Source organism: Streptomyces sp. NPDC005799, from assembly GCF_040630525.1.
In the GTDB taxonomy this organism is placed as follows: Bacteria; Actinomycetota; Actinomycetes; order Streptomycetales; family Streptomycetaceae; genus Streptomyces; species Streptomyces griseorubiginosus_B.
This window is the reverse complement of sequence record NZ_JBEXXQ010000035.1, coordinates 1-57182: the sequence shown is the minus strand read 5'-3', so window position 1 is coordinate 57182 and position 57182 is coordinate 1. Positions and strand designations below refer to the sequence as shown.

Below are 57182 nucleotides of genomic sequence, written 5' to 3'. Positions count from 1 at the left end.
TTGGCGTCCAGCAGCGCGCCCACCTGGCGGGGGGCGTTCGGCAGCTTGGGGTACGGGTAACCGCCGATCGTCACCTGCCCCGCCGTGGGGTTGTCCAGCCCGAGGATCATCCGCATCGTCGTCGACTTGCCGGAGCCGTTGGGCCCCAGGAAGCCGGTGACGGCCCCGGGCCGCACCTGGAAGGACAGGTTGTACACAGCGGTCTTGTCGCCGTACCGCTTGGTCAGGCCGACAGCCTCGATCATGCTCCGCACCCATCGAAAGGTTCAGGACAGCGGGGCACACGCCCCCGTAAGGGTTAGGAGGATATCGAGGCGCTGACGGTTCCGCTCAAGAGGAAGTAAAAGGCCGGCCGCCGACCGTCCGCTTTCGGGCGTCCCGTCGGCCCAGCTCAGGCGTCCCGTCGCGTCAGCAGCACGTACCCGCCGGCGAGCGCGGCCACCACCCACAGCGCCATGATCCCGAGGCCGCCCCAGGGCCCGTACGGCGTGTCGTCGTCGATTCTCGGCACCACCTGCATGATCTTGCTGCCCGCCTGGTCGGGCAGGTACCGGCCGATCTTCTTGGTCGCCGACACATTGCCCAGGATGTTGGAGATCAGGAAGAAGAACGGCATCAGGATCCCGAGGGACAGCATCGGCGAGCGCAGCATCGCCGCGACGCCCATCGAGAACACCGCGATCAGGGTCATGTAGATCCCGCCGCCGATCACCGCTCGCAGCACGTGCGGGTCGCCGATCGAGGCCCGGTGCGAGCCGAGCATCGCCTGACCGAGGAAGAAGGCGACGAAGCTGGTCACCATGCCCACGGCCAGGGCGAGCCCGGTCGCCACCGCGATCTTGCTGAACAGGAAGGTGCCGCGCTGCGGTACCGCGGCCAGCGAGGTGCGGATCATGCCGGTGCTGTACTCGTTGGAGACGACCAGCACCCCGAACACGATCATCGCGAGCTGACCGAGGGTCATGCCGGCGAAGCTGATGAAGGTCGGGTCGAAGGAGAGCCGGTCCTTCGCGCTCATGTTGTCGAACTCGTTCTTCGACAGTGCCGAGATCAGCATGCCGAGGGCGACGGTGACGACCACCGCGAGGGAGAGCGTCCACACGGTCGAGGCCACCGACCGGATCTTGGTCCACTCGGACCGTACGACCTGGATCGCGGCCATGCTCAGCTCCTGTTCCAGCCCTCGCCCCACGGCCGGGGCTGGTCGACGGGCGTGTCGGTGTGTGCGTGGTACTCGACCGACTCGGCGGTCAGCTGCATGAACGCCTCCTCCAGGGAGGCCTGCTGGGGGCTCAGCTCGTGCAGCACGATCTGGTGCTGCGCGGCCAGCTCCCCGATCTGCTCGGCCTTGCCGCCGTCCACCTCCAGCGCCCCGCTGCCGGCCTCGACGACCGTCACGCCCGCCTGGTGCAGCACGTCGAGCAACCGCTCGCGCTGCGGGGTGCGGACGCGGACGTACGACCGCGAGTTGCGCTCGATGAAGTCGGCCATGGACGTGTCGGCGAGCAGCCGCCCCTGTCCGATGACCACGAGGTGGTCGGCGGTCAGCGCCATCTCGCTCATCAGGTGACTCGACACGAAGACCGTCCGCCCCTGCGCGGCGAGGGACTTCATCAGGTTGCGGATCCAGTGGATGCCCTCGGGGTCGAGCCCGTTGACCGGTTCGTCGAACATCAGGATCCGCGGATCGCCCAGCAGCGCGCCCGCGATGCCGAGCCGCTGGCCCATGCCCAGCGAGAACCCCTTGGCCTTCTTCTTCGCGACCGCGGTGAGGCCCACGGTGTCCAGCACCTCGACCACCCGGCTCTTCGGGATGCCGTTGCTCTGGGCGAGGCAGAGCAGGTGGTTGTAGGCGCTGCGGCCGCCGTGCATGGCCTTGGCGTCCAGCAGGGCGCCGACGTACGTCAGCGGGTCCTTGAGGCGGTCGTAGTGCCGGCCGTCGATGCGTACGTCGCCCGCGGTCGGCCGGTCGAGCCCCAGCATCATCCGCATCGTCGTCGACTTGCCGGCGCCGTTGGGCCCGAGGAAACCGGTCACGATGCCGGGTCTGACGGTGAAGGTGAGGTTGTCGACCGCCACTTTCTCGCCGTACCGCTTGGTCAGCCCCTCGAGCTCGATCATGCGGCCACGTTAGGACGGCGGTTGGGCGAGTGCCACCCGGGCGGGCAAACAGAGGGCGACGCCACGGGCAACGTCCGCCGACCACGCCAAGAGGCCCGCACCTCCGGGGGAGACGGTACGGGCCTCTGAGCGTGCTGCTGATTACCGGGACTGCTGCGCCGGGACCCCGCGGGAGATCGGCTCGTCCTCGGCCGGCGAACCGGCGGCGGCCACGGCCGCACCGGTCAGCGTCGCGAGCATCTCGCGGACGTTCGTCAGCTGGGCGTTGATCGAGTCGCGGCGGTTGGTCAGCGCGGCCAGCTCACGCTCGGATTCCGAACGGATCCGGTCGGCCTTGGCGTTGGCGTCGGCCACGATGTCCTCGGCCTGGCGCTGAGCGGTCTCCACCGTCTGGCGGGCGCGGCGCTCGGCGTCGGTGCGCAGCTTCTCCGCCTCCAGGCGCAGCTGCTCGGCGCGGTGCTCGATCTCCGCGAGACGCTTCTCGGCCTTCTGCTGACGCGAGGCCAGGTCGCGCTCGGACTGCTCCCGGCGCTTGGCCAGGTTCGTCTCGAAGTCGGCGGCGGCCTGCGCGGCCTTGGCGCGGGTCTCCTCGAAGAGGGCGTCCGCCTCCTCACGCTTGGACTGCGCGTCCTTCTGCGCCTCGGAACGCAGCTGCGAGGCGTCGCTCTTGGCCTTCTCGACGATCCGGACGCCCTCGTCCTCGGCCTTGGCCTTGCGCTCCGCCGCGAACGATTCTGCGTCGTTGCGGACCTGCTGGGCCGCCGACTCGGCGAGCTCGCGGTGCTGCTCGGCCGCGCGCCTGGCCTCCTCGCGCAGATCCTTGGCCTCTTCCTCGGCGAGGCGCAGGATCTTCTCGACACGCGCGCCGAGACCGGCGTACGACGGCTCCGCGTCGCTTACCTGAGCCTGGGCGTTCTGCGTCTCGAGGTGGAGCTCCTCGATGCGCTTTTCCAGAGCGGTGATGCGGGCGAGAGCGCTGTCACGGTCGGAGACGAGCTTGGAGATGCGTTCGTCCACCTGAGCGCGGTCGTACCCACGCCGCACAAGCTCGAAGCCGTAGGGGGAAGTGTCGCTCATGGGGTTCCTGTCAAATGAGACCGGTGAGGTGATAGGGGGAATCCTAGGGGCCGAAGCGGTGTGTCATCGAGCGGATACGTGTTTGATCTGGAGAATGACACCCCTTTTGAGTGGCTAACCCTGGGACGGCTTGCCAAAAACTTGGTCAAAGGCCCCAGACCGCACCTGAATTGCTGTCGATCAGCTGTCCGACTAGCCGTCCGACGGCTTACCCGAACGAGGTGCGCCGACCGTCGCCCCCGCCTTGACGCCACCGTCCTTGCCCCCGGCGGGAGCCTCGAAGGACTCCAACGCCTCCAGCACGTCCTGGACCCGGGAGATCTCGGCGTTGATGTCCTCGCGCCGGCGCACCAGGATCTCCAGCTCGCGCTTGCCCTCCTCGACCGTGGCCCTGGCCTCGCGGATCGCCTCGGCCTTCAGCTCCTCGGCCTCCCTCACGAGCGCCGCCTTCTTCTGCTCGGCCTCCTTCAGCAGGCCCTCGGCCTTCTTCACCGCGGCGATACGGACCTTGCCCGCCTCGGAGTTGGCCTCCGAGACCAGCTCCTTGGCCTTCGCCTGCGCCTTGGCCAGCTGCTCCTCGGCGGCCTTGATGAGCGCGTCGCAGCGGTCGCCGGTCGACTTCATCGTCTCGGCGGCCTCGCGGCGGGCCCGCTCGTGCAGCGCCTCGATCTCGCCCGTGATGCGGTCGCGCAGCTCCTCCGCGCGCTCGCGGATCTGGGTGGCGTCCCGGCGCGCGCCGACCAGCAGCTCGTCCGCGTCCGTACGGGCCCGTTCCACCAGCGAGTTGCCCTCGACCGTCGCCTCGGAGACCAGCCGGTCGGCCTCCGTGCGGGCCGCGCCCACCATCGAGTCGGCCTGCGCCTCCGCGTCGGCGGTGGTCTTGTGGGCCTGCTGCTGTGCCTCTGTCAGCAGCTTGTCCGCCTCGGCCGTGGTCTCCGTGATGAGCGTGTCGACCTGCTCGGCCACGTCCTGGCGCCGCTTGTTGGCCTCCCTGCGCACCTCGTCCAGCGTCCGCTCGGCCTCCTCGCGCGCGGAGTTGACCAGCCGTTCGGCCTCCGCCGCCGCCTCGGACCTGACCCGCTCGGACTCGCTGCGGATCCGCTCCGCGTGCCGCTGGGCCGCCCCGATCGTCTCCGCGGCCTCGGCGCGCAGCCGCTCCGCCTCCCCGGTGGCGTCCGCGAGCAGGTTCTCCGCCTTGGCGACCGCCTCGGCCCGCACCCGCTCGGCCTCCGTGACCGTGTCGTTGCGCAGCCGGTCGGTGTCCCGGATCGTCTCCGTGGTGAGCCGCTCGGCCTCGTTGCGGGCCTCGGTGATCAGGGTGTCGGCCTGCGTCGCCGCGTCCGAGCGGATGCGGTTGGCGTCCTCACGGGCGTCCGCCCGGGCGCGCCCGGCCGCCTGCTCGGCCTCGGCGAGGGCGTCGGAAGCCTCCGTACGCACCCGCTGGGCGTGCTCCGCCGTCTCCGAGCGCAGCCGCTCCGCCTCCGCGATCGCCTCGCCGACGGTGCGCTCGGCCAGCGCCTTCGCCGCGTCCGTCTCCTCGGCCGCCTCGCGCCGGATGCGGCCCGCGTCCTCGCTGGCCCGCTCCCGCTCGGCGTACGCGTCGGCGCGGACCCGGTCCGCCTCCTCCTGCGCCTCGCGCCGGGTGCGGTCGGCCGCGTGCTCGGCGGCGCTGCGCAGCCCGGTGATCTCCTCCTGGGCCTGCTCGTGCAGCCCGGCCACCGAGTCCCGTACCTGCTGGGCGTGCTGCTCGGCCGCCGACACCATCTCGTTCGCGCGCCGGTCGGCCTCCTCGACCAGCCGGACCGCCTCGGCCTGCGCCTCCTCGACCCGGTTGCGGGCTGAGGCCAGCAGTTCCTCGCTCTGCTCGCGGGCCCGCTCACGCTCCTGGCCGGCCTCGGCCCGTGCGGCACCGAGGGTGTCCTCGGCCTCGCGCCGGCGCCGGTTGGCCTCCTCCTGCGCGGCGGCCAGCGTCTCGGAGGCCTCCGCGCCCAGCCGCTCGGCCGCGGCCAGCGCCTCGGCCCGCATCCGGTCGGCCGCGTCCTGCGCCTCCGACTTCAGCCGCTCCGCCTCGGCCGCCGCCTCCGAACGCAGCCGTACGGCGATGGCCTCGCCCTCGGCACGCGAGGCGGACGCGTCCGACGCGGCCTCGTCCCGCAGGCGTTCGGCCTCCGCCTCGGCCTGCTGCTGCAGCGTACGGATGCGTTCGGTGGCCTCGGCGCGCAGCCGCTCCGTCTCCTCGACGGTCTCCCGGCGGATACGGGAGGCTTCCTCGCGGGCGTCGGTCAGCGCCTGCTCGGCGGCGGCGAGGCGGTCCTCGGCCTCCGTGTGCAGCCGCGTCAGCTCGTCGGCGGCCTCCGCCCGGCGGGCCTCTATCGCCCGCTCGGTCTCCTCGCGCAGCTCGAGCGCGGCCCGCTCGGCGTCGGCCCTGATGCCCTCGGCCTGCTCGACGACCTCCTCGCGGTGCCGCTCGGCCTCCTGGCGGGTGCGCTGCAGGGTCTCCTCGGCCTGCCGGCGCAGCGTGGTCGCCCGCTCGATGGCCTCCGTACGGACCTTCTCGCTGTCCGTGGTGGCCTTCTGGCGCAGCTCGTCCGCGTCCTGCCGGGCCTTCGACAGCAGCTCCTCGGCGGTCTTGGCCGCCTCCTCGATCTGCGCCACGGCCTCCTTGCGGGCCTCCGCGCGGATCTTCTCGCCCTCCGCGACCGCGTCGGCGCGCAGCTGCTCGGCCTCGCCGCGCAGCCGGCGGGCCTCCTCCTGCAGCTCGACCGTCTTGGCGCGGTACTCCTTGGTGTCGTCCTTGGCGGCGCCCTTGAGCTGCTCGGCCAGGTCGTGCGCCTCGGCGCGCAGCCGGTCCGCCTCGGCCTCGGCCTCGGAACGGATCCGCTCGGCCTCCTCGGCGGCCGCCTTGGTGGTGTTCCGCGCGTCCTCCTGCGCCCTGTTGAGGACGTCCTCGGCCGTCTTGGCCGCCTTGGACAGCTGGGTCGCGCTCTCCTCGGCGGTGATCGTGCGGGCCTTCTCGGATGCCTCGGCGACGATCCGCTCTGCCTCGGCGCGGGCGTCCGCGACGACCTGCTCGGCGTCCGCCTTGGTGGCCTCCGCCTCCTTGGTGGCCTCGCTGACCAGCCGGGCGACCTGCTCCTTCGCCGTGCGCGTGCGCTGCTCGTTGGCCGACTCGGCGCTCGACAGGGCCTTCTCGGCCTGTGCGGTGGCCTCGGTGACCAGCTTGTCCGCCTCGGCCTGCGCCTTGCGCAGCGCCTCCTCGGCCTCCGCCATGCGCTGTTCGGCGGCCCGGCTCAGCTCCTGTGCCTGGCGGCGGGTGCTGTCGGACTCGGTGGCGGTCGACGAGCGCAGCTGCTCGGCGTGGTCGGTGGCCTCCTGGGCCTGCGTGGAGGCGGCGTTGAGCAGCCGCTCGGCGTCCGTGCGGGCCCGGCGCAGGATCTGCTCGGCCTCCGCGCGGGCCGCCTCGGCGTCGGTCTGCAGCCGCTCGCGGGCCTCCCGGGTCAGCCGCTCGGCCTCCGCGCGGGCGGCCGCCATGGCCTGCTCGGCCTCGGCACGGGACTCCTCCAGCAGCCGGCGCGCCTGGGACTCCGTACGGGCGCGCAGCTGTTCCGCCCACGCCACGTTCTCGTTGACGTGCGACTCGACGGTCTGCCGGCGCTCCGCGAGCTCCTGGTCCAGCTGCTGACGGCGGGTGACCGCCTCCTGGTGCAGCTCCGCCTGCAGCCGCGCGGCCTGCTCGGCGTGCTCCTGCAGGATGCGCTGGGTCTGCGCCCTCGCCTGGCTCAGCTCGCGCTCGGCGTCCTGGCGCAGCTGGTCGGCCTGGATCTGGGCGTTGCGCAGCAACTGCTCGGCCTGGTAGCCGAGGTCGCCGCCGCCGAAGTCGGGGCGGGACATGATGGTGCGGCGCGCCTCGTGCAGCTTGGCGCGCAGCACCTCGACCTGGTAGCCGAGGTCCTCGGCGTGCTGGATCGCCTTCTCCCGCTCGGTCTTCAGCCGATCCATCTCGGCCTCGAACCGAGAGAGGTGGTCGACGTCAGCCGCCGGCTCTCGCTCCTGGCGTTCGTAGCCCCGCACTGCGCGGTCCCATCCGTCCCCTGGTCGCAGGTCTGCCCATACGAGCTCCGTCCTCCGCCGAACGGGGCCCCCGGGGAATGGTGTCAGATCAACGGCGGAGCATGGGCTGCTGCCCCGACGCTCGCCCCCCGAAACCCGGACCCCGGCGTGCGGCCACCCCTCGCTTGGGGAGCGACCGCCCCCAACCCTACCGGCCCCTATGTACGAGGGTCAGTGCTCAGGTGACTCAACAGGCGCCGATGTGACCAGTTCTGTCAGTACTCCATGGCAATCCTTGGGGTGCAGGAACGTGATCCGTGACCCCATGGAGCCGCGTCGCGGCTCTTCGTACAGCACCCGGACGCCCTTGTCCTTGATGTCGGCGGCGTCGGCGTCCACGTCCGCGGTGCCGAAGGCGATGTGATGGACACCCTCGCCGTTCTTGTCGAGCCACTTCGCGACGGTCGAGTCCGGCCGCGTCGGCTCGAGAAGCTGCAGGTAGGAGGCGCCGCCGTCCGAGGTCTCGTTGATCTTGAGCATGGCCTCGCGGACGCCCTGCTCCTCGTTGACCTCGGAGTGGAACACCTCGAAGCCGTATGTGGCCCGGTAGAACTCGACGGTCTTGTCGAGGTCGAAGCAGGCGATCCCGATGTGGTCGATTCGCGTCAGCATGTTTGTCAGTGCAGCGCTCTTCGGATGGTTACGCAACGTGCGCGCGATCACACCGACGGCCCGATGACGGCACGGAGTGCCACTCAGTACCTTTGAAGTAAACCCTCGTTCACTCCTCGGCAGTGCAGCCGGTAAGGGGATCGCAGCTCATGTCTGGATCGAACAGCACGACCTCGGTGATCGTCGCGGGCGCCCGTACGCCCATGGGGCGGTTGCTGGGCTCGCTGAAGTCCTTCTCCGGAGCCGACCTCGGCGGCTTCGCGATCAAGGCCGCCCTCGACCGTGCGGGGATCGGTGGCGACCAGGTGCAGTACGTCATCATGGGCCAGGTGCTCCAGGCCGGGGCGGGGCAGATCCCGGCACGCCAGGCCGCCGTGAAGGCGGGCATCCCGATGAACGTCCCGGCGCTCACCATCAACAAGGTGTGTCTGTCCGGCCTCGACGCCATCGCGCTCGCCGACCAGCTGATCCGCGCCGGCGAGTTCGACGTGATCGTCGCGGGCGGCCAGGAGTCCATGACCAACGCCCCGCACCTGCTGCCGAAGTCCCGCGAGGGCTTCAAGTACGGCGCGATCGAGATGCTCGACGCCATGGCGTACGACGGTCTGACCGACCCCTGGGAGAACGTCCCGATGGGCCAGTCGACCGAGAAGCACAACACCCGCCTCGGCATCCAGCGCCCCGAGCAGGACGAGATCGCCGCGCTGTCCCACCAGCGCGCCGCCGCCGCCCAGAAGAACGGCGTCTTCGAGGCCGAGATCACCCCGGTCGAGATCCCGCAGCGCAAGGGCGAGCCGGTCGTCTTCAGCAAGGACGAGGGCATCCGCGCCGACACCACCGTGGAGTCCCTGGGCAAGCTGCGCCCGGCGTTCACCAAGGACGGCACGATCACCGCCGGCACCTCCTCGCAGATCTCGGACGGTGCGGCGGCCGTGGTCGTGATGAGCAAGGCCAAGGCGCAGGAGCTGGGCCTCGCGTGGATCGCCGAGATCGGCGCCCACGGCAACGTCGCCGGCCCCGACAACAGCCTGCAGTCCCAGCCGTCCAACGCGATCCTGCACGCCCTGAAGAAGGAGGGCCTGGAGGTCGGGGACCTGGACCTCATCGAGATCAACGAGGCCTTCGCGGCCGTCGCGGTCCAGTCAATGAAGGACCTCGGCGTGTCCACGGAAAAGGTGAACGTCAACGGCGGGGCGATCGCCCTGGGCCACCCCATCGGCATGTCCGGCGCCCGGCTCGTCCTGCACCTGGCCCTGGAGCTCAAGCGCCGGGGCGGCGGCGTCGGCGCGGCCGCGCTGTGCGGCGGCGGCGGTCAGGGTGACGCCCTGATCGTGCGGGTACCCAAGGCCTGAGACCCTCCTTCGTACGTATCTGTCGTACGTGCCTTCCTGAACGGAGCTGTGATGCAGGACGTCTCCACACTCGTCGCCCAGGCGAGGGAGGGCCGGCCGCGTGCCGTGGCCCGGCTGATCTCCCTGGTGGAGGGGGCGTCCCCGCAGCTGCGGGAGGTCATGGAGACCCTGGCCCCGCTGACGGGCAACGCGTACGTGGTCGGTCTGACCGGCTCGCCCGGCGTGGGCAAGTCGACCTCCACGTCCGCGCTCGTCACCGCGTACCGCAAGCAGGGCAGGCGGGTCGGCGTCCTGGCCGTCGACCCGTCGTCCCCGTTCTCCGGCGGCGCCCTGCTGGGCGACCGCGTCCGGATGTCGGAGCACGCCTCCGACCCCGGCGTCTACATCCGCTCCATGGCCACCCGCGGCCATCTGGGCGGCCTCGCCTGGGCCGCCCCGCAGGCGATCCGTGTGCTGGACGCGGCGGGCTGCGACGTGATCCTCGTCGAGACGGTGGGCGTGGGCCAGTCGGAGGTCGAGATCGCCTCCCAGGCGGACACGTCGGTGGTGCTGCTGGCCCCCGGCATGGGTGACGGCATCCAGGCGGCGAAGGCCGGGATCCTGGAGATCGGTGACGTGTACGTCGTCAACAAGGCCGACCGCGACGGCGCCGACGCCACCGCCCGCGAGCTGAACCACATGCTGGGTCTCGGCGAGTCCCGCGGTCCGGGCGACTGGCGCCCGCCGATCGTCAAGACGGTCGCCGCCCGCGCGGAGGGCGTCGACGAGGTCGTGGAGGCGCTGGAGAAGCACCGCGCCTGGATGGAGGAGCGGGGCGTGCTGGCCGAGCGCCGGCTGGCCCGTGCGGCCCGCGAGGTCGAGACCATCGCCGTGACCACCCTGCGCGAACGCATCGGCGACCTGCACGGCGACCGTCGGCTCAGCGCGCTGGCGGAACGGATCGTCGGCGGGGAACTGGACCCCTACCGCGCCGCGGACGAGCTGGTGGCGGGTCTGACGGAGAGCTGACCCGGGCTCGAAATCCCATGGCGCCCCCCACCCCACGCTGTTAAGTTGCCCGCATGTTCCTCCTCTTGGCATAGGGCCCGCCCCGGCCCGCGCCGACCGTGAAGCACCGTCGGCGCGGCGATCAGGCGTCCCCTTTCCGCCTCGTCGAGTCGAGGAACTCCCGTGTCTTCCACGCCCGTCGGGCGGCGGCCGTCGTACGCCGTCGTCCTCCGTGTCCCGCATGCCCGCCGCACCTTCGCCTTCGCCCTGCTCGGCCGCCTGTCGTACGGCGTCGTGCCCCTGTCCGTGATGCTCGCCGTGACCCGGGCCACCGGGTCCTACGCGGTGGCGGGCACCGTCATGGCGCTCTTCGGCGGCACCAGCGTCTTCCTGTCGCCCGCGAGGGCGGCCCTGATCGACCGGTACGGCCCCCGCGGGGCGCTGGTGCCGATGACGGCCGTCTACGCGTCGCTCCTGGGGCTCCTGACCGTGCTGGTCTGGCGTCCCGGCGCCCCCTCCCTCGCCCTCGGCGCCGTGACCGCCGCGGCGGGCGCCTGCACCCCGCCCCTGGGCCCGACCATGCGCGCCGTCTGGACCCGCCTCGCCCCGGACCGGGCACTGCTCCAGCGCGCCTACAGCCTCGACGGGGTCGCCGAGGAACTCCTCTTCGTCTCGGGCCCGCTGCTGGTGGGCCTGCTGGTGGGCACGACCTCACCGGCGACCGCGATCGCCGTCGGGACCACCCTGATGCTGGCGGGCACGGCGGGTTTCGTGACCTCACCGGCGCTTCGGGCGCATCGGCCCGCCGAGAAGACCGCAGCCGACGGGGCGAGCGCGTCGCGCGAGGAACGCCGTCAGCCCGCAAGGAGGCGTGCTGTCCTTGGCGGGATCCTCCAGCCCGTGCTCGGGGCCCTCGGTGTGGGGCTCGCTCTCGGGGTGGTGGATCTGGTGGTCGTCGCCTTTGCCGAGCAGCGTGGTCAGGGGGACGACGCCGTGGCCTGGACGCTGGCGGCGCTCTCGGGCGGGAGTGCCGTCGGGGGGCTGCTCAGCGGGGCCGTGGCGTGGCGCGTCCCGGCGCGGGTGCGGTTGCCGTTCACCGCCGTCGGGCTGGGGCTGGCGCTGCTCGGGGCCGGGTTCGCGGACGGGCTCGGCATGCTCGCCGCCGTGCTCGCGGTCTCCGGGTTCTTCGTCGCGCCCGCCCTGACCACCGCCTATCTCGTCGCCGACGAGGCGGCCGCCCCCGAGGCGCGGGTGCGGGCCGGCGCCTGGGTCAACACCGGTGTCAACGCCGGCGGTACGGCCGGTGCGGCCGCCGCCGGGCTCCTGCTGGGCGGCCTGCCGACGGCCCTGTCCTTCGTCGCGGCTGGTGCGACGGCGCTGCTGACCGCCCTGGTCACGTCGAGAGGCGCCGTCCGGGCCCGGCGGGGCACGCCCCGCACGCTGCCGCAGCGCGACGCCGAGAAGAGCACGTCCGCCGTGTGACGCCCCGCGTCCACGGTCCGCGAGACGCCGGCAGGCGAAACCCCGCACCGGGTTCCGCCTGCCGCGCGTTACCTCGGTCAGGGCCGCCCGCGCTGCCCGCGCAGGTGTTCCGCGATGGGCTTCAGGGCCTTGTCGAGTTCCGACAGGGCCTCGGGGGACAGCAGGTCGATGAAATGCCGCCGCACGGACGACACATGATGGGGCGCGACCTTCTGCATCGTCTCCATGCCGTGCTCGGTCAGCACCGCGTAGAGGCCGCGCCGGTCGGACTCGCAGTTCTCGCGCCGGACCAGGTTCGCGTTCTCCATACGGGTGATCTGGTGGGAGAGGCGGCTCTTGGACTGGAGGGTGGCGGACGCGAGGTCACTCATCCGCATCCGTACGTCCTCCGACTCGGAGAGGTTCACCAGGATCTCGTAGTCGTTCATCGTCAGTCCGAACGGCTGAAGGTCCCTCTCGAGCTGGTACGTCAACAGCCTGTTGACCTCCAGGTGGGTGCGCCAGGCGCACTGCTCCGCATCGGTCAGCCAGCGCGTGGCCGTCTCGGTCTCCATGAATGAAGTCTACCTAAAATGTTGAAAGGCGAACTAGTGAGGGTTGGTGTGGCGCCGTGCACGCGTTCGACGTCACACTCCGCAGACTACCGCTCACAGCCCGAAGCGACGCTGGAGGTCACCCAGCTGTCCGGGAAGGCGCGGTGCGCCCGCCTGCTGTGAGGGGCCTGTGAAGCCCCCGCCGCCACCGGGTACCCCCGGCTCGTGCGGAACCGCTCCTGTGGCCTGCTCGGCCATCAGGGTCTCGGACGACTGGAGCAGGACCGTGCCCGCCCCGACGAACTCGAACTGGTGCTCCTCCCCGGAGGCCCCACCGAGGCCCGTCATCGCACGTAGACCGCCCATGACGCCCGTCATGTAGCCATGGTCGTAGTGATGGCACGGCGACGGGCAGTCGGCCCACCCGACGAGCGCCTGAGGGTCCACCCGGATCGGGGGTTCCATGAACACCACCGGACCATTAGATGCCGCCACGAACTTTCCGGTTCCGATGAGCGTGAGAAAGCCCGGCACGATCGACTGCTTGAGCGCGAGACTTGGCTGAAAAGCGAGGAGGTTGCCCGAGCGAATGGTCAGGTTGCCGTCGTCCAGGTCGTAGGAATTGACGTCGAAGGCCCGGTCGGCGAGGAGCATCTTGCCCGAGCCCTCCGCCACGACCCAGTCGCTCGCGTGCAGAGGCGAATGGAAGGACGTACGGACAAGTCGGTCGAGTCGGCCGTGCCCGACGCCGTTGAACTCCATCTGTCCGTAGTAGGCGATCATCTTCCCCTTCTGCAGGAACCACTGGCTCCCCTTGAGCTCCACGCAGAAGGTGTACTTGTTGACGTTGTCGTCGACCGGCAGTGTCATCGGGTCGTAGACCGTCGGGCCGCCGCCCGGAGCCCCGTACATGCTCACAGCTTCTCCTCCGAGGCCTGGACGTAGACCACGCCGTTGCCGCTGAGCTCCAGCTGGAAGGCCTCGCCGGAGCCCCGGCCCACCATGTCGCGCCAGCCCAGGGCGCTCGACAGCTTGTTGCGGACGTCGCCGTGGTGGGCGACGTAGGCCTGCGGGTCGACATGCACGGCACGCCCCGGGGTGATCGGCACCTCGAAGACACCGCCGTGCGCCATCACCGCGACCGAGCCGACGCCCTGCAGGGTGGTCGTGAACAGCCCCTGGCCGGTGACCTGGCCCCGCACCATGCCCATGACCCCGCCCTGCGAGCCCATGAACATCGTGCCCTGGCGCAGCGTGCCCTCGAACGCCAGCAGCCGGTCCGCCTCCACGTACAGCGTGTCCCCGGTGAGGTTGATGACCTGCACATGGTGGCCGCCGTGCCCGAACATCACCGTGCCGCTGCCCTCGACGCTCATCAGGGGTGTCGCCTCATTCGCGATCCGCCGTCCGATCATCGACATGACCCCGCCCTGCCCGCCCTGGATGTTGGGCGTGAAGGACACCTCGCCTTTGTAGGCGAGCATCGCGCCGCGCTGACTGAACAGCCGCTGCCCCGGCACCACCGTGGCCTCGATCATCTTGGAGTTGATCTCACGGAAGGCCACGTCACACATCCCCCGCGATCGTGTTGCGCTCACTCGGCTGCACGTACACCAGCCCGTCCCCCTCGAACCTGATCTGGAAGGCCTCGCCGCCGCCCTCCCCGAAAAAGGTGCGGAACGTCACACCGGACTGGAACGACTGCCGCAGATTCCCCTGATGGGCGATGTAGGCCCCCGGATCGACGATCAGCGGGTACTGCGCACTCACCCGCAGCACCACGGCCGGCCCGTCCGACATGATCGCCGCCTGTCCGTGCCCCTCGACGGTCGTCGTGAACAGCCCGTTGCCCTGCGAGGCCCCGCGCAGACCGGTGAAGGTCGTGCCCGTCCTGAGCCCCGCGTCCGTGGCGAGCAGATTGCTCGACTCCACGAACAGCTTGTCCCCCTGGAGCTGCACGAGGTTGATCTCGGACGCCCGGTCGGCGAACCAGCAGGTCCCCTGCCCGCGCACCTCCATCACCGTCATCTGCTCACCGGTGAGCCGCCGCGTCACCATGCCCCGCAGGCCCTCACCTCCACCACTCAGCTTCTTGAAGGCCATCTGCCCGTCGTACGCGACCATCGAGCCGTTCTTCGCCTTCACGGCGTCCCCGGTCATGTCGACGGCGAGCACCTTGCTTCCTTGAAGTCGGAACATCGCCACGCTGGGAAGGTAGCTGCCGGAGCGGTGGATCGAACAGGACCCGCGGGTGGAGGGGGACCCTGAACGCACCCCTAGGGGGAGCGTTTGTCACAATGGGCGAACGCTTGTGCTTCCGTTCACAAAGAGCGACCTGTCTCCCACCGAAGGTGACCCGTGGACCTCAAGACCGCCACCGCCATCCGCCGCCTGCGGCTCGTCTCGGCTCCCGAGGCCGTGTCCTTCCTGCTCCTGCTGGTCTGCTCGGTGCTGAAGCGGACCACGGACTTCAACGCGGTGCCGGTCATGGGCATGGTCCACGGCGTCCTGTTCATCCTCTACGTGGTCTTCTGGGCCGACGCCTGGAACCGCACCAAGTGGCCGCTGAAGACCGGCGCCCTCTACTTCGTCCTCTCGGTCCTGCCGACCGGCGGCTTCTTCGCCGAGCGCAAGCTGAAGCGTGCCGCCGAGGACGCGGTGATCGCCTCCCGCGCCCGCAACGAGGGGATCGTGAACGCATGATCGTCGCCTTCTCCGTGACACCGCTCGGCGTAGGTCAGGACGTGGGGGAGTACGTCGCCGACGCCGTCCGGATCGTCCGCGAATCCGGCCTCCCCAACCGCACCGACGCCATGTTCACCTCCATCGAGGGGGAGTGGGACGAGGTCATGGACGTCGTCAAACGGGCGGTCGCAGCCGTAGAAGAGAGAGCACCGCGCGTCTCCCTCGTCCTCAAGGCGGACATCCGCCCGGGCGTGACGGACGGCCTCACCTCCAAGATCGAAACAGTGGAGCGCCACCTCTCCCGCTGACCCGCCCGCGACGAAACCCCGGCCCAACCGGCCGGGGTTTTCTTGTGCCCCCCTTTGAGCGATCGCTCAAAACCCGCTACATTCACCCCCAAGCAGTTTGAGCACTCGCTCAAACTCCTTGCTGACCTGGGGGATTCACATGGGCCACACCGGCCTCTACATAGAGGCACGCATCCGCGCCGACCTGGACGACCTCTGGACCCGCACACAGGACCCCGCCCAGCACCAGCGCTGGGACCTCCGCTTCACCGAGATCACCCACCTTCCCCGCGTAGAGGGCGAGCCGCAGCGCTTCCGGTACGCCACGCGCATAGGACCGTTCCTCACGGTCGCCGGAACCGGGGTCTCGGCCGGCGAGCGCGAACGCCCGGACGGCACCCGCACCTCCGCCCTCCGCTTCTCCTCGCCGCACCCCCTCTCCCTCCTCGCCGAGGGCAGCGGCTACTGGCGCTACGTCCCCGACGGCGACGGCGTCCGCTTCCTCACGGGCTACGACTACCGCCCGCGCTGGGGCCGCCTGGGCGCCACCGCCGACCGCCTCCTCTTCCGCCCCCTGATGGGCTGGGCGACGGCCTGGTCCTTCGACCGGCTACGGCTCTGGCTGGAGCGGGGCATCACCCCGGAGCGAGCCCTCGCCAACTGGCTCACGGAACTACTGATCCGCACCCTGGTGATCACAATCGCCTGCACGGCCCTCGCCCCCGCCGCCTCCCTCCCCCTCCTCGGCCCCTTCACGGCGTCACTGGCCTACCTCTGTCCGCTTCTCCTCACCGTCGCCGTCTGCGTGGCCCTCTTCAAAGCGCCCCTGCCCTGCACCCCGGCCGCCCGCCGCTGCCTGCGCACCCCGCCCACCCGCAGCCGGGCGCCCCGCGTCCTGCGCACCCTGGAGAACCCGCGATGACCTCGATCTTCCGCACCGTGCTGGGCGCCGACTTCGACCGCCTGCACCCCCAGCTCCAGCGCCGTTTCTCCGTCGGCCTGACCAGCGGCGAGGCCTGCACGGGCAGGGGAGTGATGGACCGCGTCTGGCACGGCGGAGCCTTCGTCAGACCGTTCCTGGCCCTGGGCGCCACCCGCAACATCCTGATCCCGACCCCTGGCCGCAGCGTCCCTTTCACGATCGAGAACGTCCCGTACACGGACACCTTCGGCCGTGAGACGGTGACCTTCGTGCGCACCTTCGACCTGCCGGGCCGCCCCCGCCGCTTCGACGCCCAGATGGTGCTCAGCCCCAAGGGCGACCGCATCCTCGACTACCTCGGCACCCACCAGCACCTGGCCAGCGAACTCCACTTCCACGCCGAGCCCGACGGCTCCCTCCTCATCCGCTCCGGAGAACACCGCTTCCGCGAGGGCGCCGTAGACCTACGGGTGCCCGAACTGGTCGGCGCCACAGCGGAGGTCCGAGAGTCGTTCGACGAAGCAGAGAACCGCTTCCGCATCCAAGTCCGCGTGGTCAACCGCTACTTCGGCCCGCTCTTCGGCTACGAGGGCTCCTTCCGGGCGACGTACACGGACATCCGCACCTGCGGTGTCCGCCCCGGTCTGCGCCCGGTCCGCGAGGAGTCCCGCACGTGAGCCCCGAGACGACGAAGACCAAACTCCTGGAAGGCGCCCTGCGCGTCCTGACCGACCAGGGCATCGCCAAGACCTCCGCCCGCACCATCGGGACCGAGGCCGGAGTCAACCAGGCCCTGGTCTTCTACCACTTCGGCTCGGTCGACGAACTCCTGGCCCAGGCATGCCGATACGGCGCCGAACAGACAGTGGCCCGCTACCGCACCCGCCTGTCCGAGGTCGGCTCCCTCTCCGAACTCCTCACCGTCGGACGGCAGATGCACGAGGAGGAGCGCGCCCACGGCCACGTGGCCCTCCTCGGCCAACTCCTGGCCGGCGCCCAGACCCACACCACCCTCGGCCCCGCCACGGCGGCCGGCCTCCAACTCTGGATCGACGAAATAGAGAAGGTCCTGACCCGGGTCCTGGCACAGACACCGTTCGGCGAGTTCGCCGACCCACGGGGCCTCGCCCGCGCCGTGGCAGCGTCCTTCGTGGGCATCGAGCTCTACGAGGGAGTGGACGAGACCGGCGCACACGCGGCCCTGGACGCCCTGGAACAACTGGGCGCGCTCATCGCTGCGCTGGAGGACCTGGGCCCCGTCGCCCAACGCGCGGTCCGCCTCCACCTACGCCGACGGACCTGAGGTCGCCGACGGGGGATTCCGCGCGAGGCCGAAGTCGCCCGCGGGCCCGCTCGCAGTCCCCGCGCCCCTGACGGGGTTGCAGTCGCCGACGGCGAGAAGGGGACGGGGCGGGGGGTGTCCGCCCGCAGTGTCGGGCGTCAAGAAACAGCACCGCATGACGCAGAGCACCGCCCGACCGAGGACGGACACCCCCCCGGCCCCGACCCACCACCGAACCGAAGGCGCTACGCCCACCCCCACCGAACCCGCACAGGCGCCGCAGGTATCGAACCTCAGCCACCCCCCGACACCAGCGGCGTCCGCTCGTAAAGCCGAAACCAAAGCCGAAACCCTGGCGGGGGTCGCGGCGGAATGCGTCGGGGTGCCCGCGACGGTCGCCGGCGCCGGCGACCTCGGCACGCTCACGTGTGTCGTCCTGGCGGTAAAAGCCCGCGCGACCGACAGGCGAGACGGGGCTGACCACCATGTGACCGGCCGGTAAGGTCAGTGGCGTGCCGAAGCCGCTCAGTCTCCCCTTCGATCCCATCGCCCGCGCCGACGAACTGTGGAAGCAGCGCTGGGGCAACGTGCCGTCGATGGCGGCCATCACCTCGATCATGCGCGCGCACCAGATCCTGCTCGCCCAGGTGGACGCGGTGGTCAAGCCGTACGGACTGACCTTCGCCCGGTACGAGGCGCTGGTGCTGCTCACCTTCTCCAAGGAGGGCGAGCTGACCATGTCGAAGATCGGCGAGCGGCTCCAGGTGCACCCCACGTCGGTGACGAACACCGTCGACCGTCTGGTCAGGTCCGGCCTGGTCGCCAAGCGCCCCAACCCGAACGACGGCCGCGGCACCCTCGCCTCCATCACCGACAAGGGCCGCGAGGTCGTCGAGGCCGCCACCCGTGACCTGATGGCCATGGACTTCGGCCTCGGAGTCTACGACGCGGAGGAGTGCGCCGAGATCTTCGCGATGCTCCGCCCGCTGCGGGTGGCGGCGAACGATTTCGACGAGGACTGACCCGGCCCAAGATCTCCCGGAACGGGCGGTTACGCTCGACGTCATGAAGAAGAGCGTGCTGACCCGCTACCGCGTCATGGCCTACGTCACCGGTGTGCTGCTGGTCCTGCTGACCCTGGGCGTGATCGCCAAGTACGGGCTTCACGTGGACGGCGCCGACAAGTTCACCACCGTCATCGGCATCGCCCATGGCTGGCTCTACGTCGTCTACCTGGTCTTCGCCTTCGACCTGGGTTCCAAGGCGAAGTGGCCGGTCGGCAAGCAGCTGTGGGTGCTGCTCGCGGGGACGGTCCCCACGGCCGCCTTCTTCGTCGAGCGCAAGGTCACCCACGAGCTGGAGGCCAAGGTCACCGACGGCACCCCCGCGGTCGCCAAGGTCTGACGTACCCCCCTCTCTCACACACACCCACAGCTCTCACAGCCCTCACGGCTCTCACCGCCGTACGCCACACACACGTACGGCGGTCTCCCGTCGACAGTTACTAGGACGTCCTAGTAACTTCGATGGTATGGACGCTGACGCGATCGAAGAGGGCCGCCGGCGGTGGCAGGCCCGGTACGACGCCGCGCGGAAGCGGGACGCCGATTTCAGCACGCTCTCCGGGGATGCCGTGGAGCCGGTGTACGGGCCCCGGCCCGGGGACGAGTACGAGGGGTTCGAGCGGATCGGGTGGCCGGGGGAGTACCCCTTCACGCGCGGGCTGTACTCGACCGGGTACCGGGGCCGGACGTGGACCATCCGGCAGTTCGCCGGGTTCGGGAACGCCGAGCAGACCAACGAGCGCTACAAGATGATCCTCGGCCACGGAGGCGGGGGCCTGTCCGTCGCCTTCGACATGCCGACCCTCATGGGCCGTGACTCCGACGACCCCCGGTCGCTGGGCGAGGTGGGGCACTGCGGGGTCGCGATCGACTCCGCCGCCGACATGGAGGTGCTGTTCGACGGCATCCCGCTCGGGGACGTGACGACCTCCATGACCATCAGCGGGCCGGCCGTCCCGGTCTTCTGCATGTACCTCGTCGCCGCCGAGCGGCAGGGCGTCGATCCGGCGGTGCTCAACGGCACGCTCCAGACCGACATCTTCAAGGAGTACATCGCCCAGAAGGAGTGGCTCTTCCAGCCCGAGCCCCATCTGCGGCTGATCGGCGACCTGATGGAGTACTGCGCGGCCGGCATCCCGGACTACAAGCCGCTGTCCGTCTCCGGCTACCACATCCGGGAGGCGGGCGCGACGGCCGCGCAGGAGCTCGCCTACACCCTCGCCGACGGCTTCGGATACGTGGAGCTGGGGCTCAGCCGCGGACTGGACGTGGACGTGTTCGCGCCCGGGCTGTCCTTCTTCTTCGACGCGCACGTCGATTTCTTCGAGGAGATCGCCAAGTTCCGTGCGGCGCGCAGGATCTGGGCGCGGTGGATGCGGGACGTGTACGGGGCCCGGTCCGAGAAGGCCCAGTGGCTGCGCTTCCACACGCAGACCGCCGGTGTCTCGCTCACCGCGCAGCAGCCGTACAACAACGTGGTCCGTACGGCCGTCGAGGCGCTCGCCGCGGTGCTCGGCGGCACCAACTCGCTGCACACCAACGCCCTCGACGAGACCCTCGCGCTGCCCAGTGAGCAGGCCGCGGAGATCGCGCTCAGGACCCAGCAGGTGCTGATGGAGGAGACCGGGGTCGCCAACGTGGCCGATCCGCTGGGGGGTTCGTGGTACGTCGAGCAGCTGACCGACCGGATCGAGGCCGACGCCGAGAAGGTGTTCGAGCGGATCAAGGAGAGGGGTCTGAAGGCCCACCCCGACGGACGGCACCCCATCGGGCCCGTCACCTCCGGCATTCTGCGCGGGATCGAGGACGGCTGGTTCACCGGCGAGATCGCCGAGTCCGCGTTCCGCTACCAACAGGCCCTGGAGAAGGGGGAGAAGCGGGTCGTGGGCGTCAACGTCCACACCGGGTCGGTGACCGGTGACCTGGAGATCCTGCGGGTCAGCCACGAGGTGGAGCGGGAGCAGGTCCGCGTGCTGCGCGAGCGGAAGACGGCGCGGGACGAGACCGCCGTACGGTCAGCGCTCGACGGCATGCTCACCGCGGCCCGTTCGGGCGCCAACATGATCGAGCCGATGCTGGACGCCGTACGCGCCGAGGCGACGCTGGGCGAGATCTGCGGGGTACTGCGGGAGGAGTGGGGCGTGTACACGGAACCCGCCGGGTTCTGAGGAAACCGAACTGCGCTCCCAGAACCCGCGAGGAGGCCGGCGCCCGGCGGGGTGAATCGATTCGCCTTCTTCTCCACCGTCCATCCCACGCATACCATCGGCACCGTCGACTGTGCCGACCGCTAGGGGACCTGACGGTGCGTAGGCTGTTCAGACCGAGGGCCGTCAAGGGCGCCCTCGCGATCGCGGCGGCCCTGCTGCCGTGCGCGTGGTTCGCCCCGCTCGCCTCCGCCCACGCGGGGCCGCCCACGCCGAACCCGGTGGCCGAGCGGCTCGACGCCTACTGGACGGCGGACCGGCTGGTGGCCGCGCTGCCCAGCGACACCGCCGACGACGACGCGCAGACCGTCTCCACCAAGGTCGACGGCCCCCGGCCCGGCGAGTACGTCCCGCCCAGCCGCAGCTTCGACGGCATGCCCCAGGCCGGCACCTTCTTCTGGACCGACCCCACCGGCACCGGGCGCACCTGCAGCGGCTCGGTGGTGCACAGCCCCGGCCATGACCTGGTGCTCAGCGCGGGCCACTGTCTGCGCAGCTACTCGGGCAGCTCCCCGCGTCGCAACCTGGCCTTCGTGCCGCAGTACCACGACGGACTCAAGCCGTTCGGTGTCTTCCCGGTACGCGCCAACGGCGTCTACGTCCCCCAGGAGTACTACGACCTGGGCGAGGACGCGGGCGCCGAGTACGACGTCGGTTTCGCCGTCACCGAACCCAACCAGAACGGCCTGTCCCTGGAGGACGCGACCGGCGGCGCGGTGCGGCTGCTGACCGGGACCGGATACCGGCACGCCCCGGTACGGATGATCGGTTACCCGGGGGGAGCCGAGAAGCCGCTGGAGTGCTGGAGCTGGACCACCCGCTGGGACAGCGACGACCCCGCCGACCCGGGCAGCTATCTGCGCATCGGCTGCAAGGCGTTCGTGGACGGCACCAGTGGCGGGCCGATGCTGGTGCCGTGGTCGGGCGGCTGGGCGGTGGTGGGCATCATCGGCGGCTACCACACCGGCGGCAACACCCCCGAGATCTCCTACAGCGCCTACTTCGGCGACAAGGTCCGGGCCCTCTACGACGACGCGGTGAGCGGAGCCCCGCCGGCCGGCCCGTCGTCCTGAGGCCGCCCCTCGACGTCCGCTCCGAGGCCGCCCAGGAGCAGGGCGGTGAAGGCGCGCACCCAGTCCTCGTCCGCCGGGCGGCCGCTGACCAGGGTGCGGTGGACCACAGCGCCCGCCACCACGTCGAAGATCAGGTCGACCGTGCGGGCCGACTCCGCCGGATCCGGCTCCGGGGCCAGTTCGCCGCGTCGCTGGGCGCGGGCGCGGCCCTCCAGGACCAGGCGTTTCTGCCGGTCGACGACGGAGTCCCGGATGCGCTCGCGCAGGGCGTCGTCGCGGGTGGACTCCGCGATGGCCGCCATCAGGCCGCTCTTGGCCTCGGGGCGGTCCAGGATCGCCGCGAGCTGCAGGACCACGCCCTCGATGTCGGCGGCGAGGCTGCCGCGGTCGGGCAGGCGCAGTTCGTCGAAGAGCTCGGCGACCGCGTCGACCACCAGTTCGTTCTTGCCCGCCCAGCGGCGGTAGAGGGTGGTCTTCGCGACCCCGGCCCGGGTCGCGACGTCTCCCAGGGTGAGCTTGGACCAGCCCAGCTCCACCAGCGCCTCCCGGGTGGCCGCGAGGATCGCGGCGTCCGCCTCGGCGCTGCGCGGGCGTCCCGAGGCGCGGGGGACGGGGGAGCGGCTCTGCATCCCTCGACCATAACCGGCGGTTCCTGTGATGCCGTGAGGGAGATCACCGGAGGGTGGTACCCAGGAGGCACCCAGTGCCATTACGCTACGACTCGTAGCGAAACCACGGGCGTGGCGCGGGGTGGGGACCCGGCGCCGACCACACGCGAGTTCGACCGGCTTTCACGGCGCTTTTCATTCACACGCGCGGACGGGGGAGGATAGACGCATGCAGCCACGGAACATGTCCATGAGCGGAGTCGTCGACCTCGCCGCGGTGAAGGCGGCCCAGGAGGCCAAGGCCAAGGCGGAGCAGGCGCGCGCTGAGGCCGCCCGGCACGGCGGCGGCACCGGAGCCGTCTCTCCGGCCGATCTGGTGATCGACGTCGACGAGGCCTCCTTCGAGCGCGACGTCCTGCAGCGGTCCACCGAGGTGCCCGTCGTCATCGACTTCTGGGCCGAGTGGTGCGAACCCTGCAAGCAGTTGAGCCCCGTCCTGGAGCGGCTCGCCGTCGAGTACGACGGGCGCTTCCTGCTCGCCAAGATCGACGTCGACGCCAACCAGATGCTGATGCAGCAGTTCGGCATCCAGGGGATCCCGGCGGTGTTCGCGGTCGTCGCCGGCCAGGCACTGCCGCTCTTCCAGGGGGCCGCGGGCGAGGCGCAGATCCGGCAGACCCTGGACCAGCTGGTGCAGGTCGCCGAGGAGCGCTTCGGCCTCACGGGCCTGACGGTCGACCCCGACGCGGAGCCGGGCGGCGCCCCGGCGGGCGCGGAGGCGGTGCCGGCCGGGCCCTACGACGCCCTGCTCGAGGCCGCCGTACGTGCCCTGGACTCGGGGGACTTGGGCGGTGCCATCCAGGCCTACAAGAACGTACTGAGCGACGACCCCGGTAACCCGGAGGCCAAACTCGGGCTCGCGCAGGCCGAGTTGCTCCAGCGGGTGCAGGGGTTGGACCCGCAACAGGCGCGCAAGGAAGCGGCCGAGAAGCCGGCCGATGTCCAGGCGCAGATCGCCGCGGCGGACCTGGACCTGGTCGGCGGTCATGTGGAGGACGCCTTCGGGCGGCTCATCGAGACCGTCCGGCGCACGGCGGGTGATGACCGGGACACGGTACGTCTGCGACTGCTGGAGCTCTTCGAGGTCGTAGGGGCGGATGATCCGCGTGTGGCGACGGCCCGGCGGGCGCTCGCGCGGGCGCTGTTCTGACCAGTCGCTAAACGCCACGGCATGTGATGCCGGAGTGAAAGATTTGCCGACGGAACGTCAGTGCGGCCGCGCTTTACCAAATCTTGGTAATCGCGGCCGCTGTTACTACGAGTAAGTTACGGGCGTTGATCTGTCGGATTCTGTCCAACGATCAATAGTTTTGTTCCCGCCCCCTGCTGCACCCTCCGTCGCCACCCGAGACCTCTGGGTCGTGCTTCGGTTATCCGGCCGTTACTACCCAGTAACGAAGCCCCTTGTGCGGGCGGCGAGAATGCACCACGATCGGCGACGCTCGGTCCATTCCCGTACCCCGACAGCCGGTCGGGCCGCGGGAGTTCCTGGGTCCCCACCGAGCAGAGACGGCGCCAGGGTGCGCCGGCTCTTGGACAGGGGGGTCTTCGTCCACTCGGCGAAGCCTGTCCAGCAAGGTTGTGCGTGATGCGTGTCAGGCGCGACCAGTGGTTGTCGCTCGGGGGTGATCGCCGGTGATCGGTGCGCGGTTCGCGCCTCCGAGTACGGGCGCTCCCCTTCCCGAGGACGTAGCACTTCTCCCATCCCTGCCCGGACGAGCCGCCGACTGGGGGCCGCCGGGACCAGGAGATGTACGTCCGAGAAGGAGGAAATATGGAGTCCCAGGTGCGTGGCGGGACCAGATGGAAGCGGTTCGCTGTGGTCATGGTGCCCAGCGTCGCCGCTACGGCCGCGATAGGTGTCGCCCTCGCGCAGGGCGCTCTCGCCGCGTCCTTCAGCGTGTCCGGCCAGCAGTTCAAGGTCACGGCCGACCAGCTCGAAGGTGACGGATTCGCACAGTACGGCGCCGTCGACTCGGGGTACACCCTCGACGGCCAGAAGACGGCCCACCCGGTCGCGGTCTCGGCGTTCAACTCCGCGACCATCAAGGGTCTGTGCCAGTCGGTCGTCACCCCGAACATCCCGATCATCGGCAACGTCAGCCTGATCCTGAAGGCGGGCGGCGGCGACAAGCCGGTCGAGGCGAGCAAGCTCTACATCGACCTCGACGACCTGAGCGCCGACGCGACGTTCACGAACATCGACATCGGTGTGGCCGCCAAGGACGCCAGCAAGGGTCCCGGCATCAAGAGCGGTGACACCGCGAACCCGTACGGATTCGCGCAGCAGGCCGATCACGCCTCGCTGAGCGGTGTGAAGCAGACGGCGTGGGCGACCACCGCCGGAACCTTCAAGCTCAGCGGGCTGAAGATGTCGGTCCAGACGGGCACCCACGAGTGCTACTGAGCACTCGTTGACGGGCGGGGGAGCCGAAGGGCGCCCCCGCCCGTCCACCTTCCACCGACTTCTTCACACGCAGCACAAACTCATCACCACAGCACCATCACCACAGCAAAGCCGCACCAGGGAGCTGTTTTCCATGAGCGCCGAGACTCCTGCCGTACCCGCCGGCCAGTTCAGTCGCCGGAGGGCGCAGTTCCGCGCCTGGCGGGGCACGCGGCCGTTCTGGGCGGGGCTCTTCGTCCTGCTCGCCGGTTTGCCGATCATGTACTTCCCGTACGCGCATCTCCAGGTCGGTCATCTGACGTTGGCGATGGCCACCACGGGCGGGGCCGGCTCCCTGATCATCGGCGTGCTGCTCGTCGTGCTGGGATTCAGCCTCTGGTTCCAGAAGCACGTACGGGTCTTCGCGGGCGTCGCGGCGATCCTGCTGGGCCTGGTCTCCATCCCGGTGTCCAACCTCGGCGGCTTCCTGATGGGCTTCCTGCTCTCGCTGGTCGGCGGGGCCATGGCCGTGTCGTGGGCGCCGGGCGTGCCGCCGGAGGAGCAGCCGGTGCAGGAGGACACCACGGGAGCGGGCGACGCCCCGCAGGCCCTGGACTCCGACACCACGATCCTCAAGCCCGTGGTCGGTGAGTCGAACGATCTGTCAGGAACGAGCCCGGCCAACGGGGCGAACGGGAGGCACAGTGCCGGCTGACGAGGTGACCCACGGGACTGATGTGGACGAGTCCCGTGTGAGAACCGGGCCGCGCCACGCGGCCCCCAGGAAGCCGCTGTTCACCAGGTTCCACATGCCCGCCGGCAAGGCGATAGCCATGGCGGCGATGCCGACGGCGGTCATCGTGGGAATGGGGTTCACGTCCTCGCTGGCCCTCGCCGACAGCGGTGGCTCCACCGCTACGACGAACAGCCAGAAGGCCGACGACTACAAGGACTGTGTCGCGGCCCTGGACGGCTCCTCGGCCTCGCCGTCGCCCTCCGCCTCGGCGAGTTCGAGCGACTCCGCCGACAAGGCGACGCCCTCGCCGTCCGCCTCGTCCTCGGCGGGCACGTCGAAGGACTCGTCGACCGCGGACTCCGGCAAGACCTCTTCGTCGGATTCAGGTTCCGACGACAAGGCCACGCCGACCCCGTCCGCCTCGCAGAGCAAGTCCTCCTCCGGCGACACCGCGACGACGCCCACCCCCTCGGCGTCGACGAGCAGCAGCAGCGGTGGCGGCCTGCTGGACACCATCGGCGACACGCTCGGCAGCATCTTCACGGGCGGCAGCGGCAGTTCGACGTCGAGCGCGAGCCCGACGCCGTCCCCCTCCGCGTCGTCCTCGGCGAGTGCCACCAAGGACTCGTCCTCGGGCGCCGGCGTCTCGGACACCGTCAAGGACACCACCAAGAAGGTCACCGACACGGTCGACGGCACGGTGAAGGGCGCGACCGACGCGGCGTCCAAGGCGGCGGACAGCGCCACCACGGCGGCCGAGAAGGCGGCCGAGGCGGCCACGTCCTCCGCCAGCCCCTCGCCGAGCGCGAGTTCGAGCGCGGACGCGGCGAACTGCGACGCCGCCACCGACAACACCAGCGGTGTCGACAACAAGGTTCCGGTGGCGAACGACCCCTGGTACCTCAACGCCAGCTCGCTGACACTCAAGGGCGCCGACTACAAGGGCATCGTCGAGGTGAAGACGGCCGGAGGCACCGTCAAGAAGGTGCTGAAGTACGTCATCTCCGGCGGCACGGACATCGGTGACCTGCACCAGACGGTCAAGGACACGAGCCAGGGCAAGACCTACCACGTGCAGGCCGGCAAGGGCACGACGTCCACGATCCGCAACGGCGACACCACGATGTACACGCAGTCGATCTCCGGGAACCTGTTCGGTCTGATCCCGATCACGTTCAGCCCCGACAACCCGCCGCCGCTGAACATCCCGCTGATCTATTTCACCAACGTCAAGGTCGTCCAGGCCGGCCAGTTCGGCGGCACCCTGCACGTGCCCGGGATGCATGTGTACACGACCGACGGAACCGGCTGAGCGCCGCCACAGGCCCGTTCGGGAGCCGCGAGGAACTGAGGGCGCCCCCTGATCCAGGGGGCGCCCTCAGCGCCGTACAACCGCCTTCACGGCGGCGTCAGTTGTTCGTGCCGCCGATGTGGTGCACGCGGAGCATGTTGGTGGTGCCGGGGACACCGGGGGGCGAACCCGCGGTGATGATGACGATCTCGCCCGGGCTGAAGCGGTTGATCTTGGCGATCTCCGCGTCGACCATGTCGACCATCTCGTCGGTGGTGTTGACGAACGGCACCACGTGCGACTCCACGCCCCAGCTGAGGGTCAGCTGGTTGCGGGTGTTCTCGTCGGTGGTGAAGGCGATGATGGGCTGCTGCGCGCGGTAGCGGGACAGCCGGCGGGCGGTGTCGCCGGACTGGGTGAAGGCCACCAGGCCCCGGCCGCCGAGGAAGTCGGCGATCTCGCAGGCCGCACGGGCGACCGAACCACCCTGCGTGCGCGGCTTCTTGCCCGGCACCAGCGGCTGCAGGCCCTTGCTGAGCAGTTCCTGCTCGGCCGCGGCGACGATCTTCGACATCGTCTTCACGGTCTCGACCGGGTAGGCGCCCACGGAGGACTCCGCCGACAGCATGACCGCGTCCGCGCCGTCGAGGATCGCGTTGGCCACGTCGGACGCCTCGGCGCGCGTGGGGCGGGAGTTGGTGATCATCGACTCCATCATCTGGGTCGCCACGATCACCGGCTTGGCGTTGCGGCGGCACAGTTCGATGAGCCGCTTCTGCACCATGGGGACCTTCTCGAGCGGGTACTCGACGGCCAGGTCACCGCGGGCGACCATGACGGCGTCGAACGCCATCACGACGCCCTCCATGTTGTCCACCGCCTGCGGCTTCTCCACCTTGGCGATGACGGGGACCCGGCGGCCCTCCTCGTCCATCACCTTGTGGACGTCGGTGACGTCCTTGGCGTCGCGGACGAAGGACAGGGCGACCATGTCGCAGCCCATGCGCAGCGCGAAGCGGAGGTCCTCGACGTCCTTCTCGCTCAGCGCCGGCACGTTCACGGCGGCGCCGGGCAGGTTGATGCCCTTGTGGTCGGAGACGACACCGCCCTCGATGACGATCGTCCGCACCCGCGGGCCCTCGACGTCCAGGACCTTCAGCTCGACGTTGCCGTCGTTGATCAGGATCTGGTCGCCGCGGTCGACGTCACCGGGCAGGCCCTTGTACGTCGTGCCGCAGATGCTCTTGTCGCCCGGGACGTCCTCGGTGGTGATGACGAACTCGTCACCGCGCTCCAGCTCCACCGGACCCTCGGCGAAGGTCTCCAGACGGATCTTCGGGCCCTGCAGGTCGGCGAGGACGCCAATGGGGCGCCCGGTCTCCTTGGCCGCGGCACGGACGCGGTCGTACCGCCCCTGGTGCTCGGCGTGGGTGCCGTGGCTGAAGTTGAACCGGGCCACGTTCATTCCGGCCTCGATCATCGAGACCAGCATTTCGTGGGAGTCGACCGCGGGGCCGAGAGTACAGACGATTTTCGAACGGCGCATGGGGCGATCCTATCGGTTTATTTCGCCGCGGAATATTCCGTCTGGCGGAAGATTCATATGGGCGGAGCGGTGCTCATTTGCCGGTTACTGCTCGGTCACTTCTTTACGAGCGCGTAGGCCTGCGTAGCGATTTCCAGTTCTTCGTCGGTGGGCACCACGGCGACCTTCACCCGTGCGTCCGCGGGCGAGACCAGCCGCGGCTCGTCGCCCCGTACGGCGTTCAGCGCGCCGTCCACCGCCAGGCCCAGGGTCTCCAGGCCCGCGACGGCAGCCTCCCGCACCTCACTCGCGTTCTCCCCGACTCCCGCTGTGAAGGCGATCGCGTCCACGCGGCCGAGTACCGCGCAATAGGCGCCGATGTACTTCTTCAGGCGGTGAATGTAGATGTCGAAGGCGAGCTTCGCCTCCTCGTCGCCCGCGTCGATCCGGCGTCGTATCTCCCGCATGTCGTTGTCGCCGCAGAGGCCGATCAGCCCGCTCTTCTTGTTGAGAAGAGTGTCGATTTCATCGATGGACATTCCGCCAACACGCGCCAAATGGAAGATGACGGCCGGGTCGATGTCCCCGGAGCGCGTACCCATCACCAGCCCCTCCAAAGGCGTCAGCCCCATGGAGGTGTCCACGCACTTCCCGCCGCGCACCGCGGACGCGGAGGCGCCGTTGCCGAGGTGCAGCACGATGACGTTGACGTCCTCAGGCGCCTTGCCGAGCAGTCTCGCCGTGGCCCGGGAGACATAGGCGTGCGAGGTGCCGTGGAAGCCGTAGCGCCGGATGCGGTGCTCGTCGGCCGTCGCCACGTCGATCGCGTAGCGGGCGGCCGAGTCCGGCATCGTGGTGTGGAAGGCGGTGTCGAAGACGGCGACCTGCGGCAGATCGGGGCGCAGGGCCCGGGCGGTGCGGATGCCGGTGAGGTTGGCCGGGTTGTGCAGCGGAGCGACCGGGATCAGCCGCTCGATCTCGGCGAGCACGGTGTCGTCGATCACGGTCGGCTCGGTGAAGGTCTTGCCGCCGTGCACCACCCGATGCCCGATCGCGGCCAACTCGGGGGAGTCCAGGCCGAGTCCGTCCCTGGAGAGCTCCTCCGCGACGGCCTTCAGGGCGGCCTCGTGGTCGGCGACCGGGCCGACCGACTCGCGGGTCCCGCCGCCGCTCGCGAGCGGCGTGTGCCGGATCCTGGAGGTCTCCTCGCCGATCCGCTCGACGAGCCCCGCGGCCAGCCGGCTGCTGTCCCGCATGTCGAGCAGCTGGTACTTCACCGACGAGGAGCCGGAGTTGAGGACGAGGACGCGGGTCGCGCTCACTTCAGGGGTGCCTTCTCTGCGGAGTTCTGGGCCTGGATGGCGGTGATGGCCACGGTGTTGACGATGTCCGAGACCAGGGCGCCCCGGGACAGGTCGTTGACCGGCTTGTTGAGGCCCTGCAGCACCGGGCCGACCGCGATCGCGCCGGCCGAGCGCTGCACGGCCTTGTAGGTGTTGTTGCCCGTGTTGAGGTCCGGGAAGATCAGCACCGTCGCCTGACCGGCCACGTCGGACTCCGGCAGCTTGGTCGCCGCGACGGTGGGCTCCACGGCGGCGTCGTACTGGATGGGCCCCTCGATCTTGAGGTCGGGGCGCCTGGCGCGCACCAGCTCCGTCGCCTCGCGCACCTTGTCGACGTCGGCGCCCGAACCGGACGTGCCCGTCGAGTACGACAGCATCGCGATCCGCGGCTCCACACCGAACTGCTCGGCCGTCGCGGCCGACTGGATGGCGATGTCGGCGAGCTGCTCGGCGTCCGGGTCGGGGTTGACCGCGCAGTCGCCGTAGACGAGGACCTTGTCGGCGAGGCACATGAAGAAGACCGAGGAGACGATGTCGGCGTCCGCCTTCGTCTTGATGATCTCGAAGGCGGGACGGATGGTCGCGGCCGTGGAGTGGACCGAGCCCGAGACCATGCCGTCCGCCAGGCCCTCCTGGACCATCAGCGTGCCGAAGTAGTTCACGTCGCTCACCACGTCGTACGCCAGCTCCACCGTGACGCCGCGGTGGGCGCGGACGGCGGCGTACTTCTCGGCGAAGGAGTCGCGCAGCTCGCTGGTGGCCGGGTCGATCAACTGGGTCTCGCCCAGGTCGATGCCGAGGTCGGCGGCCTTCTTGCGGATCAGGTCGACCGGTCCGAGCAGCGTCAGGTCGCACACGCCCCGGCGCAGCAGCACCTCGGCGGCGTGCAGGACGCGCTCCTCGGTACCCTCCGGCAGCACGACCCGGCGCTTGTGGGAGCGGGCCTGCTCCAGCAGCTTGTGCTCGAACATCATCGGGGTGAGGCGGTCGCTGCTCGGGGCGGAGACCCGCCGGATGAGGTCGGCGGTGTCGACGTACCGCTCGAAGAGGCCGAGCGCGGTCTCCGCCTTGCGCGGGGTGGCCGCACTCAACTTCCCTTCCAGGGAGAAGAGTTGCTCCGCGGTGGGGAAGCTCATGCCGGGCACCGAGAGCACCGGCGTACCGGGCGCCAGACGGGCGGCCAGGGTGAGGACGTCGTCGCCCGGCACCTCGCCCAGGGTGAGCAGCAGGCCGGCTATCGGCGGGGTGCCCGCGCTGTGCGCGGCGAGCGAGCCGACGACCAGGTCCGCGCGGTCGCCCGGGGTGACCACCAGACAGCCCGGGGTCAGGGCGCCCAGCAGCTTGGGCAGCATCGCCCCGCCGAAGACGAAGTCGAGGGCGTCCCGCGCCAGCCCCGAGTCGTCGCCGAGCAGCACCCGGGCGCCGAGGGCCTGGCTGATCTGCCAGACCGTGGGCGCGGAGAGCGCGGGCTCGTCCGGTACGACGTAACAGGGCACCGGGAGCCGGGAGTCGAGCTGCCGGGTCATCTCGTCCCGGTCCTCGGGAGCGACCCGGTTGGTCACCATCGCCAGCACGTCGCAGCCGAGCCCCTCATAGGCGCGGTAGGCGTTGCGGGTCTCGGCGAGCACGGCCTCGGCGGGCTGCTTGCGGCCGCCCACCACCGGGATCACCGAGGCGCCGAACTCGTTGGCGAGCCGGGCGTTGAGGGACAGCTCGTCCGGCAGCTGGGTGTCGGCGAAGTCGGTGCCGAGGACCAGGACGACGTCGTAGTCCCGGGCGACGACGTGGAAGCGGTCCACGAGCGTGGACACCAGCTCGTCGGTCCCGCGCTCGGCCTGCAGGGCGGAGGCCTCGTGGTAGTCCATGCCGTAGACCGTGGCCGGGTCCTGGGAGAGCCGGTAGCGGGCGCGCAGCAGCTCGAAGAGACGGTCGGGACTGTGGTGGACCAGGGGCCGGAACACCCCCACCCGGTCGACCTGCCGGGTCAGCAGCTCCATGACCCCCAGTTCGACGACCTGGCGGCCGTCGCCGCGGTCGATACCGGTCACGTACACGCTGCGCGTCACGCGTGCTCTCCGTTTCGTCTGGCGTTCGTCTGGCGCCGGTACAGACATCGCCCGTCGGGGCGAGCGGAACCCCCTTGACAATACCCTCGGCGCTGGATAGGGCGCCCGTCAGGACGGGGGGCCGACCGCGCAAGGCGGCCCGGCCATCCGGGTGATAAGGGACACAACGGACTTGGCCGTGGAGCATGAAACAATCGGATCTGCTCACCGGTACCGAGACCGAGCAGGAGACACAGCACGATGCGCATCGGAGTTCTCACCGCAGGCGGCGACTGCCCCGGCCTGAACGCCGTGATCCGCTCGGTCGTGCACCGGGCGGTGGATCACTACGGCGACGAGGTGATCGGCTTCGAGGACGGTTACTCCGGCCTGTTGGACGGCCGCTACCGCCCCCTCGACCTCGAGTCGGTCAGCGGCATCCTGGCCCGTGGCGGCACCATCCTCGGCTCCTCCCGGCTGGAGCGTGACCGGTTGCGCGAGGCCTGCGAGAACGCCTCCGACATGATCCACGAGTTCGGCATCGACGCGCTGATCCCGATCGGCGGCGAGGGCACGCTGACGGCGGCGCGGATGCTGTCGGACGCCGGTCTGCCGGTGGTGGGCGTCCCCAAGACCATCGACAACGACATCTCCTCCACGGACCGCACCTTCGGCTTCGACACCGCGGTCGGTGTCGCCACCGAGGCGATGGACCGGCTGAAGACCACCGCCGAGTCCCACCAGCGGGTGATGGTGGTCGAGGTCATGGGCCGGCACGCGGGCTGGATCGCCCTGGAGTCCGGCATGGCGGCCGGCGCCCACGGCATCTGCCTGCCCGAGCGCCCCTTCGACCCGGCCGACCTGGTCAAGATGGTCGAGGAGCGCTTCGCCCGCGGCAAGAAGTTCGCGGTGGTCTGTGTCGCCGAGGGCGCCCACCCCGCCGAGGGCACCATGGACTACGGCCACGGCGAGATCGACAAGTACGGCCACGAGCGCTTCCAGGGCATCGGCACGGCGCTGGCGTACGAGCTCGAGCGGCGCCTCGGCAAGGAGGCCAAGCCGGTCATCCTCGGCCACGTCCAGCGCGGCGGTGTCCCCACCGCCTACGACCGGGTGCTCGCCACCCGCTTCGGCTGGCACGCCATGGAGGCGGCCCACCGGGGCGAGTTCGGGAAGATGACGGCACTCAGGGGCACCGACATCGTGATGGTGCCGCTGGCCCAGGCGGTGACGGAGCTGAAGACGGTGCCCAAGGACCGGATGGACGAGGCGGAGTCGGTCTTCTAGGCCCTCCCCCGCCAATCCCTTCGGGGGTCATTCGGTGTTGTCCTGGACCGCGGCCCAGAAGTGGTCGACGATCCGGTCCAGGAAGTCCCGCCCCGCGTCGCCGGCCGTGTTCGCCGCGCCGCCGTCGCCCCAGCTCAGCGAGGCGACCATCTGCCCCTGGTAGTCCTGGTGGAGCTGCTGGAGGGAGCCTTCCAACAGCCGCCGGTGCAGCGGTACCGCCTTGGCGACCGGCCGGACATACGCCTGCCAGCGCGTGGTCACCGCGCCGCGCAGCATCTCGGCCAGCTTCGTCTCCCGCCCCGTGACGGTGATGTAGTCCGGCAGCGACAGGTCGAGCAGCTCGGCGAGGGCGGCGGACTGGCGGTCGTTGCCGCGCCAGGTGCAGTGCTCCTCCATGTCGAGGTAGGCGGACAGCTCGAGCCCGACGAAACGGGCCACGTTCTCGGGCGCCAGGCCACGGGCGATGCGGTGCTCGCGCAAGGTCCGCGGCTTCCCGATCAGTTCACCGGGGGAGCACCACAACACGCCCGCGAGGGCGGAGAGTTCGGTGTTCGTCGGGGACATGGTCCCGCGCTCCCAGGAGGTCACCAGGTCCGCGGTCACGTAGGGCAGTCCGAAGGAGACGCGCATTCCGTAGGCGACGTGCTCGGGGCCCATGTCGAGGGCCGTGCGCAGCCGGCGGGCGGCGATGGCGTTGAAGGGCGGGGCGGGCTGAAGGGGCCGAGTGGAGTGGTTCGGGCGGTTCGGGTGGGGTGACGGTGGGTGCACGCGCCACAACGTAGGGGGGCGGGAGTGCACTGACTACGGTCTGTTCGGCCAGGAATACGGATTGTAGGAAGGTACGGCTGTGCTGCGTTCCGGGGTCGGTGGAGCGCGCCGGCTGGCAAGGTAGAGGGGCATATGCGCGAACGTCCCCCGTCACCGCCCGCTGACACCCGACCGGGATCGGCCCTGACGACGCTCCCCGAACCTCGCGCCTGTGGACGGAGGTCGAAGGAACGTGCGTCAGAGCGCGTACCACGCCCCACCGGGCGGCCGAGCCGAACCCGCGGCTCAATCCCGCCGTTCCGCTCCGCCCGGGCAGGTGACTCACCCCTTGACCGCGCCGCCCAGGGCGAAGCCTCCTCCCAAACGCCGGGCGATGAGCACGTACAGCAGGATCACCGGCGTCGAGTAGACGATCGAGAACGCCGCCAGCTGCCCGTACGCCACCATTCCCCGGTTGCCGAAGAACTCGTTGATGCTCACGCTCGCCGGCATCTGGTCCGGCGTGAGCAGCAGCATGAACGGGACGAAGAAGTTGCCCCACATCACGACGAAGGAGAAGACGGTGACGACCGCGACTCCCGGGCCCATGAGGGGGAGCACGATCCGGACCAGGGACTGCATCGAGGAGGCCCCGTCCGTCCACGCGGCCTCCTCCAGCTCCTTCGGCACCCCGTCCATGAAGTTCTTCATCAGCCAGATGGCGAAGGGGAGTTGGGAGGCGGCGAAGAAGAGGATGGTGCCCTGCATGGTGTCGATCAGGTTCACCTGGACGAACAGCGCGTACACCGGGACCATGATCGCCGTGATGGGCAGGCTCGTCGCGAACAGGATGGTGAGCAGGAAGGGCCGGTTCAGACGGGAGCGGAAGCGGGAGAGCGGATAGGCCGCCAGGGCCGCGCACACCACCGTCAGCAGGGTCGCCCCGCCGCACAGGACCAGGCTGTTGAGCAGCGGGGTGAAGGTGATGTCCTGCTTCAGGATCGCGTCGAAGTTGGACCAGGTGACGCCGTCGGGCGCCTTCACCCTGAGGTCCGCGTGCGGGTCCACGGAGGAGAGCAGCACCCAGAGCAGGGGCAGCGCGAAGGCGGCGGCGACCGCCAACAGCCCCGCGTCGGCGGCCAGTCGGCGGCTGCGGCGGCGGTCGGCGAGAGTGAGGGCCATGGGGGGTCAGACCTCCGTCCGCAGCAGGCGCAGATAGACCAGGGAGAACAGCGAGCCGACCAGCAGGAGCAGCAGGGCCACCGCGGTGCCGTAGCCGATCATGCTGTTCTGGAAGGCCCGTTCGTACATGAACAGAGGAAGGGTCTGGCTCTTGTTCCCGGGACCGCCCCTCGTCATCACCCAGATCAGTCCGAAGACCGACAGGGTCTGCAGGGTGTTGAGCATCAGGTTGGTGCCGATGGAGCGGCGGATCATCGGCAGGGTGATGTGCCACATCCGGCGCCAGCCGCCCGCGCCGTCGACCTCGGCCGCCTCGGTGACCTCCTTCGGGATCTCGTTCAGCGCGGCCGAGTAGACCAGCATGGAGAAGGCCGTGCCGCGCCAGACGTTGGCGAAGGACACCGCGAGGATCGGCAGGGTGAACAGCCAGTTCTGGGAGGGGAGATGGAGCAGGTCCAGGATGGCGTTCAGGGTGCCCTCGCGGCGGAAGAAGGCGTACAGCAGGAATCCGGCGACGACCTCCGGCAGCACCCACGCCGTGATCACGACACCGCCGGTGAGGGTGCGCACGGGCTTGGACGCCCGTTGCATCAGGGCGGCGAGGGCGAGTCCCAGGGTGTTCTGCCCCAGCAGGGACGAGATGACCGTGAACACGAGGGTCAGCCATACGGCGTTGAGGAACTCCTCGTCCCTGAAGGCCTCGCGGAAGTTGGCGAGACCGACGAAGGAGGAGTGGGCCTGCCCGGTGAGCTGGAGATCGGTGAAGGCGATGTAGGCGCAGTAGGCGATGGGGCCGGCCAGGAACAGCAGCAGGAGGACGACGGCGGGGGACAGGGGAAGGAGACGGGCGAGGGCACGGCGCGTCTGCCGGCGGGGCGGCGGGGAGGCCGCCGGGCGCGAGGGCGACTCGGCCGCCCTCGGGCTCGGTGCGTGCGCGGGCGGGGTCGCGGCGGTCACTTCTTGACGACCTGGTTGTCGGTGGCGTCCTTCAGGGCGTCGTCGTAGCCGCTCGCCGCCTTGTCGACGGAGAGATCACCCGTCGTGACGCCCTCCATCGCCTCCTGGATGGCGGTGGACACCTTCGGGTACGCCGGGTAGGCGGGCCGGTAGTGCGTGCTCGCGACGAGATCCGTGAAGAACTTGATGCCGGGCTGGGCGCTCGCGTACGACGGGTCGCTCGCGACGTCCTTGCGTACGGAGATGCCGGAGTTGGCGATGTACCACTTCTCGGCGTTGGCCTTGGTCTGCATCGTCCTGACGAAGTCGAAGGCGAGGTCGGGGTTGCCCGCCTTGGCGGGGATCGCCCAGGTCCAGCCGCCGGACATGCTCACCTTGCCGGGGGCCTGACCGTGCTGGGTGGGCATGTACGCGAGGCCCAGCTCGCTCGACCACCGCGGCCATTCGTGGCCGCTGCCCTTCAGCCAGGCCTGGGGGAGCCAGGAGCCGTCGAGGGCGATGCCCAGCTTGCCCTTCGGCAGCAGATCCCCGGCGACGATGGTCTGGATGTTGGGGTCGAGGGCGTCGGAGACGTCCGGTCCGAGCTTCTCCTTGTAGACGCTCTCGACGAACCGCAGCGTGTCCCTGAAGCCCTGGCTCCCGGCGATCCACTTCTTGGACGCCGTGTCGTACAGCGGGTCCGTCGTCCCGTCGTTCGTGCCGTAGAGCAGCATCTCGAAGGTCTGCATCGTGGCGGCCTCACCCGCGGGCTTGCCGGTGTAGAGGTTGATCGGCGTGACACCCGGGACCTTCTTCTTGACGGCGCGGGCCGCGGCGAGGACGTCGTCCCAGTTCTTCGGCTGCCAGTCGGCGGGAAGCCCCGCCCGCTTGAAGATGCCCTTGTCGAACCAGAGCCCCCGGGTGTCGGTGCCGTCCGGGACGCCGTACCTCTTCCCGTCCTCGGCCTTCGCCGCGGCCTTCGCGGTGTCGATGAACTGGTTCCAGTCGGGCCACTTGGCCAGGTAGGCGTCCAGGGGCTTCAAGTACCCGCTGGTGATGTCGGAGTTGATGAGGAAGGTGTCCTCATAGACCAGGTCCGGGGCGGTCTTGGGGGAGCGGAGCATCTGCTGCAGCTTGGTGTAGTACTCCGAGTCCGGGGCCTTGATGGGGACGAGCTGGACCTTCTTGCCGGGGTAGCGCTTCTCGAACTGCTTCTTGATGTCCGCGAGATAGTCGTCCATCACACGGATCGAGTTGTCCGTGGACTGCTTGAAGGAGATCTTCACGGTGTCCGGACTGCTGCCGGAACCGCTGCCGCAGCCGGTGAGGGCGCCTGCGGCGAGAGCGGTGGAGAGGAGGGCGGTGATGGCGGCGGTGGGGCGCACGGGCATGACCTCCTGCGGGCCTACGTCGTTGTCGGCCGAGATGGTTGCCCGGTGAAGGTAGGAGGAGTGGTCTAGTCAGGTCAATGCGCCTGCAGGGTTGCGGTGTTGGGGTCGGGGCGGGTACGACGAGCGGCTGAGGCCTGATGCGAAAGTCCCGCCGTCCGCCCGGATGGCGGGCCCTGCGGCGTCATGGAGGAGCGTGCCGGGCGTCGCGGGGCAGGCGGGACCTTCGCAGCAGGCCCTAGCGCCCGGGAACCCACCGGTACTGCAGCTCCGGTCGCCCCACGGTCCCGTACTGCGGGCTGCGCGCCGCCCTGCCCGCGTCGACCAGGTGCTCCAGATACCGCCGGGCCGTGATCCGGGATATCCCCACGGCCTCCGCCACCCCCGCCGCCGTCAGCCCCTCGGCGGCCTCCCGAAGTGCTCCCGTCACCCGCTCCAGGGTTGGCCCGCTCAACCCCTTCGGCAGCGCCGCCGGCGAGGGGGCGCGCAGGGTCGCCAGCGCCCGGTCCACCTCGTCCTGGCCGCTCGCCTCCCCGGCCGCCCCGCGGAACTCCGCGTACCGCACCAGCCGGTCCCTGAGCGTCGCGAAGGTGAACGGCTTCAGGACGTACTGCACGACCCCCAGCGACACCCCTTCGCGCACCACCGTCAGATCCCGCGCGGACGTCACCGCGATCACGTCCGCGTGATGCCCCGCCGCCCGCAACGACCGCGCGAACTGCAGCCCGTGCACGTCCGGCAGATGCAGGTCCAGCAGCAGCAGATCCACCGGCGTGCGGTCCAGCAGCCGCCGTGCCTCCGCGCCCGTGTGCGCCTTCCCGACCGCGACGAACCCCGGGACCCGGCCGACGTACATGACGTGTGCGTCCGCCGCGACCGGATCGTCCTCCACCACCAGCACCCGGATGTCGGTCATGCCTCGCCTCCCGGCACCGGGACGGCCGCCGCCGTACTCAGCGGCAGCCGCACCGCGAACTCCGCGCCTCCGCCGTCCGCCTCGGTCACCGTCAGTTCGCCGCCCTGCCGCTGCACAGCCTGCCGTACCAGCGCCAGACCCAGCCCCCGGCCCCCCGGCCCGGACGGTTTGGTGGAGAAGCCGCGCTGGAAGACCAGGTCGGCGTGGGCGGGATCCACCCCGGCGCCCGTGTCCGCCACCCGCAGCACCAGCTCGGAGCCCACCGCGTAGGCCGTCACCGTCACCCGCGCCCGCACGCTGCCCAGTGCCGCGTCCACCGCGTTGTCGATCAGGTTGCCGAGGATGGTCACCAGGTCCCGGGCGGGCAGGGTCGGCGGCAGCAGACCGTCGTCCAGGCGGCTGTCCTCCGACACCACCAGTTCCACGCCCCGCTCGTTCGCCTGCGCCGTCTTGCCCAGGAGCAGCGCCGCCAGCACCGGCTCGCTCACCGCCGCCACCACCTGGTCGGTGAGCGCCTGCGCCAGTTCCAGTTCCGCCGTGGCGAAGTCCACCGCCTCCTCCGCGCGGCCCAGCTCGATCAGGGAGACCACCGTGTGGAGGCGGTTCGCGGCCTCGTGCGCCTGGGAGCGCAGGGCCTGGGTGAAGCCACGCTCGGAGTTCAACTCGCCCATCAGGGACTGCAGTTCGGTGACGTCCCGGAGGGTGACCACGGTGCCGCGGCGCTCTCCGCCGGACACCGGCGAGGTGTTGACCACCAGCACCCGGTCCGCCGTCAGATGCACCTCGTCCACCCGCGGCTCCGACGCCAGCAACGCCCCCGTCAACGGACTCGGCAGACCCAGGTCCGCGACCGACGTCCCGATCACGCCCCGCTCGCCCTCCAGCCCCAGCAGCTCCCGTCCGCCGTCGTTGATCAGCGCCACCCGGTACTGCCCGTCCAGCATCAGCAGCCCCTCGCGCACCGCGTGCAGGGCGGCCTCGTGGTAGTCGTGCATCCGGCTGAGCTCGGCCGCGTTCATGCCGTGGGTGTGGCGGCGCAGCCGGACGTTGACGACGTACGTGCCGATCGCGCCCAGGGCGAGGGCGCCGACCGCGACGCCGAGCAGCGCCGAGACCTGGCCCCGTACCTGCTTGCTGATCGCCTGGACCTTGATACCGGCGCTGACCAGGCCGATGACGTTGTCGTCCGCGTCCTTGATCGGGGTGACCGCGCGGACCGACACACCGAGGGTGCCCTTGTACTTCTCGGTGAGATAGCCGCCCTGCTGGGCCTTGGCGATATTGCCGACGAAGTGCTTGCCGATCAGCTTCTTGTTGGGGTGGGTCCAGCGGATGCCCTGCGGATTCATGATCGTCACGAAGTCCACGTCGGCGTCGCGCATCACCTTCAGCGCGTACGGCTGGAGCTCGGTGCTCGGCTTGGGGGTGGCGATCGCGGCGTGCACGGAGGGCGCGTCGGCGATGGAGCGGGCCACCGCCATGGCCTGCCGGCCGGCCGCCCGCTCGGCCTGCCGCTCGTCGCTGACGTACGTGAACAGCGCGTATCCGGCCACGACGACCGCGATCAGCACGGCCTGCATGGCGAAAAGCTGCCCCGCCAGGCTGCGGGGTCTCGGGACGGGGAGGCGCATGGCGTCAGTCTGCCTCGCACGTCAAGCGTGAACGAAATGAACGGAAGGGTGACCGCCCTCACAGGGGCACGGGATAGTCACCGCAATGCGGAAGCGAGCGGAAGCGGGACATACGGTTCCAGCCATCGCGGCCGCCGGACGAAACCGCACCCCCGATCCCCATCCCCCGGACGTGAGCCGCACGCCGGTGATGCCGACGAAGACGTCAAGGAGGGCAGCCGTGGCCGCCGCCAGCACCCCCGATACGGCACCTGCCGCACCCCGCGTGAAGCGGGACCGTACCCACTACCTCTACCTCGCCGTGATCGCGGCGGTCCTGCTCGGTATCGCCGTGGGTCTGATCTGGCCCGACGCCGGCGTCGAGCTCAAGCCGCTCGGTACGGGCTTTGTGAACCTGATCAAGATGATGATCTCCCCGATCATCTTCTGCACGATCGTGCTCGGTATCGGATCGGTACGGAAGGCCGCGAAGGTCGGTGCCGTCGGCGGTATCGCGCTCGGCTACTTCCTGGTGATGTCGCTGGTCGCACTGACCATCGGACTCGTCGTCGGCAACATCCTGCACCCGGGCGACGGACTGCACCTCACCAACGCGATCAAGGCCTCCGGCCACGACCAGGTCTCCAGCGACGCGCTCCCGCCCGTGGACTTCGTGCTGTCGATCATCCCGACCACCTTCGTCTCGGCGTTCACCGAGGGCCAGGTCCTGCAGACCCTGCTCATCGCGCTGCTCACCGGCTTCGCGCTGCAGGCCATGGGCTCGGTCGGCCAGCCGATCCTGCGCGGTGTCGAGCACATCCAGCGGCTCGTCTTCCGCATCCTCGCCATGGTGATGTGGGCCGCCCCGATCGGTGCCTTCGGCGCCATCGCCGCGGTCGTCGGCTCGGCCGGCCTGGACGCCCTGAAGAGCCTCGCGGTCCTGATGCTCGGCTTCTACGTCACCTGCTTCCTGTTCGTCTTCGTCGTGCTGGGCACTCTGCTGCGGGTCATCGCCGGGCTGAACATCCTCTCGCTGTTCAAGTACCTGGCCCGTGAGTTCCTGCTGATCCTGTCCACCTCCTCCTCCGAGTCCGCGCTGCCCCGGCTCATCGCGAAGATGGAGCACCTGGGCGTCAGCAAGCCGGTGGTCGGCATCACCGTCCCGACCGGCTACTCCTTCAACCTCGACGGCACCATGATCTACATGACCATGGCGTCCCTCTACATCGCCGACGCCCTCGGCACGCCGATGTCCGTCGGCGAGCAGATCCCGCTGCTGCTCTTCCTGCTGCTGGCCTCCAAGGGCGCGGCGGGCGTCAGCGGCGCGGGACTCGCGACCCTGGCCGGTGGTCTGCAGTCGCACAAGCCCGCCCTGGTGGACGGCGTCGGCCTGATCGTCGGCATCGACCGCTTCATGAGCGAGGCCCGCGCCCTGACCAACTTCGCGGGCAACGCGGTCGCCACCGTGCTGGTCGGCACCTGGACCAAGGAGATCGACAAGGTCCGCGTCCGCCAGGTCCTCGCCGGAGAGCTCCCCTTCGACGAGACCACCCTCCTCGACGAGGGCGTGCAGCCGCACGCCGAGATCCCCGAGCAGGGCGGCGAGAAGGAACTCGCCAAGGCCTGAGGCCCCGGCGAACCCGGAAGGCGCCCGCCCTGAACCCGGGCCCGTTCCCCGCCCACGCCGGACGGCTGAGTGTCCCCCCGTCGCTCAGCCGCCCGGTCCGGGGCAGGCCACCCGGTCCCGGGAGAACCCGCGGTCGCCGCGGCGAACTGACCTCCCCGGATCGTCGTCTCTTACTCCGATGCACTAACGTGCCGTGCCGTCGACCGGCACGGCACGTTCGTACGCTCGGCATGCTCGACACGGCGGTATGGAGGCGCGGGGGATGAAGATCGACTGGGACCGGCGGACGTGTTCCCGCAAGGGGCACATCACGTACGCGCCGGACGACCCCCGGCTGCGGGTGCGGCTGCACGCCGAGACCGCCCTCGGCGAGGTCTGGCGCTGTCTGCGCTGCGGCGACTTCGTGCTCGGCGAGCCGCACGGCTCGGGACCGGCCGCCGAGGCGCCCCTGGTGCCGCGCGGCAAGGTGCTGCGCGACCTGTTCATCCTGCGCTTCCTGGCGATCGAGCGGGCCGTGCGCGGCGTGTTCATCGTGCTGGTGGCGGTGGCCGTGTGGAAGTTCAGCAACAGCCAGGACTCGGTGCGCCGGCTCTTCGACGAGTACCTCGACGTCTTCCGGCCCGCCTTCCGGCACTTCCACTACGACCTCGACCACTCGCCGATCGTCGGCACCATCCAGAAGACCTTCGGCTACAAGCACTCCACGCTGGTCCTGGTGGCCGCGCTGCTGCTCGCCTACGCGCTGATCGAGCTCGTCGAGGCGGTCGGCCTCTGGTACGCCAAGCGCTGGGCGGAGTACCTGACGGTGGTCGCCACCGCCGCGTTCCTGCCGCTGGAGATCTACGAACTCACCGAGCACATCAGCTGGCTGAAGATCACCACGCTGGTCCTCAACATCCTCGCGGTGCTCTACATCGCCCTCGCCAAGCGCCTGTTCGGACTCCGCGGCGGCCGCAGGGCCTTCGAGGAGGAACGCCAGAGCGCGTCACTCCTGGAGGTCGAGGAGTCGGCCGGGGTACCGGTCTAGGGCCGCCGCTCCGGGTGCGCCCGGCGACCGTTTGGTGACGCTTGCCCTAAATGCTTTGCCTCGGGTGCTGGTTGGGACCAGGCTGGGGAGCCCTGGAGCGCACGTACCGACCATACGGAGGCGGCATGGGGGAGTCCGAAGGGGTCGAGATCGTCAGCTCGGCCGCGTACGAGCGGCGCTACGGCGCTGGCCGCGAGCCGTCGTCGCTGTCGATGGAGCAGATCTCGGAGATGTTCTACGAGTTCCTCTCCGCCGTGGCCCGTCCCCGGCGCAAGGAGGACGACGATCGCCGCAACCTCACCAGGCGGCTGCGCGAGCACCTCGGCTCGGCGCCCACCGACCGCCCGGTGGTCAAGGCGGCGTACCCGCCCTACGACCTCCCCAACGTGCACCTCGCGCTGGAGCGCTGGTTCGCCGCCGACGACCGCTCCTACGAGCTCATCGGCATGCGCGGCGCCCAGCACCACGGCGAGCTCACCCTCGGCGACATCCTCGAATCCGCCGACCGCTACGACCGGTTCACCATCGGCGCGGTCGACTACGCGCACCTGCCGATCTCCCCGGACGAGGAACTGGCCTGCGTCTCCTGCGGTTTCTATCTCGGCACCGACTGCGAGGAGCGGTTCGCGGTGCTGCTGCGCGGCCCCGCCGACGAGTACGGGCGCAACAAGGTCGAGATCGAGGTCCTCGCGCAGGAGAAGGAGTTCGCGGACCGGCTGCTCGCGGACCTGGACGCGATCGTGCGCGAGCACAACGTCTTCCGCGGCCAGGTGCTGTCCTTCGAGGGCTCCCAGTTCGGCCACGGCCTCGGCCCGTTCCGCTTCCACCGCAGGCCCGGCCTGACCCGCGAGGACATCGTGCTGCCGACCGGCCTGCTGGAGCGGGTGGAACGCCAGGTGGTGGGCGTGGCCCGGCGCCGCGAGCAGCTGCGGGCGGTCGGCCAGCACCTGCGCCGGGGCCTGCTGCTCTACGGCCCGCCCGGCACCGGCAAGACCCACACCATCCGCTACCTCCTCTCCCACCTCCCACAGTTCACGGCGGTCATCCTCTCCGGCACCAGCATCGAGGCCATCGGCCCGGCCTGCGCCCTGGCCCGGATGCTCCAGCCCGCGCTCGTCGTCCTGGAGGACTGCGACCTGATCGCCGAGGCTCGCGACTACGGCAACGGCGAACAGCCCCTGCTCTTCCAGGTGCTGAACGAGATGGACGGCCTGGGCGACGACGCCGACGTCGCCTTCCTGCTCACCACCAACCGCGCCGACCTCCTGGAACCGGCCCTCGTGCAGCGCCCCGGCCGCGTCGACCTCGCCGTCGAGATCCCGCTGCCCGACGCCGAGGGCCGCGCCGCCCTCCTCGCCCTGTACGGCACCCATCTCGACTTCGGCGAGGACATCGCCGCCGAGGTGGTGACCCGCACCGAGGGCACGACGGCCTCCTTCACCAAGGAACTGGTGCGCCGCTCGGTGCTGATCGCGGCGGAACGCGAGTCCGCCCGCACCGAACCGGCGGACGTCCGCGAGGCCCTCGACGAACTCCTCTCCGACCGCGACCGTCTCACCCGCCGGCTGCTGGGCGCACGGACCGGCGACGAGGACGAGGAGGACTGGCCGGCGGACGACGACGAGGAGGAGGTCCACTCGGGGCCGCCCTCCGGCGAGTGGCTGCTGGGCCCGCGTCCCGGCCGGGCGCCCGGTGTGCCGCCCCGCTGACACCGGTGCTTGCCTTGACGTCGGCGTGAAGGCTTACGGTCACAGGCATGCGAATCGGCGAGCTGGCCGCACGGGCCGGGACCACGACGAGGGCGCTCAGGTACTACGAGGCGCGCGGTCTGCTGCCCGCGCGTCGCGACGAACTCGGACACCGGACCTACGACGAGAGCGATGTGAAGCTGCTCCGGCAGATCCGCACGCTGCAGGACTTCGGGTTCGACCTGGAGGAGACACGGCCCTTCGTGGAGTGTCTGCGGGCCGGTCATCCGGAGGGTGACTCCTGCCCGGCCTCGCTCGCGGTCTACCGGCGCAAGCTCGCCGAACTCGACGCGCTGATCGGCGAGTTGCAGGCGGTGCGGGCGACCATCGCCGTGCGCCTGGCCTCGACCGACAGCGAACCACCGTTGTGCGAACTGGGAGGGCGGGAACTGTGAGCGTGACCGAGGTGACGGACGCGGACTTCGCGGCGCAGGTGATCGGCTCGGAGCTGCCGGTGCTGGTGGAGTTCACCGCCGACTGGTGTCCGCCGTGCCGGCAGATGGGCCCGGTGCTGAAGGCCCTCGCGGCCGAGGAGGGCGAGCGGCTGAAGGTGGTCCAGCTGGACGTGGACACCAACCCGGAGACGACGAACGCCTACAAGGTGCTGTCGATGCCCACCTTCATGGTGTTCCGGGCCGGTGAGCCGGTGAAGGCGATGGTGGGCGCCCGGCCCAAGCGGCGGCTGCTCGCGGAGCTGGAGGACGTGCTCTGACTACCCGTACTGGGGCTGGAAGGTGCGCAGGACGTCCTGGCCCGGCTGGACGATGCCGTAAGTGCTCTCCGGTACCTCGTTCCAGGCACCGGGGAGATCGCCCAGCGGCTCCGACACGATCAGCCGGGTCTCGTCGGAGACGTCCTTCAGGAACGAGACGTCGGGGTGGAGTGCGCGCAGGTCGCTGACGCGGCTGCTGTAGAACAGCGACCGTGAGGCACCGGCGCTGGAGTACCGGAAGGCCCAGACCCGCTCACCGTCGGTCACGGCGACCGTCATCTGCAGGGGCTGAGCCACCCCGTGCGTGTGCCCCACGTGTTCGACCAGGCCCGCCATACGGGCCACGGCTCCCGGGGGATCGACGTCGAGTCCGTAGGTGAGGGCCAGGTAGAACATGAGTTCCGAGTCCGTGGTGCCCTCGATCGAGGGGAACAGGACGGGGTCGACGGCGAGGGTGAGATCGCGGCGCAGTACCGCGAAATCGGCGATCGCGCCGTTGTGCATCCACATCCAGTGACGGTGCCGGAAGGGGTGGCAGTTGGTCTGCTGCACGGGCGTCCCGGTGGAAGCCCGGATGTGGGCGAAGAACAGCGGCGAGCTGACGTGGGAGGCGATCTCGTGGAGGTTGCGGTCGCTCCAGGCCGGGCCGGTGTCGTGGAAGACGGCAGGGGTGTGGGCGTGGTCCGTGTACCAGCCCACACCGAAGCCGTCGCCGTTGGTCGTCTCGACGCCCATCCGTGAATGGAGGCTCTGGTCGATCAGTGAGTGCGTCGGGCGGTAGAGGACCTCGTCGATCAGCACGGGTGTCCCCGAGTAGGCGAGCCAGCGGCACATGACGGTATCCCTGTCTCGGGCCTGCCGCGCCGGTCAGTCGGCGTCCGCGTCCGGCAGGTCCAGCCCGAAGGCCTCGCCGATGTTCCGGGCGGCGGACACGACACGGGCGCTGCCGACGACGGGTGCGATGGCCACGAGGGTGCCGCGGATCCGCTCCAGCGGAATGCCCAGTGATTCCGCCGTGCCGATGTTGAGCAGGTAGGAGGCCGGCGCGGCGTCCATGGCCACCAGCGCCGCGATACGGGCGAGCAGGTAGGTCTCCGGGTCGAGGCCCGACCGCTCGAAGGTGTTGAGGGTCATCTGCACGAGCGTTTCGAAGACGGGAGCGTCGGCCTCGGCGAGTGCGGTCACTCCGCCCGCGCCGGTGGTGTCCTGGGTCATCTCGAGGTCCGTTCTCGCAGGGGTGCGGAGGTTGTGGTCACCCACCAGCGAACTCCGGCCCGAGTGAGCGCCGCCTCACCCGCCGCGGGTGGTTCCGGCGACGCCCGACCCGACGGGAACAAAGAGAAATCCCCCGAGCAATTGCGCTCGGGGGATTTTCCCGCGTATATTCAATGGTTCGCGACTTCGGGGAATTGAGTCGCAAAGAAGTTCAGTGAGCACAGTATATCTGGCCGGGAGTGGAATTGTCAAACAGCGATGAAATTCGCGGTGAGCAGGAATTCATCGACAGGCTTTACGCCCGTGTGGACGCCCTGCGCGGGGACACCGAGGCCGGTGTCACGGACGCGCTCGCCCAGGGCAACACGCCCATGCAGGCCCGGCTGGAGCGGGACATCCTGGTCGCCGAGCGCTCCGGACTGCTGGCCGCCCTGAACGCGGTGGACGGCTCGCTCTGCTTCGGCCGGATCGACCTGACCTCGGGCGCCAACCACCACATCGGCCGCATCGGGCTGCGCACCGACGACGCCGAGCGCACCCCGATCCTCGTCGACTGGCGGGCCGACGTCGCCCGCCCCTTCTACCTGGCCACCGGCCACACCCCGATGGGCCTGCGCCGGCGCCGGCACATCACCACCGGCGGCCGTACCGTCACCGCCCTGCACGACGAGATCCTCGACCTCGGGGACCGGGAGCGCACCGGCCACGAGGACCCGACCGGCGACGCCGTGCTGCTCGCCGCCCTCGACGCGGCCCGCACCGGACGTATGCACGACATCGTGCAGACCATCCAGGCCGAGCAGGACGAGATCATCCGGGCGCCCCACCGCGGTGTGCTGGTCGTCGAGGGCGGCCCGGGGACCGGCAAGACGGCCGTCGCGCTGCACCGGGCGGCCTTTCTCCTCTACGAGCACCGGGAACTGCTCGCCAAGCGGGCCGTGCTCATCGTCGGCCCCAACCCCGCCTTCCTCGGCTACATCGGCGAGGTGCTGCCGGCCCTCGGCGAGACCGGCGTACTGCTCGCCACCGTGGGGGAGTTGTTCCCCGGCGTTCGGGCGACGGCCACGGACACCCGGGAGGCGGCGGCCGTGAAGGGCCGAGCGGACATGGCGGACGTGCTCGCCGACGTCGTACGCGACTGGCAGGCGCTGCCCGACCCGGTGATCGCGATCGAGCACGACAGGGAGGTCCTGATGCTCGACGACGGCCTGGTGAAGGTCGCCCGCGAGAGGACCCGCGCCGCCCGGCTGCCGCACAACGTGGCCCGGGAGCACTTCGAGGGCCACATCCTCAACACGCTCACCGAGCTGTACGCCGAGCGCGTCGGCACCGACCCCTACGACGGCGGCAGTCTGCTGGACGCCTCCGACGTCACCCAGATCCGTGACGAGATCGCCGAGAACCCCGAAGTGTGGGCCGCCATCGACCAGTTGTGGCCGCGGCTGACCCCGCAGCGGCTGGTCGCGGACTTCCTCGCCGACCCCGTCGGCTACGTTTCGGACGAGGACTCGGCCGCCATCCGCCGCCCGGTGACCCGCGCGTGGACCGTGGCGGACGTCCCGCTGCTCGACGAGGCGGCCGAACTGCTCGGCGTGGACGAGCGGTTCGCACGGGCGCGGGCCGAGCGCGAGCGGGAGACCCAGATCGCCTACGCGCAGGGCGTGCTGGACGTGTCCTTCGCCTCCCGGACCTACGAGTTCGAGGACAAGGAGGACAGCGACCCGGACGGCTCCGAGGTGCTGTCCGCGCACGACATCATCGACGCCGAGCGGTTCGCCGAGCGGCAGGAGGAGGACGACCACCGCAGCGCCGCCGAGCGCGCGGCCGCCGACCGCACCTGGGCCTTCGGGCACATCATCGTGGACGAGGCGCAGGAGTTGTCGCCGATGGCCTGGCGGCTGCTCATGCGGCGCAGCCCGACCCGCTCGATGACCCTGGTCGGCGACCCGGCGCAGACCGCGGAGGCGGCGGGCGTCGGCTCCTGGGAGAAGATCCTCGAGCCCTACGTCGAGGACCGCTGGGAGCACACCCGCCTGGGCGTCAACTACCGCACCCCCGCCGAGGTCATGGACCTGGCGGCGGCCGTCGTACGCGCCGAGAACCCGGACTTCGAGCCGCCGAGCTCGATCCGTTCGACGGGGGTACGGCCCTGGGTGCGCGCCACCGACGATCTGCCCGGCGCGGTCGCCGATGCGGTGAAGGAGTTGACCCCCGCCGAGGGCCGGCTCGCGGTCATCGCCCCGCGCCATCTGCACCGCAGGCTCGCGGCCCGGCTGGACGGGGTGACGGTCGGCGCGGAACCGGACCTGACCCGGACCGTCGTCCTCCTCGACCCGCGTCAGTCGAAGGGGCTGGAATTCGACTCCGTGCTGGTGGTCGAGCCGGCTCTGTACGGCACCAGTGACCTCTATGTGGCGCTGACCCGGGCCACCCAGCGGCTGGGCGTGCTGCACACCGGACGGCTGCCGAAGGGACTGGTCGACACGGATGCCCCGGGGATCACCAAGCCGTAACAGTTCCCGCCATGGTCACTGCTCGTGCACGTTCGGTGCGGTATGCGTGGTGGTCATGGAAGCCCATCCGTACACCGGCGCGCCGGCCGACCGTCCCCGGCTCGAGTCACTGCCCGTCCAGCCGCTGCTCACGGCGGAGTTCGACGCCGATCCCGGGGCGGTGTACGACAGGCTGCGGCGCACCTACGGTCCGGTGGCTCCCGTCGGGCTGATGGGCGTGCCCGTGTGGCTGGTTCTCGACTACCGCGAGGTGCTGGAGGTCCTGAAGAACGAGAACCAGTGGCGACGGGACGTCAGGTACTGGCGGGCCCGGGCCGAGGGGCGCCTGCCCCACGACTGGCCGCTGCTCGCCGGGTACGAGGTGCGGCAGACCATGTTCATGGACGACGAGGAGCACCGGGCGGCGCGCGGGACCCTGCACTCGGCGCTGCGGCCCTTCCAGGAGCCGCGCACTCCGCAGGGGTGGGAACTCAGGGCGACCGTCGCGCGGTACGCGGACGAACTCATCGGTGTGCTCGCCGCCGAGTCGGGGACGGCCGGGTTCGCGGACCTGGGAGCTCAGTACACCCGACCGCTGCTGCTCATGGTCACCACCAAGCTGTTCGGCTGCCCGGTCGAACTCGGCGACGAACTGGTCATGGACCTCTGGCGGATGCTGGACGGCGGACCGGACGCGGGGCCCGCGACGGGACGGGCGCTGGCGGCGATGACCCGGCTGGCCGCGCACCGGCGGGCCCGGCCCGGGGACGACCTCACGTCCTACATGCTGCTGGCCGACCCGGGCATGAGCGACGAGCAGCTGGGGCGGGAGCTGTTCATGAACGCCGTGTACCTGAACGACATCACCGGCAACATGGTGCTCAACACCCTGCTGGAGGTGCTGCGCGGCAACGCCGGGGTGCGGCGGAGCCTGTCGGCCGGGCAGTTCGGGGAGACGGTCAACCGGGCGGCGCTGGTCAATCCGCCGGTCGCCAACATGTGCTTCCGGTTCGTGGCGCGGGACGCGCTGCTGGGCGACTTCTGTGTGCGGGCCGGTGACGTGGTCTCGCCGTCGGCCGCCGCGGCGCACCAGGACCTGCTGGCGATCGGCTCCTCCCCGATGGTGGGCTCGACGGTCAGTACACGGGCCCATCTGGGCTGGGGCGCCGGTCCGCACGGCTGCCCGAGCGCGGCGCGCGAACTGGGCGGAATGATCGTGACCACGGCGGTGGGCCGCGTCTTCGACCACTTCACCACGGCCGAACTGACCCTGCCGCCGGACCAGTTGCCGTGGCGGACGGGGCCGGTGGTACGGGGGCTGAGGCTGCTGCCGGTGCGGTACGAGCTGAGCGGCCGGGTGCGTCCTTCCGTCCCCGGGGCGCGGGAGGAGCCCGTCGCGGTCGACACGGGCCGCTGTGACAGCCAGGTGCGGGGGCTGCTGTCGGCGCTGCGGAGGCTGATGTTCGGGAACCGCTGAGCGGGGCCCGGGGCCTGTGTGCCCCGGACCCCTGCTCAGGGAGCGGTCACGCCGGGCGCAGCCAGAGCGTCGCCAGCGGGGGCAGGGTCAGCCGGATGCTGGCCGGGCGGCCGTGCCAGGGATGGGGCTCCGGTTTGATGTCGTCCGGGTTGGTGACGTCCGTGCCGCCGTAGCGCGCCGCGTCCGTGTTCACCGCCTCGTGCCAGGCGGGGACGTCGTCCGGGGCGCCCAGACGGTAGTCGTGGCGGACCACCGGGGAGAAGTTGGAGACGGCCAGGAGCGGGGTGCCGTCGGTGGCGTACCGCAGGAACGCGAAGACGTTGTCGTCGGCCGCGTCGCCCACGATCCACTCGAAGCCCGCCGGCTGGATGTCCTGCTGCCACAGCGCCGGGCTGTGCCGGTACACGGTGTTGAGATCGCGGACCAGGTCACGCACGCCCCGGTGGTCGGCCTCGGCGCCGTACCCCGGGTCGAGCAGCCACCAGTCCGGGCCGTGCGCCTCCGACCACTCCGCGCCCTGCGCGAACTCCTGCCCCATGAAGAGCAGTTGCTTGCCGGGGTGCGACCACATGAAGGCCAGATAGGCGCGCAGGTTGGCCCGCTGCTGCCACCAGTCGCCCGGCATCTTCGAGACCAACGAGCCCTTGCCGTGGACGACTTCGTCGTGCGAGATGGGCAGGACGTAGTTCTCGCTGTACGCGTACACCATCGAGAACGTCATCTCGTTGTGGTGGTACTTGCGGTGGATCGGCTCGTGGCTCATGTAGTCCAGCGAGTCGTGCATCCAGCCCATGTTCCACTTCAGGCCGAAGCCGAGCCCGCCGAAGCCGCCCGGGCCACGGTGGTGCGTGGCGCGGGTGACGCCGTCCCAGGCCGTGGACTCCTCCGCGATCGTCACCACGCCCGGCACCCGCCGGTACACGGTCGCGTTCATCTCCTGCAGGAAGGCGACGGCGTCCAGGTTCTCCCGGCCGCCGTGCTCGTTCGGCACCCACTGGCCCGGCTCGCGCGAGTAGTCCAGGTAGAGCATGGAGGCGACGGCATCCACCCGCAGACCGTCGATGTGGAACTCCTCGCACCAGTAAACGGCGTTCGCCACCAGGAAGTTGCGCACCTCGCGGCGGCCGAAGTCGAACTCCAGGGTGCCCCAGTCGGGGTGCGCGGACCGCAGCGGGTCCTCGTGCTCGTACAGCGGACGGCCGTCGAACTCCGCGAGCGCCCAGTCGTCGCGCGGGAAGTGCGCCGGCACCCAGTCCATCAGGACGCCGATGCCGGCCTGGTGGAGGGCGTCGACCAGGTACCGGAAGTCGTCCGGGGTGCCTAGGCGGGCCGTCGGCGCGTAGAAGCCGGTGACCTGGTAGCCCCAGGAGCCGCCGAAGGGATGCTCGGCGACCGGCATCAGCTCGACATGAGTGAAACCGAGGTCCTTGACGTACGCGGGGAGCTGCTCGGCGAGTTGACGGTACGTCAGTCCGGGGCGCCAGGAGGGCAGATGGACCTCGTACACGGAGAACGGCGCCTCGTGCGCGGGCAGGTCCGCGCGGCGGGCCAGCCACTCCTCGTCGCCCCACTCATGGTGCGAGGCGGTGATGATCGACGAGGTCTCCGGCGGGGCCTGGGTGCGGCGGGCCAGGGGGTCGGCGCGCAGGGTCTTGGAGCCGTCGGGGCGGGTGATCTGGAACTTGTACAGCTCGCCCTCGCCGATGCCGGGCACGAACAGCTCCCACACGCCGGAGGAGCCGAGCGAGCGCATCGGGTAGCCGGTGCCGTCCCAGAAGTTGAAGGTGCCGGCCACGTGGACGCCGCGGGCGTTGGGGGCCCACACGGAGAAGCGGGTGCCTGCCACGCCCTGGTGGGTCATCGGGTGGGCGCCGAGCACCTTCCACAGCTCCTCGTGCCGGCCCTCACCGATCAGGTGCAGGTCCAGCTCGCCGAGCGTGGGCAGGAAGCGGTACGCGTCCTCGACGTCCTGCACGGCCCCCTCGTAGGTCACGATCAGCCGATACCCGGGCGGCACCTCCGACAGCGGCAGCAGCCCGGAGAAGAAACCGTCCCCGTCGTCCTCCAACTCCGCCCGCAACTCCCCGGCGACGACGGTCACGCCCAACGCGTAGGGCCGGAAAACCCGAAACGCCACGCCCCCCTCGACGGGGTGGGCCCCCAGCACGGTATGCGGATCATGATGGGTACCGGCCGACAACCGCTCCCGATCCTCACGGCCGAGAGCAACGGTCCCACGCCCGCCGCCCTCACCGGAGCCGACGGCCGGGACGGCCTGTGCGGAGCCGGAGTCACCGGCGGCGGCAACCGCCTCCGGCGCCGTGCCGCTCGGGGCGGCGGGTTGCTCCGGGGTGCCTGTGCCGTTGGGCTGGGCGGAGGCGCTTGCCTCGGTGAGCTGTTCCGGCGCCGAGGGGGTCGTGGTTGCGGGTTGCCGCGCCGCGGCAGTCGACGGCACGGTCTCGGACGACGTCGGCTCCGTCGGCGCGGCAGCCGCCGCCTGCGCCGCCGCAGCGGCCTTGCCGGCCGCCGCCTTCGAGGTCGCCGTCTTGGCAGGGGCCCTCTTCGCGGTGCTCGCCTTCTTGGCCGCGGCCTTCGCCGTGACCGCCTTCTTGGCTACCGCCTTCTCGGCCGCTGCCTTCTTGGCAGCCGTGGCGGAAGAGGCGGCGTTCGCCGGAGCCTTCTTGGCGGCCGCCTTGGTCACCGTGCCCGCGGCGGTCGCCTTCTTCACGGCCGCCTTCTTGAGCGCCGTGCCCTCGCCGGCGAGCTTCTTCGCGGCCGTCTTCTTCAGCGCCGCGTTGTCACCGGCCACCTTCTTCGCGGCTGCCTTCTTGGCCGCCGTGCCTTCCGCGGCCACCTTCTTGGCGGCTGTCTTCTTCACCGCCGCCGTACCCTGACCGGCGGTCTTCTTCGCTGTGGCCGTCTTCTTCGCCGCCGTGCCCTCGGCAGCGACCTTTTTGGCGGCCGCCTTCTTGAGCGCCGTGCCCTCGCCGGGGACCTTCTTTGCGGCCGTCTTCTTCAGCGCCGTGCCCTCCGCGGTCACCTTCTTCGCCGCCGTCTTCCTGGCCGCGGGCTCGGCGGCGGTCGTCTTCTTGGCGGCTGCCTTCTTCGCCGTCGCCTTCTTGGCTGTCGCCTTCTCCGCCGGGGCCGCGCCCGCCGGGGCCTTCGGGGGCGTCTTCCTCGCCGGGGTGTTCTCCGCCTCCGGCGCTGCTTCCGGCGTCGTCTTCCCGGGCGTGACCTTGTCCGCGGCCTTCTTCACCGCCTTCTTCACACTCTTCGCGGCTTTGACGGCCTTGTCCTCGGCCGTCTTCTTGGGATCCGGACCGCTGGACGTGGGGCGGGGGGTCACGGGCGGCGCCTCCTCGGCGAAGGGTCGGGGGTGGAGTAGGTCAGTACAGGACGGTACAAGTCAGTACAGGTCAGAGGTGGCGTAACGCTCTATCGCCGTCATCGGCACCGACAGCCAGTCAGGCCGGTGCCGGGCCTCGTAGACGACCTCGTAGATCGCCTTGTCGGTCTCACAGGCCCGCAGCAGCACCGGGTCGGTGCGCGGATCCGCGCCGCTGACCTCGGCATATCCGGAACAGTACGCCGCCCGGCAGGTCTCGGCCCAGTCCTCCGCGGCCGACGGCCCCGCGGAGTGCGCGGCGTAGTCGAAGGAGCGCAGCATGCCCGCGACGTCCCGCACCGGCGGCTGCGGCATCCGCCGCTCGGCCAGCGGCCTGGCCGGCTCGCCCTCGAAGTCGATCAGCCACCACTGACCGCCCGGCGAGCGCAGACACTGCCCGAGATGCAGATCCCCGTGGACGCGCTGCCCGGTCCATACCCGGCCCTCGGCCGCCAGGTCGGCCAGCGCCGTGAACGCCGAACGCAGGGCCGGCACGTACGGCCGCAGTACCGGCACCGCCTGCGCCGCCGCCTCCAGTCGCTCGATCATGCCGTCGGCCAGCAGTTCCATCTGGGTGTGGCCGAGCGTGACCGTCGGCAGCGCACGGGCCAGCGCCGTGTGCACCTCGGCCGTCGCACGGCCCAGCGCCCGCGCCTCGGCGCCGAAGTCCTCGCCCTTGGCGAGTTCCCGCAGGGCCAGCTCCCAGCCGTCGGACGCGCCCTGCAGGAAGGGCTGCAGCACGCCCAGCACGTACGGCTCCCCGCCCAGCTCCGCCCGCAGCCACGCCGTCGGCGGGGGCACCCGGGGGCAGCCCTCACGGGCCAGCGCCAGGGGCAGCTCCAGGTCGGGGTTGACGCCGGGCACCACCCGGCGCAGCAGCTTCAGGATGAACGTATCGCCGTAGACGACCGACGAGTTCGACTGCTCGGCGGTCATCAGCCGCGGGACGAGTCCGGCCCGGATCTCCCGGCCCGGCTCCCGCTCGAAACGCAGCCCGCCGATGCGGGCCTGGGAGCGCAGCGCCTCCAGGAGCACCTCGGCGGGCCGGGAATCGTACAGGGCCTCGTACACCGTGCGTCCGGCGAGCGGGCCCTCCTCCACGTGTCCGATCAGCGCGGGCGCCAGCCGGGGCGGCAGCGCCTCGCGCGCGCCTATGAGCAGCTGGTAGCAGTCGCCGGCGTGGGTCTTGGCGCCCAGTGCGGACGGCTGGTGGGCGCGCACCAGCAGGTGGTACAGGCCCAGCTTGCCGTCACCGGGGAGCAGCTCGGTGGCGGCGACCAGTGAGAACCCGGTGACCGGACGTCCCTTGCCGGCGAACCAGCGCTGCCGGGGCAGCCACTCGCGCAGCAGGGGGTCCAGTGACGCAAGGAGGCCGGGGCTGGTCGTGGCGGTACGGGTGACGGCTTCCGACATGGCGTCGTCCTTTCCCCGGGTGGGCGGGGTGTTACGTATGCGTGCCCCGGGTGGGGCGGGAGAAACCGCCCCACGCCGGGTTCGCGGGGCTGCTAGGCGCCTTCCCCGCGGAGCCGGAACCAGTAGAACCCGTGCCCCGCGAGGGTCAGCAAGTACGGCAGTTCCCCGATGGCCGGGAAACGCACCCCGCCGAACAGCTCCACCGGATGCCGCCCGTTGAACTCGCGCAGGTCGAGCTCGGTGGGCTGGGCGAACCGGGAGAAGTTGTGCACGCACAGCACGAGATCGTCCTCGTACTCGCGCAGGAACGCGATGACCGCCGGGTTGGAGGACTGCAGCTCCGTGTAGGACCCGAGCCCGAAGGCCGGGTTCTGCTTACGGATCTCGATCATGCGGCGGGTCCAGTGCAGCAGCGAGGAGGGCGACGACATCGACGCCTCGACGTTGGTGACCTGGTAGCCGTAGACCGGGTCCATGATGGTCGGCAGGTAGAGGCGCCCGGGGTCACAGGACGAAAAACCCGCGTTACGGTCAGGTGTCCACTGCATCGGCGTGCGGACCGCGTCCCGGTCGCCGAGCCAGATGTTGTCGCCCATGCCGATCTCGTCGCCGTAGTACAGGATCGGCGAGCCCGGCAGGGACAGCAGCAGGGCGGTGAACAGCTCGATCTGGTTGCGGTCGTTGTCGAGCAGCGGGGCGAGCCGGCGCCGGATGCCGATGTTGGCGCGCATCCGTGGGTCCTTGGCGTACTCGGCCCACATGTAGTCGCGTTCCTCGTCGGTGACCATCTCCAGGGTCAGCTCGTCGTGGTTGCGCAGGAAGATGCCCCACTGGCAGTTCTTCGGGATCGCCGGGGTCTTGGCGAGGATCTCCGAGACCGGGTAACGGGATTCCCGTCGTACGGCCATGAAGATGCGCGGCATGACCGGGAAGTGGAAGGCCATGTGGCACTCGTCGCCGCCGGACTCGAAGTCGCCGAAGTAGTCGACGACGTCCTCGGGCCACTGGTTGGCCTCGGCCAGCACCACCGTGTCCGGGTAGGAGGCGTCGATCTCCTTCCGCACCCGCTTGAGGAACTCATGGGTTGCCGGAAGGTTTTCGCAGTTGGTGCCCTCCTCCTGGTACAGGTACGGCACCGCGTCCAGCCGGAAGCCGTCGATGCCCAGGTCCAGCCAGAACCGCAGGGCGGAGATCATCTCCTCCTGGACGGCCGGGTTCTCGTAGTTGAGGTCCGGCTGGTGGGAGAAGAACCGGTGCCAGAAGTACTGCTTGCGGACCGGGTCGAAGGTCCAGTTGGAGGCCTCGGTGTCGACGAAGATGATCCGGGCGTCCGGGTACTGCTTGTCGTCGTCGGCCCACACGTAGTAGTCGCCGTAGGGGCCGTCGGGGTCGTTTCTCGACTCCTGGAACCACGGGTGCTGGTCGCTGGTGTGGTTCATGACGAAGTCGATGATCACCCGCATACCGCGCTGGTGGGCGGCGTCGACGAACTCCACGAAGTCGGCGAGGTCGCCGAACTCCGGCAGTACGGCGGTGTAGTCCGAGACGTCGTAACCGCCGTCGCGGAGGGGTGACTTGAAGAAGGGCGGCAGCCACAGGCAGTCGATGCCCAGCCACTGCAGGTAGTCGAGTTTGGCGGTCAGGCCCTTGAGGTCGCCGACGCCGTCGCCGTTGCTGTCCTGGAAGGAACGGACGAGGACCTCGTAGAACACCGCGCGCTTGAACCAATCCGGGTCGCGGTCCTTGGTGGGGGTGTCCTCGAAGGTGTCCGGAACGGGCTCGTTGACGATCATGTTGTGGGTGACCCTCCGATCTGCGGGGTGGACGGTCGCAGGAGCGTGAACACGTGCGCGGGACGGGTGCCCGGTTCCAGGCGCACGTAATTGGCCCTGCCCCAGTGATAGGTCTCGCCGGTGAGCTCGTCGCGCACCGGCACCGACTCGTGCCAGTCCAGGCCGAGTTGCGGCATGTCCAACGAGACCGTGGCCTCCTGGGTGTGGTGAGGGTCGAGGTTGGCGACCACCAGAACCGTGTTCGAACCGCTCCGCTTCGAGTATGCGATCACCGGGTCCTGGTCCGCATGGTGGAAGTGCAGATCGCGGAGCTGCCTGAGGGCGGGGTTCGCGCGGCGGATCGCGTTGAGGCGGGTGATGAGGGGGGTGATGGTGCGGCCCTCGCGTTCGGCCCTCTCCCAGTCGCGGGGGCGCAGCTGGTACTTCTCGGAGTCGAGGT

Annotated in this window: 49 protein-coding genes and 1 pseudogene (1 of these 50 running past the window's edge); 24 read left to right on the top strand and 26 right to left on the bottom strand. The window is 70.4% G+C overall.

The genetic code is table 11. The annotated features are described in order from the left end of the window. From ABZ453_RS30530 to mce, 6 genes are all read right to left on the bottom strand, one after another. A protein-coding gene (locus ABZ453_RS30530; protein WP_359019818.1) for an ABC transporter ATP-binding protein crosses the window boundary here: on the bottom strand, positions 1-245 show its 5' portion. The gene continues 1078 nt to the left of window position 1, outside the view; 245 of the gene's 1323 nt are visible here — the first part of the coding sequence; the start codon lies at positions 243-245; the stop codon falls past the left edge of the window. Positions 246-391: 146 nt separating this feature from the next. Beyond that, positions 392-1162, bottom strand: a complete 771-nt coding sequence (locus tag ABZ453_RS30525) for an ABC transporter permease (protein WP_359019816.1) — start codon at positions 1160-1162, stop codon at positions 392-394. 2 nt (positions 1163-1164) lie between these two features. After that, entirely contained in the window at positions 1165-2121 is a 957-nt protein-coding gene (locus ABZ453_RS30520; protein WP_359019814.1) for an ABC transporter ATP-binding protein, read from the bottom strand. 141 nt (positions 2122-2262) lie between these two features. Further along, positions 2263-3198 carry a cellulose-binding protein gene (locus ABZ453_RS30515; RefSeq protein WP_133044698.1) on the bottom strand — a complete coding sequence of 312 codons (936 nt, stop codon included), beginning with the start codon at positions 3196-3198 and terminating at the stop codon, positions 2263-2265. A gap of 192 nt (positions 3199-3390) precedes the next feature. Then, the gene (gene scy, locus ABZ453_RS30510; protein ID WP_359019812.1) at positions 3391-7269 is read right to left on the bottom strand and encodes a polarized growth protein Scy; all 3879 of its coding nucleotides are present in this window, start codon (positions 7267-7269) and stop codon (positions 3391-3393) included. A 210-nt stretch (positions 7270-7479) separates the two neighbouring features. Then, positions 7480-7920 carry a methylmalonyl-CoA epimerase gene (gene mce / locus ABZ453_RS30505; protein ID WP_059192301.1) on the bottom strand — a complete coding sequence of 147 codons (441 nt, stop codon included), beginning with the start codon at positions 7918-7920 and terminating at the stop codon, positions 7480-7482. A 149-nt stretch (positions 7921-8069) separates the two neighbouring features. On the opposite strand from mce, the gene ABZ453_RS30500 reads away from it, so the two are divergent. The 3 genes from ABZ453_RS30500 (at position 8070) to ABZ453_RS30490 (ending at position 11741) form a co-directional block, all read left to right on the top strand. Further along, the gene (locus tag ABZ453_RS30500) at positions 8070-9272 is read left to right on the top strand and encodes an acetyl-CoA C-acetyltransferase (protein ID WP_359019809.1); all 1203 of its coding nucleotides are present in this window, start codon (positions 8070-8072) and stop codon (positions 9270-9272) included. Between the two features lie 51 nt (positions 9273-9323). Beyond that, on the top strand, positions 9324-10280 hold the full coding sequence (gene meaB / locus ABZ453_RS30495; protein ID WP_356768919.1) for a methylmalonyl Co-A mutase-associated GTPase MeaB: 957 nt from the start codon (positions 9324-9326) through the stop codon (positions 10278-10280). A gap of 162 nt (positions 10281-10442) precedes the next feature. Continuing rightward, entirely contained in the window at positions 10443-11741 is a 1299-nt protein-coding gene (locus ABZ453_RS30490; RefSeq protein WP_359019807.1) for an MFS transporter, read from the top strand. Positions 11742-11818: 77 nt separating this feature from the next. On the opposite strand, the gene ABZ453_RS30485 is transcribed toward ABZ453_RS30490, so the two are convergent. From ABZ453_RS30485 to ABZ453_RS30470, 4 genes are all read right to left on the bottom strand, one after another. Then, entirely contained in the window at positions 11819-12295 is a 477-nt protein-coding gene (locus ABZ453_RS30485; protein WP_359019805.1) for a MarR family transcriptional regulator, read from the bottom strand. 93 nt (positions 12296-12388) lie between these two features. Beyond that, a complete protein-coding gene (locus ABZ453_RS30480) occupies positions 12389-13186 on the bottom strand; it encodes an AIM24 family protein (RefSeq protein ID WP_133044762.1) in 798 nt (265 codons plus the stop codon). A 2-nt stretch (positions 13187-13188) separates the two neighbouring features. Next, positions 13189-13839: an AIM24 family protein gene (locus ABZ453_RS30475; protein WP_359019803.1), complete on the bottom strand. Its 651-nt coding sequence runs from the start codon at positions 13837-13839 to the stop codon at positions 13189-13191. Between the two features lies 1 nt (position 13840). Then, a complete protein-coding gene (locus ABZ453_RS30470; RefSeq protein WP_356769078.1) occupies positions 13841-14473 on the bottom strand; it encodes an AIM24 family protein in 633 nt (210 codons plus the stop codon). A gap of 159 nt (positions 14474-14632) precedes the next feature. Here ABZ453_RS30470 and ABZ453_RS30465 point away from each other — a divergent pair, with 159 nt between their 5' ends. The 9 genes from ABZ453_RS30465 (at position 14633) to ABZ453_RS30425 (ending at position 21794) form a co-directional block, all read left to right on the top strand. After that, the gene (locus tag ABZ453_RS30465) at positions 14633-14977 is read left to right on the top strand and encodes a DUF3817 domain-containing protein (protein WP_208778016.1); all 345 of its coding nucleotides are present in this window, start codon (positions 14633-14635) and stop codon (positions 14975-14977) included. Then, a complete protein-coding gene (locus tag ABZ453_RS30460; RefSeq protein WP_359019800.1) occupies positions 14974-15267 on the top strand; it encodes an MTH1187 family thiamine-binding protein in 294 nt (97 codons plus the stop codon). Before ABZ453_RS30465 ends, ABZ453_RS30460 begins: the two co-directional genes overlap by 4 nt. Before the next feature lie 139 nt (positions 15268-15406). After that, positions 15407-16168 (top strand): hypothetical protein, encoded by a 762-nt coding sequence (locus tag ABZ453_RS30455; RefSeq protein WP_359019798.1) that lies wholly within the window; start codon positions 15407-15409, stop codon positions 16166-16168. After that, complete coding sequence (locus tag ABZ453_RS30450; RefSeq protein ID WP_359019796.1) at positions 16165-16845, top strand: DUF4166 domain-containing protein; 681 nt, start codon at positions 16165-16167, stop codon at positions 16843-16845. The genes ABZ453_RS30455 and ABZ453_RS30450 overlap by 4 nt, the downstream gene beginning before the upstream one ends. Then, positions 16842-17471 (top strand): TetR/AcrR family transcriptional regulator, encoded by a 630-nt coding sequence (locus ABZ453_RS30445; RefSeq protein WP_359019794.1) that lies wholly within the window; start codon positions 16842-16844, stop codon positions 17469-17471. The genes ABZ453_RS30450 and ABZ453_RS30445 overlap by 4 nt, the downstream gene beginning before the upstream one ends. A 491-nt stretch (positions 17472-17962) precedes the next feature. Then, entirely contained in the window at positions 17963-18472 is a 510-nt protein-coding gene (locus ABZ453_RS30440; RefSeq protein ID WP_359019793.1) for a MarR family transcriptional regulator, read from the top strand. Between the two features lie 43 nt (positions 18473-18515). Beyond that, entirely contained in the window at positions 18516-18854 is a 339-nt protein-coding gene (locus tag ABZ453_RS30435) for a DUF3817 domain-containing protein (protein WP_133044713.1), read from the top strand. 127 nt (positions 18855-18981) lie between these two features. After that, entirely contained in the window at positions 18982-20682 is a 1701-nt protein-coding gene (locus ABZ453_RS30430) for a methylmalonyl-CoA mutase family protein (protein WP_359019790.1), read from the top strand. Positions 20683-20819: 137 nt separating this feature from the next. Next, a complete protein-coding gene (locus tag ABZ453_RS30425; protein ID WP_359019788.1) occupies positions 20820-21794 on the top strand; it encodes a hypothetical protein in 975 nt (324 codons plus the stop codon). Here ABZ453_RS30425 and ABZ453_RS30420 read toward each other — a convergent pair. Further along, positions 21746-22423 carry a TetR/AcrR family transcriptional regulator gene (locus tag ABZ453_RS30420; protein ID WP_359019786.1) on the bottom strand — a complete coding sequence of 226 codons (678 nt, stop codon included), beginning with the start codon at positions 22421-22423 and terminating at the stop codon, positions 21746-21748. The genes ABZ453_RS30425 and ABZ453_RS30420 overlap by 49 nt on opposite strands. A gap of 208 nt (positions 22424-22631) precedes the next feature. Between ABZ453_RS30420 and ABZ453_RS30415 the strand changes: the two genes are divergently transcribed. From ABZ453_RS30415 to ABZ453_RS30400, 4 genes are all read left to right on the top strand, one after another. Continuing rightward, a complete protein-coding gene (locus tag ABZ453_RS30415; RefSeq protein WP_359019784.1) occupies positions 22632-23612 on the top strand; it encodes a tetratricopeptide repeat protein in 981 nt (326 codons plus the stop codon). 624 nt (positions 23613-24236) lie between these two features. Next, the gene (locus ABZ453_RS30410) at positions 24237-24869 is read left to right on the top strand and encodes a DUF6230 family protein (protein WP_208782162.1); all 633 of its coding nucleotides are present in this window, start codon (positions 24237-24239) and stop codon (positions 24867-24869) included. A gap of 133 nt (positions 24870-25002) precedes the next feature. Further along, on the top strand, positions 25003-25563 hold the full coding sequence (locus ABZ453_RS30405) for a DUF6114 domain-containing protein (RefSeq protein ID WP_359019781.1): 561 nt from the start codon (positions 25003-25005) through the stop codon (positions 25561-25563). Then, positions 25553-26896 (top strand): hypothetical protein, encoded by a 1344-nt coding sequence (locus ABZ453_RS30400; RefSeq protein ID WP_359019779.1) that lies wholly within the window; start codon positions 25553-25555, stop codon positions 26894-26896. Before ABZ453_RS30405 ends, ABZ453_RS30400 begins: the two co-directional genes overlap by 11 nt. A 97-nt stretch (positions 26897-26993) precedes the next feature. Here ABZ453_RS30400 and pyk read toward each other — a convergent pair whose 3' ends face one another. The 3 genes from pyk to pta form a co-directional block, all read right to left on the bottom strand. Next, positions 26994-28421 (bottom strand): pyruvate kinase, encoded by a 1428-nt coding sequence (gene pyk, locus ABZ453_RS30395; protein WP_359019777.1) that lies wholly within the window; start codon positions 28419-28421, stop codon positions 26994-26996. 95 nt (positions 28422-28516) lie between these two features. After that, positions 28517-29722: an acetate kinase gene (locus ABZ453_RS30390; RefSeq protein WP_359019775.1), complete on the bottom strand. Its 1206-nt coding sequence runs from the start codon at positions 29720-29722 to the stop codon at positions 28517-28519. Further along, positions 29719-31809 carry a phosphate acetyltransferase gene (pta, locus tag ABZ453_RS30385; RefSeq protein ID WP_359019773.1) on the bottom strand — a complete coding sequence of 697 codons (2091 nt, stop codon included), beginning with the start codon at positions 31807-31809 and terminating at the stop codon, positions 29719-29721. Before pta ends, ABZ453_RS30390 begins: the two co-directional genes overlap by 4 nt. 240 nt (positions 31810-32049) lie before the next feature. Between pta and ABZ453_RS30380 the strand changes: the two genes are divergently transcribed. Beyond that, positions 32050-33075: an ATP-dependent 6-phosphofructokinase gene (locus ABZ453_RS30380; protein ID WP_359019771.1), complete on the top strand. Its 1026-nt coding sequence runs from the start codon at positions 32050-32052 to the stop codon at positions 33073-33075. A gap of 27 nt (positions 33076-33102) precedes the next feature. Here the strand turns inward: ABZ453_RS30380 and ABZ453_RS30375 are convergent, their stop codons facing one another. The 6 genes from ABZ453_RS30375 to ABZ453_RS30350 all read right to left on the bottom strand — a co-directional run bounded on the left by ABZ453_RS30375 (position 33103) and on the right by ABZ453_RS30350 (position 39875). Continuing rightward, positions 33103-33843, bottom strand: a complete 741-nt coding sequence (locus ABZ453_RS30375) for a helix-turn-helix transcriptional regulator (protein ID WP_359019769.1) — start codon at positions 33841-33843, stop codon at positions 33103-33105. Positions 33844-34164: 321 nt separating this feature from the next. After that, a complete protein-coding gene (locus ABZ453_RS30370) occupies positions 34165-35004 on the bottom strand; it encodes a carbohydrate ABC transporter permease (RefSeq protein WP_359019767.1) in 840 nt (279 codons plus the stop codon). Positions 35005-35010: 6 nt separating this feature from the next. Beyond that, positions 35011-35961 carry a sugar ABC transporter permease gene (locus ABZ453_RS30365; protein WP_359019765.1) on the bottom strand — a complete coding sequence of 317 codons (951 nt, stop codon included), beginning with the start codon at positions 35959-35961 and terminating at the stop codon, positions 35011-35013. Beyond that, a complete protein-coding gene (locus ABZ453_RS30360; RefSeq protein ID WP_359019763.1) occupies positions 35958-37331 on the bottom strand; it encodes an extracellular solute-binding protein in 1374 nt (457 codons plus the stop codon). Before ABZ453_RS30360 ends, ABZ453_RS30365 begins: the two co-directional genes overlap by 4 nt. 235 nt (positions 37332-37566) lie before the next feature. After that, the gene (locus ABZ453_RS30355; RefSeq protein ID WP_240871309.1) at positions 37567-38244 is read right to left on the bottom strand and encodes a response regulator; all 678 of its coding nucleotides are present in this window, start codon (positions 38242-38244) and stop codon (positions 37567-37569) included. Further along, complete coding sequence (locus ABZ453_RS30350) at positions 38241-39875, bottom strand: sensor histidine kinase (RefSeq protein ID WP_359019761.1); 1635 nt, start codon at positions 39873-39875, stop codon at positions 38241-38243. Before ABZ453_RS30350 ends, ABZ453_RS30355 begins: the two co-directional genes overlap by 4 nt. A 220-nt stretch (positions 39876-40095) precedes the next feature. Here ABZ453_RS30350 and ABZ453_RS30345 point away from each other — a divergent pair, with 220 nt between their 5' ends. The 5 genes from ABZ453_RS30345 to ABZ453_RS30325 all read left to right on the top strand — a co-directional run bounded on the left by ABZ453_RS30345 (position 40096) and on the right by ABZ453_RS30325 (position 44968). Next, positions 40096-41481 (top strand): cation:dicarboxylase symporter family transporter, encoded by a 1386-nt coding sequence (locus ABZ453_RS30345; protein ID WP_359019759.1) that lies wholly within the window; start codon positions 40096-40098, stop codon positions 41479-41481. 262 nt (positions 41482-41743) lie between these two features. Continuing rightward, entirely contained in the window at positions 41744-42508 is a 765-nt protein-coding gene (locus tag ABZ453_RS30340; RefSeq protein ID WP_359019758.1) for a DUF2127 domain-containing protein, read from the top strand. Between the two features lie 125 nt (positions 42509-42633). Next, the gene (locus ABZ453_RS30335; RefSeq protein WP_359019756.1) at positions 42634-44217 is read left to right on the top strand and encodes an AAA family ATPase; all 1584 of its coding nucleotides are present in this window, start codon (positions 42634-42636) and stop codon (positions 44215-44217) included. Between the two features lie 47 nt (positions 44218-44264). Then, positions 44265-44651, top strand: coding sequence for a MerR family transcriptional regulator (locus tag ABZ453_RS30330; RefSeq protein WP_133044734.1), 387 nt, complete (start codon positions 44265-44267; stop codon positions 44649-44651). 2 nt (positions 44652-44653) lie between these two features. Then, complete coding sequence (locus tag ABZ453_RS30325; RefSeq protein WP_356768869.1) at positions 44654-44968, top strand: thioredoxin domain-containing protein; 315 nt, start codon at positions 44654-44656, stop codon at positions 44966-44968. On the opposite strand, the gene ABZ453_RS30320 is transcribed toward ABZ453_RS30325, so the two are convergent. Both ABZ453_RS30320 and ABZ453_RS30315 read right to left on the bottom strand, forming a co-directional pair. After that, complete coding sequence (locus tag ABZ453_RS30320; protein ID WP_359019753.1) at positions 44969-45802, bottom strand: class II glutamine amidotransferase; 834 nt, start codon at positions 45800-45802, stop codon at positions 44969-44971. 33 nt (positions 45803-45835) lie between these two features. After that, positions 45836-46183, bottom strand: coding sequence for a carboxymuconolactone decarboxylase family protein (locus ABZ453_RS30315; protein WP_359019751.1), 348 nt, complete (start codon positions 46181-46183; stop codon positions 45836-45838). 263 nt (positions 46184-46446) lie between these two features. Between ABZ453_RS30315 and ABZ453_RS30310 the strand changes: the two genes are divergently transcribed. Continuing rightward, a complete protein-coding gene (locus ABZ453_RS30310; RefSeq protein WP_359019903.1) occupies positions 46447-48696 on the top strand; it encodes an ATP-dependent DNA helicase in 2250 nt (749 codons plus the stop codon). Positions 48697-48751: 55 nt separating this feature from the next. Continuing rightward, positions 48752-50152, top strand: coding sequence for a cytochrome (locus tag ABZ453_RS30305; protein ID WP_359019749.1), 1401 nt, complete (start codon positions 48752-48754; stop codon positions 50150-50152). A gap of 46 nt (positions 50153-50198) precedes the next feature. On the opposite strand, the gene glgB is transcribed toward ABZ453_RS30305, so the two are convergent. The 4 genes and pseudogenes from glgB to ABZ453_RS30285 all read right to left on the bottom strand — a co-directional run. Continuing rightward, the gene (glgB, locus tag ABZ453_RS30300) at positions 50199-53498 is read right to left on the bottom strand and encodes a 1,4-alpha-glucan branching enzyme (protein WP_359019747.1); all 3300 of its coding nucleotides are present in this window, start codon (positions 53496-53498) and stop codon (positions 50199-50201) included. A gap of 60 nt (positions 53499-53558) precedes the next feature. Further along, positions 53559-54950: a maltokinase gene (locus ABZ453_RS30295; protein ID WP_359019744.1), complete on the bottom strand. Its 1392-nt coding sequence runs from the start codon at positions 54948-54950 to the stop codon at positions 53559-53561. Between the two features lie 92 nt (positions 54951-55042). After that, positions 55043-56743 (bottom strand): maltose alpha-D-glucosyltransferase, encoded by a 1701-nt coding sequence (gene treS, locus ABZ453_RS30290; protein ID WP_359019742.1) that lies wholly within the window; start codon positions 56741-56743, stop codon positions 55043-55045. Then, positions 56740-57182, bottom strand: a pseudogene (locus tag ABZ453_RS30285) (alpha-1,4-glucan--maltose-1-phosphate maltosyltransferase); the annotation flags it as partial. The pseudogene ABZ453_RS30285 and the gene treS, both read right to left, overlap by 4 nt.

What these genes read in the sequence shown, in the direction of transcription:
- ABZ453_RS30525 (WP_359019816.1), bottom strand. Translation starts at nt 1,162, where the DNA reads ATGGCCGCGATCCAGGTCGTACGGTCCGAGTGGACCAAGATCCGGTCG.
- ABZ453_RS30520 (WP_359019814.1), bottom strand. Translation starts at nt 2,121, where the DNA reads ATGATCGAGCTCGAGGGGCTGACCAAGCGGTACGGCGAGAAAGTGGCG.
- ABZ453_RS30515 (WP_133044698.1), bottom strand. Translation starts at nt 3,198, where the DNA reads ATGAGCGACACTTCCCCCTACGGCTTCGAGCTTGTGCGGCGTGGGTAC.
- mce (WP_059192301.1), bottom strand. Translation starts at nt 7,920, where the DNA reads ATGCTGACGCGAATCGACCACATCGGGATCGCCTGCTTCGACCTCGAC.
- ABZ453_RS30500 (WP_359019809.1), top strand. Translation starts at nt 8,070, where the DNA reads ATGTCTGGATCGAACAGCACGACCTCGGTGATCGTCGCGGGCGCCCGT.
- meaB (WP_356768919.1), top strand. Translation starts at nt 9,324, where the DNA reads ATGCAGGACGTCTCCACACTCGTCGCCCAGGCGAGGGAGGGCCGGCCG.
- ABZ453_RS30485 (WP_359019805.1), bottom strand. Translation starts at nt 12,295, where the DNA reads ATGGAGACCGAGACGGCCACGCGCTGGCTGACCGATGCGGAGCAGTGC.
- ABZ453_RS30480 (WP_133044762.1), bottom strand. Translation starts at nt 13,186, where the DNA reads ATGTACGGGGCTCCGGGCGGCGGCCCGACGGTCTACGACCCGATGACA.
- ABZ453_RS30470 (WP_356769078.1), bottom strand. Translation starts at nt 14,473, where the DNA reads ATGTTCCGACTTCAAGGAAGCAAGGTGCTCGCCGTCGACATGACCGGG.
- ABZ453_RS30460 (WP_359019800.1), top strand. Translation starts at nt 14,974, where the DNA reads ATGATCGTCGCCTTCTCCGTGACACCGCTCGGCGTAGGTCAGGACGTG.
- ABZ453_RS30455 (WP_359019798.1), top strand. Translation starts at nt 15,407, where the DNA reads ATGGGCCACACCGGCCTCTACATAGAGGCACGCATCCGCGCCGACCTG.
- ABZ453_RS30450 (WP_359019796.1), top strand. Translation starts at nt 16,165, where the DNA reads ATGACCTCGATCTTCCGCACCGTGCTGGGCGCCGACTTCGACCGCCTG.
- ABZ453_RS30435 (WP_133044713.1), top strand. Translation starts at nt 18,516, where the DNA reads ATGAAGAAGAGCGTGCTGACCCGCTACCGCGTCATGGCCTACGTCACC.
- ABZ453_RS30430 (WP_359019790.1), top strand. Translation starts at nt 18,982, where the DNA reads ATGGACGCTGACGCGATCGAAGAGGGCCGCCGGCGGTGGCAGGCCCGG.
- ABZ453_RS30420 (WP_359019786.1), bottom strand. Translation starts at nt 22,423, where the DNA reads ATGCAGAGCCGCTCCCCCGTCCCCCGCGCCTCGGGACGCCCGCGCAGC.
- ABZ453_RS30415 (WP_359019784.1), top strand. Translation starts at nt 22,632, where the DNA reads ATGCAGCCACGGAACATGTCCATGAGCGGAGTCGTCGACCTCGCCGCG.
- ABZ453_RS30410 (WP_208782162.1), top strand. Translation starts at nt 24,237, where the DNA reads ATGGAGTCCCAGGTGCGTGGCGGGACCAGATGGAAGCGGTTCGCTGTG.
- ABZ453_RS30405 (WP_359019781.1), top strand. Translation starts at nt 25,003, where the DNA reads ATGAGCGCCGAGACTCCTGCCGTACCCGCCGGCCAGTTCAGTCGCCGG.
- pyk (WP_359019777.1), bottom strand. Translation starts at nt 28,421, where the DNA reads ATGCGCCGTTCGAAAATCGTCTGTACTCTCGGCCCCGCGGTCGACTCC.
- ABZ453_RS30380 (WP_359019771.1), top strand. Translation starts at nt 32,050, where the DNA reads ATGCGCATCGGAGTTCTCACCGCAGGCGGCGACTGCCCCGGCCTGAAC.
- ABZ453_RS30370 (WP_359019767.1), bottom strand. Translation starts at nt 35,004, where the DNA reads ATGGCCCTCACTCTCGCCGACCGCCGCCGCAGCCGCCGACTGGCCGCC.
- ABZ453_RS30360 (WP_359019763.1), bottom strand. Translation starts at nt 37,331, where the DNA reads ATGCCCGTGCGCCCCACCGCCGCCATCACCGCCCTCCTCTCCACCGCT.
- ABZ453_RS30355 (WP_240871309.1), bottom strand. Translation starts at nt 38,244, where the DNA reads ATGACCGACATCCGGGTGCTGGTGGTGGAGGACGATCCGGTCGCGGCG.
- ABZ453_RS30350 (WP_359019761.1), bottom strand. Translation starts at nt 39,875, where the DNA reads ATGCGCCTCCCCGTCCCGAGACCCCGCAGCCTGGCGGGGCAGCTTTTC.
- ABZ453_RS30340 (WP_359019758.1), top strand. Translation starts at nt 41,744, where the DNA reads ATGAAGATCGACTGGGACCGGCGGACGTGTTCCCGCAAGGGGCACATC.
- ABZ453_RS30335 (WP_359019756.1), top strand. Translation starts at nt 42,634, where the DNA reads ATGGGGGAGTCCGAAGGGGTCGAGATCGTCAGCTCGGCCGCGTACGAG.
- ABZ453_RS30330 (WP_133044734.1), top strand. Translation starts at nt 44,265, where the DNA reads ATGCGAATCGGCGAGCTGGCCGCACGGGCCGGGACCACGACGAGGGCG.
- ABZ453_RS30320 (WP_359019753.1), bottom strand. Translation starts at nt 45,802, where the DNA reads ATGTGCCGCTGGCTCGCCTACTCGGGGACACCCGTGCTGATCGACGAG.
- ABZ453_RS30315 (WP_359019751.1), bottom strand. Translation starts at nt 46,183, where the DNA reads ATGACCCAGGACACCACCGGCGCGGGCGGAGTGACCGCACTCGCCGAG.
- ABZ453_RS30305 (WP_359019749.1), top strand. Translation starts at nt 48,752, where the DNA reads ATGGAAGCCCATCCGTACACCGGCGCGCCGGCCGACCGTCCCCGGCTC.
- ABZ453_RS30295 (WP_359019744.1), bottom strand. Translation starts at nt 54,950, where the DNA reads ATGTCGGAAGCCGTCACCCGTACCGCCACGACCAGCCCCGGCCTCCTT.
- treS (WP_359019742.1), bottom strand. Translation starts at nt 56,743, where the DNA reads ATGATCGTCAACGAGCCCGTTCCGGACACCTTCGAGGACACCCCCACC.